49 protein-coding genes, 1 other RNA gene and 6 pseudogenes (2 of these 56 running past the window's edge) are annotated in these 57671 nt (G+C 62.7%); 34 read left to right on the plus strand and 22 right to left on the minus strand.

Annotated elements, in window-relative coordinates; translation table 11 throughout:
* The 5 genes from Q5701_RS09270 to Q5701_RS09290 form a co-directional block, all read right to left on the minus strand.
* Positions 1–1414 carry the 5' portion of an ABC transporter ATP-binding protein gene (locus Q5701_RS09270; RefSeq protein WP_306754953.1) on the minus strand. 185 nt of this gene lie to the left of the window's left edge, so 1414 of the gene's 1599 nt are visible here — the first part of the coding sequence; it begins with the start codon at positions 1412–1414; its stop codon lies off the left edge, out of view.
* The gene (locus tag Q5701_RS09275; RefSeq protein WP_306754954.1) at positions 1411–2514 is read right to left on the minus strand and encodes an ABC transporter permease; all 1104 of its coding nucleotides are present in this window, start codon (positions 2512–2514) and stop codon (positions 1411–1413) included. The genes Q5701_RS09270 and Q5701_RS09275 overlap by 4 nt, the downstream gene beginning before the upstream one ends.
* Positions 2514–3590 carry a microcin C ABC transporter permease YejB gene (locus tag Q5701_RS09280; protein WP_306754955.1) on the minus strand — a complete coding sequence of 359 codons (1077 nt, stop codon included), beginning with the start codon at positions 3588–3590 and terminating at the stop codon, positions 2514–2516. Before Q5701_RS09280 ends, Q5701_RS09275 begins: the two co-directional genes overlap by 1 nt.
* A 91-nt stretch (positions 3591–3681) precedes the next feature.
* Positions 3682–5544: an extracellular solute-binding protein gene (locus Q5701_RS09285; protein WP_306754956.1), complete on the minus strand. Its 1863-nt coding sequence runs from the start codon at positions 5542–5544 to the stop codon at positions 3682–3684.
* 150 nt (positions 5545–5694) lie between these two features.
* The gene (locus Q5701_RS09290) at positions 5695–6228 is read right to left on the minus strand and encodes a c-type cytochrome (protein ID WP_306755382.1); all 534 of its coding nucleotides are present in this window, start codon (positions 6226–6228) and stop codon (positions 5695–5697) included.
* A 115-nt stretch (positions 6229–6343) separates the two neighbouring features.
* Between Q5701_RS09290 and Q5701_RS09295 the strand changes: the two genes are divergently transcribed.
* Positions 6344–7201: a prephenate dehydratase gene (locus tag Q5701_RS09295; RefSeq protein WP_306754958.1), complete on the plus strand. Its 858-nt coding sequence runs from the start codon at positions 6344–6346 to the stop codon at positions 7199–7201.
* Here the strand turns inward: Q5701_RS09295 and Q5701_RS09300 are convergent.
* Entirely contained in the window at positions 7198–7650 is a 453-nt protein-coding gene (locus Q5701_RS09300; RefSeq protein WP_306754959.1) for an SRPBCC family protein, read from the minus strand. The two genes, Q5701_RS09295 and Q5701_RS09300, sit on opposite strands and share 4 nt — an antisense overlap.
* A 293-nt stretch (positions 7651–7943) precedes the next feature.
* Here Q5701_RS09300 and Q5701_RS09305 point away from each other — a divergent pair, with 293 nt between their 5' ends.
* The 4 genes and pseudogenes from Q5701_RS09305 to Q5701_RS22835 all read left to right on the plus strand — a co-directional run bounded on the left by Q5701_RS09305 (position 7944) and on the right by Q5701_RS22835 (position 11607).
* On the plus strand, positions 7944–9797 hold the full coding sequence (locus tag Q5701_RS09305; protein ID WP_306754960.1) for a bifunctional 2',3'-cyclic-nucleotide 2'-phosphodiesterase/3'-nucleotidase: 1854 nt from the start codon (positions 7944–7946) through the stop codon (positions 9795–9797).
* A gap of 39 nt (positions 9798–9836) precedes the next feature.
* Positions 9837–9933: signal recognition particle sRNA small type (gene ffs, locus Q5701_RS09310), an RNA gene on the plus strand.
* Positions 9934–10033: 100 nt separating this feature from the next.
* Positions 10034–10159, plus strand: a pseudogene (locus Q5701_RS22830) (DUF6538 domain-containing protein); the annotation flags it as partial.
* A gap of 986 nt (positions 10160–11145) precedes the next feature.
* On the plus strand, positions 11146–11607 hold the full coding sequence (locus tag Q5701_RS22835) for a site-specific integrase (protein ID WP_373568653.1): 462 nt from the start codon (positions 11146–11148) through the stop codon (positions 11605–11607).
* 431 nt (positions 11608–12038) lie between these two features.
* Here the strand turns inward: Q5701_RS22835 and Q5701_RS09320 are convergent, their stop codons facing one another.
* From Q5701_RS09320 to Q5701_RS22840, 3 genes are all read right to left on the minus strand, one after another.
* Positions 12039–13049 (minus strand): ATP-dependent nuclease, encoded by a 1011-nt coding sequence (locus Q5701_RS09320; RefSeq protein WP_306755383.1) that lies wholly within the window; start codon positions 13047–13049, stop codon positions 12039–12041.
* A gap of 12 nt (positions 13050–13061) precedes the next feature.
* Entirely contained in the window at positions 13062–13466 is a 405-nt protein-coding gene (locus Q5701_RS09325) for a hypothetical protein (protein ID WP_306754962.1), read from the minus strand.
* A gap of 136 nt (positions 13467–13602) precedes the next feature.
* Entirely contained in the window at positions 13603–13935 is a 333-nt protein-coding gene (locus Q5701_RS22840) for an AAA family ATPase (RefSeq protein WP_373568633.1), read from the minus strand.
* A 456-nt stretch (positions 13936–14391) separates the two neighbouring features.
* Between Q5701_RS22840 and Q5701_RS09330 the strand changes: the two genes are divergently transcribed.
* Together Q5701_RS09330 and Q5701_RS09335 are read left to right on the plus strand one after the other, a co-directional pair.
* Positions 14392–14514 (plus strand): hypothetical protein, encoded by a 123-nt coding sequence (locus Q5701_RS09330; RefSeq protein WP_306754963.1) that lies wholly within the window; start codon positions 14392–14394, stop codon positions 14512–14514.
* Between the two features lie 430 nt (positions 14515–14944).
* The gene (locus tag Q5701_RS09335; protein ID WP_306754964.1) at positions 14945–15706 is read left to right on the plus strand and encodes an ImuA family protein; all 762 of its coding nucleotides are present in this window, start codon (positions 14945–14947) and stop codon (positions 15704–15706) included.
* Positions 15707–15881: 175 nt separating this feature from the next.
* On the opposite strand, the gene Q5701_RS09340 is transcribed toward Q5701_RS09335, so the two are convergent.
* Complete coding sequence (locus Q5701_RS09340; protein WP_306754965.1) at positions 15882–16628, minus strand: YoaK family protein; 747 nt, start codon at positions 16626–16628, stop codon at positions 15882–15884.
* 161 nt (positions 16629–16789) lie between these two features.
* On the opposite strand from Q5701_RS09340, the gene Q5701_RS09345 reads away from it, so the two are divergent.
* On the plus strand, positions 16790–17464 hold the full coding sequence (locus Q5701_RS09345; RefSeq protein WP_306754966.1) for an SDR family oxidoreductase: 675 nt from the start codon (positions 16790–16792) through the stop codon (positions 17462–17464).
* A 403-nt stretch (positions 17465–17867) separates the two neighbouring features.
* On the opposite strand, the gene Q5701_RS09350 is transcribed toward Q5701_RS09345, so the two are convergent.
* On the minus strand, positions 17868–18014 hold the full coding sequence (locus tag Q5701_RS09350; protein WP_306754967.1) for a hypothetical protein: 147 nt from the start codon (positions 18012–18014) through the stop codon (positions 17868–17870).
* A gap of 441 nt (positions 18015–18455) precedes the next feature.
* The gene (locus Q5701_RS09355; protein WP_306754968.1) at positions 18456–19397 is read right to left on the minus strand and encodes a CBASS cGAMP-activated phospholipase; all 942 of its coding nucleotides are present in this window, start codon (positions 19395–19397) and stop codon (positions 18456–18458) included.
* Positions 19398–20147: 750 nt separating this feature from the next.
* On the opposite strand from Q5701_RS09355, the gene scpC reads away from it, so the two are divergent.
* Positions 20148–21656, plus strand: coding sequence for a succinyl-CoA:acetate CoA-transferase ScpC (gene scpC, locus Q5701_RS09360; RefSeq protein WP_306754969.1), 1509 nt, complete (start codon positions 20148–20150; stop codon positions 21654–21656).
* 18 nt (positions 21657–21674) lie between these two features.
* Here the strand turns inward: scpC and Q5701_RS09365 are convergent, their stop codons facing one another.
* Together Q5701_RS09365 and Q5701_RS09370 are read right to left on the minus strand one after the other, a co-directional pair.
* Positions 21675–22556: a hypothetical protein gene (locus Q5701_RS09365; RefSeq protein ID WP_306754970.1), complete on the minus strand. Its 882-nt coding sequence runs from the start codon at positions 22554–22556 to the stop codon at positions 21675–21677.
* A 286-nt stretch (positions 22557–22842) separates the two neighbouring features.
* The gene (locus tag Q5701_RS09370; protein ID WP_306754971.1) at positions 22843–23430 is read right to left on the minus strand and encodes a hypothetical protein; all 588 of its coding nucleotides are present in this window, start codon (positions 23428–23430) and stop codon (positions 22843–22845) included.
* A gap of 947 nt (positions 23431–24377) precedes the next feature.
* On the opposite strand from Q5701_RS09370, the gene Q5701_RS09375 reads away from it, so the two are divergent.
* Entirely contained in the window at positions 24378–24668 is a 291-nt protein-coding gene (locus tag Q5701_RS09375) for an XRE family transcriptional regulator (protein WP_373568634.1), read from the plus strand.
* Positions 24669–25434: 766 nt separating this feature from the next.
* On the opposite strand, the gene Q5701_RS09380 is transcribed toward Q5701_RS09375, so the two are convergent.
* The gene (locus Q5701_RS09380; RefSeq protein WP_306754973.1) at positions 25435–26577 is read right to left on the minus strand and encodes a hypothetical protein; all 1143 of its coding nucleotides are present in this window, start codon (positions 26575–26577) and stop codon (positions 25435–25437) included.
* Positions 26578–26588: 11 nt separating this feature from the next.
* The gene (locus tag Q5701_RS09385) at positions 26589–28490 is read right to left on the minus strand and encodes a zinc dependent phospholipase C family protein (RefSeq protein WP_306754974.1); all 1902 of its coding nucleotides are present in this window, start codon (positions 28488–28490) and stop codon (positions 26589–26591) included.
* Positions 28491–29359: 869 nt separating this feature from the next.
* On the opposite strand from Q5701_RS09385, the pseudogene Q5701_RS22845 reads away from it, so the two are divergent.
* Positions 29360–29473 (plus strand): annotated as a pseudogene (locus Q5701_RS22845) (transposase); the annotation flags it as partial.
* 23 nt (positions 29474–29496) lie between these two features.
* Positions 29497–29789, plus strand: a pseudogene (locus Q5701_RS09390) (transposase); the annotation flags it as partial.
* A 366-nt stretch (positions 29790–30155) separates the two neighbouring features.
* Here Q5701_RS09390 and Q5701_RS09395 read toward each other — a convergent pair.
* A complete protein-coding gene (locus Q5701_RS09395) occupies positions 30156–30347 on the minus strand; it encodes a hypothetical protein (RefSeq protein ID WP_306754975.1) in 192 nt (63 codons plus the stop codon).
* Between the two features lie 287 nt (positions 30348–30634).
* Between Q5701_RS09395 and Q5701_RS23080 the strand changes: the two are divergent.
* A pseudogene (locus tag Q5701_RS23080) lies at positions 30635–31134 on the plus strand (transposase family protein); the annotation flags it as partial.
* Here the strand turns inward: Q5701_RS23080 and Q5701_RS09405 are convergent.
* Positions 31125–31464: pseudogene (locus Q5701_RS09405) on the minus strand (transposase); the annotation flags it as partial. The pseudogenes Q5701_RS23080 and Q5701_RS09405 overlap by 10 nt on opposite strands.
* Before the next feature lie 157 nt (positions 31465–31621).
* Here Q5701_RS09405 and Q5701_RS09410 point away from each other — a divergent pair.
* A pseudogene (locus tag Q5701_RS09410) lies at positions 31622–32388 on the plus strand (IS5 family transposase).
* A 33-nt stretch (positions 32389–32421) separates the two neighbouring features.
* Here Q5701_RS09410 and Q5701_RS09415 read toward each other — a convergent pair.
* Complete coding sequence (locus Q5701_RS09415; protein ID WP_306754976.1) at positions 32422–33648, minus strand: serine hydrolase domain-containing protein; 1227 nt, start codon at positions 33646–33648, stop codon at positions 32422–32424.
* A 153-nt stretch (positions 33649–33801) separates the two neighbouring features.
* Between Q5701_RS09415 and Q5701_RS09420 the strand changes: the two genes are divergently transcribed.
* Complete coding sequence (locus tag Q5701_RS09420) at positions 33802–34551, plus strand: SDR family oxidoreductase (protein ID WP_306754977.1); 750 nt, start codon at positions 33802–33804, stop codon at positions 34549–34551.
* Between the two features lie 90 nt (positions 34552–34641).
* On the opposite strand, the gene Q5701_RS09425 is transcribed toward Q5701_RS09420, so the two are convergent.
* A complete protein-coding gene (locus Q5701_RS09425; RefSeq protein WP_306755384.1) occupies positions 34642–35439 on the minus strand; it encodes an IclR family transcriptional regulator in 798 nt (265 codons plus the stop codon).
* Positions 35440–35514: 75 nt separating this feature from the next.
* Between Q5701_RS09425 and Q5701_RS09430 the strand changes: the two genes are divergently transcribed.
* The 7 genes from Q5701_RS09430 to Q5701_RS09460 all read left to right on the plus strand — a co-directional run bounded on the left by Q5701_RS09430 (position 35515) and on the right by Q5701_RS09460 (position 44507).
* On the plus strand, positions 35515–37053 hold the full coding sequence (locus tag Q5701_RS09430) for a M81 family metallopeptidase (protein ID WP_306754978.1): 1539 nt from the start codon (positions 35515–35517) through the stop codon (positions 37051–37053).
* Positions 37054–37095: 42 nt separating this feature from the next.
* Positions 37096–38661, plus strand: a complete 1566-nt coding sequence (locus Q5701_RS09435) for an ABC transporter substrate-binding protein (protein ID WP_306754979.1) — start codon at positions 37096–37098, stop codon at positions 38659–38661.
* 64 nt (positions 38662–38725) lie between these two features.
* Positions 38726–39667, plus strand: coding sequence for an ABC transporter permease (locus Q5701_RS09440; protein WP_234853321.1), 942 nt, complete (start codon positions 38726–38728; stop codon positions 39665–39667).
* On the plus strand, positions 39667–40542 hold the full coding sequence (locus Q5701_RS09445; protein ID WP_306754980.1) for an ABC transporter permease: 876 nt from the start codon (positions 39667–39669) through the stop codon (positions 40540–40542). Before Q5701_RS09440 ends, Q5701_RS09445 begins: the two co-directional genes overlap by 1 nt.
* Before the next feature lie 5 nt (positions 40543–40547).
* On the plus strand, positions 40548–42221 hold the full coding sequence (locus Q5701_RS09450) for an ABC transporter ATP-binding protein (protein ID WP_306754981.1): 1674 nt from the start codon (positions 40548–40550) through the stop codon (positions 42219–42221).
* Positions 42205–43380, plus strand: coding sequence for a M20 aminoacylase family protein (locus tag Q5701_RS09455; RefSeq protein ID WP_306754982.1), 1176 nt, complete (start codon positions 42205–42207; stop codon positions 43378–43380). The genes Q5701_RS09450 and Q5701_RS09455 overlap by 17 nt, the downstream gene beginning before the upstream one ends.
* A complete protein-coding gene (locus tag Q5701_RS09460) occupies positions 43377–44507 on the plus strand; it encodes a M20/M25/M40 family metallo-hydrolase (RefSeq protein WP_306754983.1) in 1131 nt (376 codons plus the stop codon). The genes Q5701_RS09455 and Q5701_RS09460 overlap by 4 nt, the downstream gene beginning before the upstream one ends.
* Before the next feature lie 107 nt (positions 44508–44614).
* Here Q5701_RS09460 and Q5701_RS09465 read toward each other — a convergent pair whose 3' ends face one another.
* The gene (locus Q5701_RS09465) at positions 44615–45772 is read right to left on the minus strand and encodes a CaiB/BaiF CoA transferase family protein (protein WP_306754984.1); all 1158 of its coding nucleotides are present in this window, start codon (positions 45770–45772) and stop codon (positions 44615–44617) included.
* Positions 45765–46964 (minus strand): acyl-CoA dehydrogenase, encoded by a 1200-nt coding sequence (locus Q5701_RS09470; protein ID WP_306754985.1) that lies wholly within the window; start codon positions 46962–46964, stop codon positions 45765–45767. Before Q5701_RS09470 ends, Q5701_RS09465 begins: the two co-directional genes overlap by 8 nt.
* A 94-nt stretch (positions 46965–47058) precedes the next feature.
* Here Q5701_RS09470 and Q5701_RS09475 point away from each other — a divergent pair, with 94 nt between their 5' ends.
* The 12 genes from Q5701_RS09475 to Q5701_RS09530 form a co-directional block, all read left to right on the plus strand.
* Complete coding sequence (locus Q5701_RS09475; protein ID WP_306754986.1) at positions 47059–47943, plus strand: LysR family transcriptional regulator; 885 nt, start codon at positions 47059–47061, stop codon at positions 47941–47943.
* Positions 47944–48264: 321 nt separating this feature from the next.
* Entirely contained in the window at positions 48265–48936 is a 672-nt protein-coding gene (locus Q5701_RS09480; protein WP_306754987.1) for an isochorismatase family protein, read from the plus strand.
* A 1-nt stretch (position 48937) separates the two neighbouring features.
* Positions 48938–49876 carry a polysaccharide deacetylase family protein gene (locus Q5701_RS09485; protein ID WP_306754988.1) on the plus strand — a complete coding sequence of 313 codons (939 nt, stop codon included), beginning with the start codon at positions 48938–48940 and terminating at the stop codon, positions 49874–49876.
* Positions 49876–50799 carry a polysaccharide deacetylase family protein gene (locus tag Q5701_RS09490; RefSeq protein WP_306754989.1) on the plus strand — a complete coding sequence of 308 codons (924 nt, stop codon included), beginning with the start codon at positions 49876–49878 and terminating at the stop codon, positions 50797–50799. The genes Q5701_RS09485 and Q5701_RS09490 overlap by 1 nt, the downstream gene beginning before the upstream one ends.
* Before the next feature lie 9 nt (positions 50800–50808).
* Positions 50809–52242, plus strand: a complete 1434-nt coding sequence (leuC, locus tag Q5701_RS09495; RefSeq protein WP_306754990.1) for a 3-isopropylmalate dehydratase large subunit — start codon at positions 50809–50811, stop codon at positions 52240–52242.
* 10 nt (positions 52243–52252) lie between these two features.
* Positions 52253–52867: a 3-isopropylmalate dehydratase small subunit gene (gene leuD, locus Q5701_RS09500; RefSeq protein WP_306754991.1), complete on the plus strand. Its 615-nt coding sequence runs from the start codon at positions 52253–52255 to the stop codon at positions 52865–52867.
* A gap of 57 nt (positions 52868–52924) precedes the next feature.
* Positions 52925–54148 carry an ABC transporter substrate-binding protein gene (locus tag Q5701_RS09505; protein WP_306754992.1) on the plus strand — a complete coding sequence of 408 codons (1224 nt, stop codon included), beginning with the start codon at positions 52925–52927 and terminating at the stop codon, positions 54146–54148.
* A gap of 61 nt (positions 54149–54209) precedes the next feature.
* Positions 54210–55079, plus strand: a complete 870-nt coding sequence (locus Q5701_RS09510) for a branched-chain amino acid ABC transporter permease (RefSeq protein ID WP_306754993.1) — start codon at positions 54210–54212, stop codon at positions 55077–55079.
* Positions 55079–56056 carry a branched-chain amino acid ABC transporter permease gene (locus tag Q5701_RS09515; protein ID WP_306754994.1) on the plus strand — a complete coding sequence of 326 codons (978 nt, stop codon included), beginning with the start codon at positions 55079–55081 and terminating at the stop codon, positions 56054–56056. The genes Q5701_RS09510 and Q5701_RS09515 overlap by 1 nt, the downstream gene beginning before the upstream one ends.
* A complete protein-coding gene (locus Q5701_RS09520) occupies positions 56049–56789 on the plus strand; it encodes an ABC transporter ATP-binding protein (RefSeq protein ID WP_306754995.1) in 741 nt (246 codons plus the stop codon). The genes Q5701_RS09515 and Q5701_RS09520 overlap by 8 nt, the downstream gene beginning before the upstream one ends.
* Positions 56782–57483: an ABC transporter ATP-binding protein gene (locus tag Q5701_RS09525; protein ID WP_234853338.1), complete on the plus strand. Its 702-nt coding sequence runs from the start codon at positions 56782–56784 to the stop codon at positions 57481–57483. The genes Q5701_RS09520 and Q5701_RS09525 overlap by 8 nt, the downstream gene beginning before the upstream one ends.
* 61 nt (positions 57484–57544) lie before the next feature.
* Positions 57545–57671, plus strand: partial view of an isocitrate lyase/PEP mutase family protein gene (locus tag Q5701_RS09530; protein ID WP_306754996.1) — the 5' end (the start) only. The gene runs 767 nt beyond the window's last position; only the first 127 of its 894 coding nucleotides appear in the window; it begins with the start codon at positions 57545–57547; its stop codon lies off the right edge, out of view.

The following is a 57671-nucleotide window of genomic DNA, read 5'->3' on the forward strand; positions in this document are numbered from 1 at the left end:
ATTTCTGCTGCAAGCCGCGCAAAAGCCCGACGATCTGCACCTGCACCGTCATGTCCAGGGCCGATGTCGGTTCATCTAGAACCACCACCTTGGGGCGCAGGATCATCGCGCGGGCTATGGCGATACGCTGGCGCTGCCCGCCTGAAAATTCGTGGGGATAGCGGTGCATGGTGTCGGGGTTCAGCCCGACCTCGGCCATGATCTCGGCAACCATCTGGCGGCGGTCGCGCCCCTTTTCGACGCCGTGGACGCCCAGGCCCTCGGCAATGATCTGTTCGACGGTCATGCGGGGGGACAGGCTGCCAAAGGGATCCTGGAACACGATCTGCATATCCCGGCGCAAGCGGCGCAACTGGCGCGACTGCCAGCGGGCGATGTCCTGGCCCATGAACAGGATCGGCCCGTCGCTGGCGATCAGCCGCATGATCGCCAGGGCCAGCGTGGTCTTGCCGGACCCGGATTCGCCGACGATGCCCAGCGTCTCGCCCGCGCGCACGGTCAGGGTGGCGCCGTTCACGGCCTTTACATGGCCCACCGTCTTGCGCAGCAGCCCCCGCTGGATCGGAAACCAGACCTTGAGATCGCGCGTCTCGACCATCGTTTCCGCGCTGTCGGAAACCGGATCGGCAGTGCCGGTGGGTTCTGCGGCCAGCAGCTTGCGGGTATAGTCGTGCTGGGGGTTGGCAAAGATCGCCTCGACCGGGCCTTGCTCGACGATCTCTCCGTCCTTCATCACGCAGACGCGGTCGGCGATGCGGCGCACGATGCCAAGGTCATGGCTGATGAACAGCATCGACAGCCCTTCGTCCGCCTTCAGTTCCGCCAGCAGATCGAGGATCTGGGCCTGGATCGTCACGTCAAGCGCGGTCGTCGGTTCGTCCGCGATCAGCAGTTCGGGGCCGTTGGCCAGCGCCATGGCGATCATCACACGCTGCCGCTGCCCACCGGAAAGCTGGTGGGGATAGTCGGCCAGGCGGCTTTCGGGATCGCGGATGCCGACGCGCGTCAGCAGTTCCACGATCCGCGCCCGCGCCCGCGCGCCGGTCAGCCCCTGGTGCAGCGCAAGGCTTTCGCCAAGCTGCTTTTCAAGCGTATGCAGCGGGTTCAGCGAGGTCATCGGTTCTTGGAAAATGAAGCTGATGTCGTCGCCGCGAATGTCGCGCAGCACCTTTTCCGGGGCATCGACCATTTCGCGGCCCGCGTATTTTACCGATCCCTCGACCACGGCAGAGTCGCCCAGCAGGCGCACCGTGGACAGCGCAGTCACCGATTTCCCCGACCCGGATTCGCCCACCAGGGCCACCGTCTCGCCCTTGCCGATGTGAAAGCTGACGCCCTTGACGGCGGGCACGATGCGGCCTTCCTGGCGAAAGCTGATGCGCAGGTCTTGGACCGACAGGACGGCTTCGGTCATTTGAAGGTCTTTCGGGGATCAAAGGCATCGCGCACGCCTTCGAAGATGAAGACCAGAAGCGACAGCATGATGGCAAAGGTGAAGAAGGCCGTGAAGGCCAGCCAGGGCGCTTGCAGGTTCTGCTTGGCCTGCAAGGCCAGTTCACCCAGCGACGGCGCGGATGCAGGCAGGCCGTAGCCCAGGTAATCTAGGGCCGCCAGACCGCTGATCGTGCCGGTCACGACGAAAGGCAGCATGGTCAGCGTGGCGACCATGGCATTGGGCAGGATGTGGCGGAACATGATGGTGCGGTCGGACACACCCAATGCGCGGGCGGCGCGGACATATTCGAAGTTCCGCGCCCGCAGGAATTCCGCCCGGACAACGCCCACAAGCGCCGGCCAGCCGAACAGGATGGTGACGAAGACCAAGAGCCAGAAGCTGCGTCCCAGGATCGCGAAGAGGATGATGATGACGTAAAGCGACGGGGTCGATGCCCAGATCTCCAGCACCCGCTGGAACACGAGGTCCGTGCGTCCGCCGAAATAGCCCTGGATGGCGCCTGCCGCGATGCCCACAACGGATGCCACCACCGTCACGATCAGCGTGAACAGGATCGAGATGCGGAATCCATAGATCACGCGGGCCAGCACGTCGCGCGCCGTGTCGTCTGTGCCCAGCCAATGCGTGCCGTCCGGGGCGCTCGGGGCGCTGCCCACGTTGTTGATGGTGGAGAAATGGAACGGGATCGGCGGCCAGATCATCCAGCCCTGCTCGTCCTCTGGGATGTCGCTGGTGCCTGCATCGACGGCGGCGATCAGGTCCTCGGGCGTGTCCCAGCATTCCTGCCGCCCGCCGGTGACGATCAGGCATTTGACGGCGGGATCGTTATAGATCGCCTCGGTCCCAAAATCGCCGCCAAAGGCCGTTTCGGGATAGAAGTTGTAGGCCGGGAAATACAGATCGCCCCGGTAGCTGGCGACGATGGGTTTGTCATTGGCCACGATTTCCGCGCACATGGCCAGAACGAACAACACGCTGAAGACCACCAGCGACCAGAAGGCCCTGCCGTTGCGCCGAAAACTGCGCCAGCGGCGGCGGTTGAGTTCCGACAAGGCCATCAGCCGGCCCTCGATTCAAAGTCGATGCGTGGATCCACAAAGACATACATCATGTCCGACAGGATCCCCACCACCAGGCTCATCAGGCCAAAGACATAGAGCGTGCCGAAGATCACCGGATAGTCGCGCTGCACCGCCGCCTCGAACCCAAGGCGGCCCAGGCCGTCCAGCGAAAATATCGTCTCGATCAGGATGCTTGCCCCGAAGAACACACCCAGGAACATCGCCGGAAAACCCGCGATCACGATCAGCATCGCGTTGCGGAAGACATGGCCATACAGCACCCGGCCCTCGGTCAGGCCCTTGGCGCGGGCGGTCATCACGTATTGCTTGTTGATCTCGTCCAGAAAACTGTTCTTTGTCAAAAGGGTTAGCGTGGCAAAGCTTGAAATGGTCGAGGCCACGACCGGCAGCGTGGCGTGCCAAGCATAGTCCTTGATCTTGCCCCACACCGTCAGATCCGCGAAATTGTCGCTGGTCAGGCCCCGCAGCGGAAAGATCTGCCAATAGCTTCCGCCCGCGAACAGCACCATCAGCAGCACCGCGAACAGAAAGGCCGGGATCGCATAGGCCATGATGATCACGGCGGATGTCCAGGTATCGAACCGCGTCCCGTCCCGCGTGGCCTTGCGGATCCCCAGCGGGATGGAGATCAGATAGGCCAGCAGCGTGGACCAAAGGCCCAGCGTGATGGACACGGGCATCTTTTCGACCACCAGGTCGATCACGCTGATCGACCGGAACCAGCTGGTCCCGAAATCAAAGGTCAGGTAGTTTCCCATCATCGACAGGAACCGCTGCAAGGGCGGCTTGTCAAAGCCGAATTCCTTTTCAAGCTGGGCGATGAACTCGGGCGGCAGGCCCCGCGCGCCCTCGTATCCCTCGACCGCGCCGGTATCGGCCCCCGCCCCCGCGCCCGAGATGTTGCTGAACGCGTCGCCCGACCCCTGCACCTGCGCGGCGATCTGTTCGATGGGACCACCCGGGACGAACTGCGTCAGGGTAAAGTTTACCACCATGATCCCGATCAGCGTCGGGATGATCAGCAGCAACCGCCGCAAGATATAGGCGCCCATTGGAAAGACCCCGTCCCTTTCGGGCCTTGGCGGCCCCGTTTCCTTTATCCCGCCCTTGTCAGACGGGACCGCCGGGAAATCAACCCTGCCATCAGCGGATCGCGCCGCTGGCCTTCAGTTCCGCCTCGCGCGCGGTATCGGCCCACCAGAAATCCAGCGTGCCAAGCGCATAGGGCGGCATGGTTTCGGGGTGGCGATAGATGTCGTAATAAGCCAGCGTATATTCGGCCTTGAACCATTTCGGCACCCAGAACCGCAGGCTGCGCAGCGCGCGGTCCAGGGCGCTGATCGCCACGATGTTGTCGCCCTCGGTTTCGGCCTGCTGGCCCAGTTCCAGCAGCTTGTCGATCGCCGGGTTCGCCAGGCCCATCGGGTTGAACACGTCGTCCGCGTCCTCGGATCCGAAGACTTGGCCTGCATAGCCGCCGACCGCATAGGACTGGCCCAACGAATCCTCGACCATGTCGAAATCCTTGGACCGGGTGCGCAACTGCATTTCCGCGTTGTCCACGCGGCGGTTGGTGGCGTCGATGCCGATGGCGCGCAGGTTCTGGATGAAGGGGTTGATGATCCGGTCGTTGCCCACGTCGTCGTTCAGGATCTCGATCGTCAGGGGCTGGCCTGCAGCGTTGCGGCGCATTCCGTCGTCGCCCACTGTCCAGCCCGCCTGATCCAGCAGGGCCACCGCGCGGCGCATATTCTGGCGGTCAAGCTGGCGTTCACCCGATACCGGCTGGACCACGGCGGGATCGGTCAGGATGCCTTCGGGCAGGTCACCGGCGACGGGTTCCAGCAGCGCCCGTTCCGCATCGGACGGCGGACCGTCGGCGCGGAACTGGCTGTTGTCCCAGAAGGAATTGACGCGCGTTTCCAAGCCATACAGCAGCGTCTGGTTCGTCCATTCGAAATTGAACATCAGCCCGACCGCCTCGCGCACGCGGATGTCCTTGAACTTGTCACGGCGCAGGTTGAAGACCCAGCCATCGCCGCTGGCGATCTGCCCGTCGGGCAGTGTTTCACGCACCACCGCGCCCGAGGCCAGCGCCGGAAAGTCATAGCGCGTGGCCCAGTGCATCGATGAGGTTTCATTGCGATAGGTATATTCCCCCGCCTTGAAGGATTCGAACGCGCTGTCGAAATCTCCAAACATTTCATAGCGGATGCGGTCGAAGTTGAAGCGGCCCCGATTGATGGGCAGATCCTTGCCCCAGTAATCGGGATTGCGCTTGACGACCAGTGTACGGCCGATGTCCGCGCGGTCGAACATATAGGGTCCGGAGCCGATAAAGGGTGTGTCGCTGCTCTGCTCCAGATCGCGGGCGTTGTCCTCGAAATCCTTTTTCGAGAACACGATCTGGTTGCCCATCTGGGAAATCACGTCGCGGCGGGGATAACCTTCGGCAAAGGTGAACTTGATGCGGTGATCGTCCAGAACCTCGGCCTTGGCGATCATCTGCTGCATCGCCATGCGGAACGACGACAAGCCCTTGTCGCGCAGGGTTTCAAAGCTGAACAGCACGTCATGGGCGGTCAGGGGGGTGCCGTCGCTGAAGGTCGCCTCGGGGCGAAGATTGAAGATCACCCAGTCCTTGCTTTCGGGATATTCCAGCGTTTCGCACAGCAGGCAGTAATCCACGCCCAATTCGTCCGCCGGGCTGTCCATCAACCGTTCCAGCTGGATCACGGCCAGGGCAATGGCGCGACCGCGGTGGGTGAAAGGGTTGTAGCTGTCGAATCCGCCGACCGCGCCGAAGGAAATCTCGCCCCCCTTGGGCGCGTCGGGGTTCACATAAGGGTAATGGGGGAAGTCGGCAGGCAGCGCGGGTTCGCCGAACAGCGCGATGGCATGGGTCTTGATGACCTTCTCGCCGTCTGCGGTCGCCGCAGCTTCTTGCGACAGGGCGGCGGATGCCGGGGCAAGAACCAGCGTGGCGATCAGGGCAAGGCGGCGCATCGGCAAACTCCGGGTCGGGGATCTGTGACGCACGCTAGGCCAGTGCCGGGGACGGGATCAAGCCGCGATTTCGTGAGAACGGCGCGAGGACAGGCAACGAAAAAAGGCGCATCCGAAGATGCGCCCCTGGTTCCGCAGCAGGTCCGAAGCCTATTGCTGGCCTTGCAGATAGGCGATGATGTCGGCGCGGTCCTGCGGATCCTTCAGGCCGGCAAAGGACATCTTGGTGCCCAGCACGACGCCCTTGGGATTGGCCAGGAATTCCTGCAACGCCTCGGGCGTCCACTGGGGCGCCTCGGCCTTGTGTTCGACCATGGCGGGCGAATAGCTGAAGCCCGCGACGGACGCGACCTCGCGGCCCACGACGCCGTTCAGGTGGGGACCGACGCCGTCGGTGCCATCCAGCTTGTGGCAGGCCTTGCACTTGCCGAAATCCTTTTCGCCCGCGGCGGCATCGGCGGATGCCAGAAGGGCTGCAAAGTCGATTTCCTCCTCGACCGCTTCCTCGCCGCCGGCGGCTTCCTCGACCGGGATGGTATAGGCCTGCGCGACTTCCTCACCCTCGCCATGATGGGCGGCGCCGACATGATACAGGGATCCCGCCGCCCAGTTGGCCAGCATCAGAAACAGCAGCGCGCCGATCAGCGCGCCTGCGGCCTTGGTCAGGGTCATGGTGTTGAACATCGCGTGCGATCCCCGCATTGGTAAGCTCGTCAATTCGACGGGTATCTATCCGCTTTCGCTTTGAAGGATCAAGGTATAGTTACCCCACGATCCTTCAAAATTCGGACAGCGGCCCATGACCACCTTCACGAACCGCATCGCCTTTCAGGGCGAACCCGGCGCCTACAGCCACGAAGCCTGCCGCAAGGCACGGCCCGCCATGGAAGCCCTGCCCTGCCGCACCTTCGAGGACGTGATCGAGGCCGTGCGCAGCGACCAGGCCGACCTTGCGATGCTGCCGGTGGAAAACTCGACCTATGGCCGGGTGGCCGACATCCACCACCTGCTGCCCGAATCCGGCCTGCACATCATCGAGGAAGCCTTTGTCCGCGTCCATATCAGCCTGCTGGCGATTCCTGGCACGGCCCTGTCCGAGGTCCGAGAGGCGATGAGCCATACCGTGCTGCTGGGCCAGTGCCGGGGCTTCATGCGCCGCCACGGCATCCTGGCACTGACGGGCGCCGACACCGCCGGTTCCGCGAAAGAGGTGGCGACCCGCGGCAATCCGTCGCTGGCGGCCCTTGCCGCACCCTTGGCAGGCGAGATTTATGGCCTTGAACGCCTGGCCGACGGAATCGAGGATCGGCAGAACAACACCACGCGATTCCTGATCATGTCCCGCCAGCCCGATTACAGCCGCCGCTCTGACCGGATGCTGACCAGTTTCGTGTTCCGGGTCCGCAACATCCCCGCCGCGCTGTACAAGGCCATGGGCGGGTTCGCCACAAACGGCGTCAACATGACCAAGCTGGAAAGCTATATGGTGGACGGCGTCTTCACCGCGACGCAGTTCTATGCCGATGTCGAAGGTCACCCCGAGGATCCGGCGTTGCAGCGTGCGCTGGACGAATTGCGCTACTTCACCTCGTCACTGGATGTGCTGGGCGTCTATCCCGCCGATCCGCTGCGGGAAGCGCAACGACAGGCAGCCTAGGCCGCGCGCAGGTGGGCCACGAAATCGGCGATCCGCTGGTCGTATTTCCGGTCCAACTGCGTCTTGCCCAGCTTGGCCGTTTGCAGCAGCAGGCGGGCGCGCATATTGCGGGCGCGCACCTCGGTTTCGAACAGCAGACGCGATTTCACCCGGCTCAGGGCAACAACGGTCATGCTGATCGACAGGTCGAACTGGTCGGAATGGCCGTCCAGCGTGATATGGGATGGGCGGTCAAAGCGCGTGACATCCAGCCGCACGGTGCGCCGCTGCCCCCGCCAGTTGAAGTCGATGGTCCACCCAAGGCCGGTGCCGGGATCCTGGGACGGGTCGATCCGGCGGATCTGGGCGCCCCGGGCGACCAGGGCGCGTTCGCTGCGGGAAAAGTCGCTGATGAGATCGAAAAGTTCGGTCGCCGATTTATCGGTATCAATGCGGGTCGAGAATTTCATGCGTGTCTGACCATCCCAGGCGCGGCCCCGGCCCGTCTGCCGCGACCTTTCGGCTTCATAAGGCACGGCAGGCAATGTGTTCAACCAAGTGGAAAGCATTTGTCCTTGCCCCGCCGATCCGTCGTCTGGGTCAGACACGTCCGTGCCGCCCGGCCCCATTGTGATCAATATGCCCGCATAAGGCAATTAATCTTCTAGGCTTGACAATCTTTGGTTGAGTCGCTGCGATCCCGTTAGGTAGGGTAAGACGGCCTGGCTCAGACATCGTGCCGGCCTGTGGTCGGGGTTATTCAATGCGGGACGCAACGGACCAGATCTGCGAACGCGATTGCCCAGCCGACACGGCCGAAACCGTGGCCCTCAGAATCTTGGCCACGACCGACATGCACATGAAGCTGGTGCCCCACGATTATCTGGCCGACCGGCCGTGCGCCCGGGGAAGCCTGGCCCAGATCGCGTCGCTGGTGGACAGCCATCGGGCGGCGGCGCGGAACACCTTGCTTCTGGACAACGGCGATTTTCTGCAGGGAACGCCTTTGGGCGACCTGGCGGCGCGGGGTGGCGCCAGGGGCCATCCTGCCATCGCGGCGATGAACTTGATGGGCTATGACGCCGCCGCTATCGGCAATCACGATTTTGCCTTCGGGCTGGAGGTGCTGCAGTCGGCGGCCCGGCAGGCGCGGTTTCCCCTGCTGGCCGCCAATCTGCGGCTGCGGGGCCGGGCGGATTTTCCGGGCTTTGTGATCCTGGACAAGCCCGTCCTGACCTCAACAGGGCGCCGGGTCGTGCTTCGCATCGGCGTGGTGGGCTTTCTGCCGCCCCAGACCACCGCCTGGGACCGTGACCTGTCGCGGCAGATGGCCTGCGACGACATCCTGGACACCGCACGGCGCATCCTGCCCCGGATCCGTGCGGCGGGCGCCGACCTGGTCGTGGCCCTGGCCCACAGCGGCATCTCGGACCGCCCTGCTCGCCCCGGGGCAGAGAACGTCGCAACGGAACTGGCCGCCATGGACGGGATCGACGTTGTCGTGGCGGGCCATACGCACGAGGTCTTTCCGCTCGCAGGCATCGGCCCGGCGGGCGGCACGCTGTCGGGCAAGCCTGCCGTCATGCCGGGCTTTGGCGGGTCGCATCTGGGGGTGATCGACCTTTCGCTGGCGCATGACCTAGGGGCGGGATGGCATCTGTCGGATGCCGCCGCGCGATGCGAAGGGGTCGCACCCGACCAGCCTGCCGCACCCGCCGTCCTGCACGCGGTGGCCGCCACGCATCGGCTGACCCTGTCTCACCTGCGCCGCCGCATCGGCCATAGCGACCGGCGCATCAGCAGCTATTTCGCCCTTGTGGGCGTCGATCCGGCGCTAAGCTTGGTCAACATGGCGCAACGCTGGTTCGTGCGCAAAAGCCTGGACGGCACAAGGCTGGACGGCATTCCGGTCCTGTCCGCCGCCGCCCCCTTTCGCGCGGGCGGACGGGGCGGCCCGGGCCATTACACCGATGTCGCGCCCGGCCGACTGCGGTTGGGCAACCTGACGGATATCTATTCCTTTCCGAATCGCATCTGCGCCCTGCTGATCACCGGGGCCGACCTGCGCGGCTGGCTGGAGCGGTCGGCCAGCCTGTTCCGGCAGATCCAGCCCGGACGCCCCGACCAGCCGCTGACCGATCCGGGCTTTCCGGCCTATCAGTTCGATGTCGTCCAGGATGTCCGCTGGCAGATAGACCTGTCGCGTCCCGCAGGCTTTCTGCCCGACGGACGCCCGACCGGCGGGGGACGGGTTCGCGACCTGACCTGGCGGGGCCGCCCGGTGGAGGACAACGACCGCTTCGTGCTGGCAACGAATTCCTATCGCCTGGCCGCCTGCGGGCTGTTCGCGCCGCTGACGGCGGGCACGCCGGTGATCCTGCGGCCCGGGCCTCAGACCCGCGACGTGATCCGCGATTACCTGCGCCAACGTCGCCGGCTGTCCATCGACGCAGCCCCGGCCTGGCAGTTCCTGCCGATGCCCGGAACCTCGGCCCTGTTCGAGACCGGGCCCCAGGGCCTGCCCCTGCTGGCCGAGATCGCCCGGACCTGCGGCAGGCCCATGGAATATCTAGGCCAGACCGAAGGGGATTTCGCCCTCGTGCGCCTGCATCTTTGACGGTTGCATCGCGCGCGCCGCCGCATTATCTATCCTCTCGAGAGGTTGGCGCGGGCAGGCACCTCGCCAACCCGGTCAGGACCGGAAGGTAGCAGCCGTAACGAGCCCCGCTTGGGTCGTTGTCCAGCCTCTCACCCTTTCACCTGCTAAGCTCTTGATGTGTAAAAAGGCCCTTGCCTTGCAGAGGCTTTGGTAGTTTCGGTGTCACAAAAGCTGTTACAAACCGGACCTCCAACATGGCTGGCGCAACCCGATACCTACTGAACCGAAACGGCAGATTCTTCGCGCGCCTCGTAGTGCCGAAGGATCTACGCCAGATCGTCGGCAAGAGTGAGCTGCGCACTGCACTTGGCCCTGATCTTCGCACGGCTAGGAATCATCTGCCCGGCGCTGTCGCAGCTCTCCAGCACGAACTGGCGGTGGCTGAGCGGCAGGCAGCAGCCAGCGGCGCCGGCAACGTTCAGCTAGGACGGTATCCCCTTGCTCCTGATCAGATTGCTGCCAGTCACTATGCTCAGCGTCTCGCTTTCGACGATCTGCTGCGGAACGATCCACGTTATGCCTCGATGCCGATTGATGATCTTCTGGTTCAACGACTTCGCCTCGGAATGGCGGGTCGCCTGAATGATGCAGGACTGGCTGAGCTTGTCGGAGCACAGGTCGAACGATTTCGACTCTCCGGAAACCTGACTGCACAGCCGGGTAGCGACGAATGGCGGCAGATTGCCCGCGCTCTTTGCATGGCGGAATATGAAGCGCTGTCGCGTGTCGCAGAACGGGACGAGGGCGATTTTACTGGCCAGTCTCAGCACTCCTTAATCGTCAATGCACGGCCGCCAGTGGACACCCCGCCACCTGTCAGTATTAAGCGTCTCTGGAGCGACTACGTGGCAGGCCGCCAACTTCTCGGACGCATGGCCGACAAGGGGCGACGTCAGGCGCTGGCCGTCGATAGCCTTCTTGACTACCTGCGCCACGACGACGCCAACCGAGTGACAAGGAAGGATATCAGTGCCTGGCTCGATCTGGCGGTGACGCAGCTCAGTCCTTCAACTGTAAGGAAAGTCTACCTTCCAACGGTTCGCAGCCTGTTTAAATGGGCGCACAGCAAGGATCGCATCCAATCTGATCCGACTGTCGGCTTGCGTGTCGAGACTCCGAAAAAGGTGCAGAACCGTGAAAAGGGCTATACAAATCCCGAAGCGATCAAGGTGCTGAAAGCATCACGTGCCTATCGGCCCAAGACTGGTCCCGCTGGCAAAGTGCTGGAGGGCCCAAAGACAAGACAACAGCTGCCAAGCGCTGGGTCCCCCTTCTTTGCGCATTCACCGGCGCCCGTGTCGCAGAGATCACGCAGCTACGGAAAGCTGATTTCCGGAAGGAAGGCAACGTTCATATTGCACGAATCACACCTGAGGCAGGTAGCACGAAAACGGGCCAGTGGCGGAACGTTCCCCTGCATCGCCAAATCATAGCGCTGGGCTTTATTGATCATCTGAAAAGCGCCTCTGATGGTCCGCTCTTTTACAATGCCACAGACCCGGCCAAATCTATCTACCATGCCAAAAAGATGGCGAACCGGCTTGGGGATTGGCTGCAAGAGAGTAAGCTTGTTCCTGAGGGTGTTCAGCCGTCGCATGGCTGGCGACACCGGCTCAAGACCATAGGACGTGAGGTAGGGATACAAGATCGTGTTCTGGATGCGATCCAAGGCCACGCACCTCGGACTGCGGGAGATAACTACGGCGACATCACGATCAAAACAAAGGCTGACGCAATTGAACGGCTACCAGACTACGATCTGCCTTAGGCATTCGGAAATGAGTCTATGCCAGCGTGGCACCGGATGCCCGCCTACATAAAATCATGGGCGTCTGCACGATCCTTGTCCAAACTACCCTTTTTTGATGACTCAACTGCCTGCCCGCTGCGCCTGTGTTCTTGTGGAGCCATTGTTGCGACGAATCAGCTTTGCGGCTGCCTGATCGAACGCCGGCCCGCGCAAGGCCCGGCACGACCATAGACGGCCATCAGCAGCCTAGCGTGAATGCAACAGCGCTTGGCGCAAGCTGCGCACCGATTCGTCCGCCTTCACCCCTTCTGCGCCTTCTGTGGAGCCGAGGAAGCGCACGATGACTACAAGGAACGGCATCCGGGCAACCGCGCCTTGCTGCTGGCCTGTCGAACCTTCAAAGCCTCTGCGCCCATTACCGCAATGGCACAAAGCAGAAGCAGGAGCGCTCAGAGCGCATCCACGCTATCGATGATCCGCTGGAACCTTGCTAGTTCTACCCCGCCCTCAACCAGCTTTCCACAGATCTGCTGAGCAACCCATGGTGTTTTACAGATGTCATCGGAGTCGAAACCAAATTCCTCCTTATAGATCTGAACCTCGCGTTCCCACGCCTCAGCGCTCAGCCCCTTCAGATGAGTTTCCATATTTTCTGAGAATGACGCAAACTTTTCAAAGCATCCGTCCGGAAAATCAATTGGCTGCGCCACCCCTAGAACCTTCTGGATGATAATATTTGCATTTATCTTCTGCTTTTTATCGGCCTTGGACTGTTCAGAGTCAAAAACCGCAAATGCGGGAATTCCAAGGCTGTTAAACACAAATAACGGCTTGTCCATCTTCGTCTTGCCATCCACTGAGATAATGGCGATTCCTTCAGCATCAGGATGACGGCCCACAGCCCGATAAACGGCCTCCAATACAGCTCTGTCGCTTACACCTTCAACGAGAACAACTTTCCTTGCGAAGAACCCCTCGCAGATTTCACGACTGAAGATATGCATCTTAGATTCAAAAGAAGCGTCTGAAAGGGGATCGCGATTTAACGCTTCAGCAAAGAAGCGGCTGGCACGCGCAACACTAACCGAAGCGCAGCCATGTTGCTCCTCCCCATCAACTGTAGCTCGCCGCAGAATGCGCGCCGAGTGAAACTTGTTCATTCCGATAAACTTCTCAGAATGAGTGGAAAATACTACTTGGAACCTAATTCCGGACTCGGCGCTAAAGTCCTTGCAGGTCTGATGGAATGCATCATGAATAACTTGCTGCTTGCTCGAATGTTGGTATATCTCCGGTTCTTTTACAAGGAGAACAATGTCGCTTTGCGCTCGATCAAAGCCCTCTCCCTCGGTATCATTTTCAATCTTGCTGGCAAGAAATTCTATGACTGAGAATAAAGCCGCTCGCTGGAGCACATGCCCAACATTCTCCAGCCCACTGACAAACCCATTATCTTCGATGCGGAGCGACGGCTAAGGAAACGAAACTTTGAGTCCGTCCTTGCTTTTCCAGTCAGCCATTAGCTTTGAGTCGCGATAATATCTCTGCACTGTCGACGTTAATCGCTCGCTGATGCTGGCAAGCTGTGGAAATCTGTCTGGATTTACTAGATCGGAAAATTCTGTTTGGCTTCGTGAGATAAAGTCAACGACTTCGCGCTGGTTCTCATAGACCTGCCGTTCAATTTCAGAAAGAAGATTGATAATTGGGCTCTTCTTTGCACCGAAAGTTTCTTCTCCTGCGTCTGCAACTGCCGGAACATAATGGATCGACGTCTTCTTCGATAGCTTCCCGCTCGCGACGTTCGGCGCGCCAAAAAACCCTCTGATTGATGCGAGCTCAAGTAAACCTGGATTGGCCGCCTCCCAAGCCGACATTAAAGTCTCGACTTCCTCCGCACTGGACGCGCGCTCCAGGCCCTCAGTCTCATCAGCAACTCTGTTAAAGAGAGCACGCTTTGTTGTCCTGTTTTGCTCTGCTCTTACCGCTCCAAATGGAGGATAGGCAGGTGCATTAACGGAATAGTGGAGGTGAGAGTCTCCCCAGGTCCTGTCTGAAGGTCCGAGTTACGCTCAGCACGCCGTTGCTTACGGCTGCCCCGAACTCCGCAATTTCTGCCGGAACTAGATTCTTAAATACTACAGAGATCCGAATCCCCTCGGCTCTACGGTGATAATAATCGTCGTCGTTTAATTTTGGAGCTGCCTCAAAGAAAATTTGGAGCGCACGCAATATACTTGATTTTCCCGCGTTATTGCTCCCGAGCAGAGATGTAACTTCACAAAAATCCACATCTAACGCTCTAATGGATCGGTAGTTTCTAATTGAAATCGATGATAATTGCATTGATCAATCCGTTTGTTTGCAGCGCTGCAGGAGTGTTGCCACCTATGTGCTTTTATTTCCCTTTATAAGTAAACACACTGATTAGCGCTCCCCAAAAAAAAGGGACCAACCCCCAGATGAGAGGTTTGAACTGTTCAAGATAGGAAAGCCGTTTTTATCTAAAGCAAACGCACCTGTCAGAATTGATAAGATCAACAATGCCAAGCCTAGCCCGACACACAAGCGCGCAAAGAAGTTTGACAGCTCGATCCTAAACTGTTGCTGCTCTCAGACGACTGACAAGCTGACGATCATGTCACTAGTAATTTCGTATCCGGGGAGCGCTGTTGCTCGTTTTCTGGCGGCCGAAACCGGCGTGTGGAGCCACGTAGAAGACAGCGCCTAAATTACTTCTCCATGCTGTGGTATTATGTTACCATATCCACGTAATCACTATTGACTGTGTGAGTAACGATTATGACCCTGATCCGCGTGCATCTTGTCGTTGATCATAGCGACAACGGCCAGCTTCTGACCTATCGCGGCAACGTCGCGGCTGCCTGGCTGGCGGGCCATGTAGGCGCCCTTTTGACCCTATGACGTCCTGACAGCGCAGGCGGTGCCGCTGCCGGTGGCCGCATAATACGAAGCCGAGAAGCAGTCTCCTTTGCGGATGCCTATGCGCTCCTTCTGGCCAGCTTGATCCAACCAGCACCGCAAATGTTACGCACTACGGGTGCGGCACGATCGGGAGAGACATCGAGGCTCGGCTCAAGGTTGCCCAGGCTGTCCATCATCGCCCGCGCCACATTGCGGTTCGCTTGCTGGTTGGTCGTCAGGTTGTAAAGGTTGCAGATGGGACGACCCTCCGTGCCGTGGCTGGGAGCTCAGCCGTCAACATAGCGCAGTAGGGTCGTGAAGATATCCGCAGATCATTCTGCGGCATCCTGTTGACATACTTCTCCCATTCGGAACAAAACCAGAACAAATCTGTTCGTCTGCAACCGCTTCTCTGGAACCATCTGTTCCCATGCCTGCCCGGACCTTCAGTCCTGCCCTTGCTGCGCTGCGCGAGCAGATCGCAGCCATGGAGGGTGAGGGTGGACCGGCTCGCGGAGTGCTGCCCTTCGGCGTTCCGGAGCTGGACCGCCGGCTGCCGGGTAGCGGCTTGGCCCTGGGCTGCCTCCACGAGGTAGCGGGTGGCGGCAACGGTGCGGTGGATGGCGCGGCTGCCTCCTGCTTTGCCGCCGGCATTGTCGCGCGTCTTCCGGGACAGGTGCTCTGGTGCGTGACGCAGGCGGACCTGTTTGCGCCCGGTCTCGAGCAGGCAGGTCTGAGTCCAGACCGGGTGATCTATGTCGAAGCCGGTGACGGTGTCACGGTGCTGGCCTGCATGGAGGAAGGCCTGCGCCATGGCGGCTTGGGCGCAGTGGTGACAGATGTTGCGCGGCTGTCGATGACCGCCCCGCGCAGGCTGCACCTAGCCGCCAAGGGCTCGGGCACGACAGGCATCGCGCTCAGACGCTGGCGCCGGCAACAGGGCGCTTATGACTTCGGCCAACCTACCGCGGCGATGACACGCTGGCGGGTGTCGGTCTTGCCCTCGAGCCCGCTGCCGGTCCCCGGTGTGGGTCGTTCCCGCTGGCTCGTCGAGCTGATCCGGGCGCGGGCGGGAGAAAGCTTCGATCTGGAACTGGAGGGGTGCGATGGCACGGGTCATCTCGGTCTTCCTGCCGCTGTGGCCGATCGACCGCCTCAGGCGCCAGGGTGGCGAGGCAGCGCCTTCGCCTGAGGCGCCGCTGGCTCGTGACGGCTGCCTGTGCGGTGGCACAAGACGTGGGTCAGATTAATGGTATGCCAGTGAGCAAGGCTCGGGCCTTGGTGCCCGGGCTGCAAGTGATGCCCTGTGATCCCAAGCCGATGCCGCTCCCCTGAAGTGGCTGGTGCTCTGGGCTTGCCCCCGCCGCTTATCGCCTGACCCCTCGGCCCAGCAGCGAGGGCAGCGACAGAGCCAGCAGCACCCCCGACAGGACGAGCGCGAAGGGGAAGCCGAGCCGGGAAAAGCCCACCGCCCCGACAATGCCGCCTGCAACGAACACTCCCACAAGCTGAAGATGGATCCTCAGCTTCTTGCGGTCTGCAGCAACCCGCCGTGTCATCCAGGTGCGCCCGAAGAACTCGCGCCCCAGCTCGATGCCGATGTCGGTGATCATGCCGGTAGCATGGGTGGTGCGGATGCGCGTGCCCGAGATCTTGGTGATGGTGGCGTTCTGCATTCCCATAAAGAAACACAAGCAGGCCAGCGCGAAGACGCGCCCAGGCTCGGAGGTGAAGACGCCGCCGCCCGCGAAGCAGGCAAGAGACCCGCCCTGCACCGCGATCGGCAGCGCATATTGCCTGTTCGCGCGACGCAGCCGGGCCCAGTTGATCAGGACGGTGCTGAAAGCTGCGCCCGCCACAAACGCACCAACGGCAAGGACCGCGACCATCGCAACCCGCAGCTGGCCGATCACCGGACTGTCCGCAAGCTGCGACAGATAGCCCGTCATGTGCGACGTATAGGCACCAAGCGCGAAGAAGCCGCCAGCATTCGACGCGCCCGCTACGGCCGCCAGCACCGTCGCCAGCACCAGGTCCGTTCCGCGCGAACGGCGGTGCCCCGTCAGCAGGTGTGCCGAGGCGACCGGTCGCCAGATACGTCTGCGGGCTTTCACGTCGGCAAGCACGTCCCTTGATGAATTCCGCCCAGACTATGGCCATGCCGACAGGGCTGGCAAGCAAGCGTTGCCTGCACAGGAGCGCGGGCTTAGGATCGCCTGAAAGGCTGTGCGCAGAACGGTGCGCTTCAAGCCCTGCCCCGATCGGAGGAAGACCAATGACCGGCAAGACGCTGTTTATCACCGGCGCTTCCAGCGGCATTGGCGCGGCCACGGCCCGCCTTGCGGTCTCGCGCGGCTGGCGGGTTGGGCTCTTTGCGCGGCGCGAGGACAGGCTTCGCGCGCTGGTGGCGGAACTGGGCGATGACCACGCCCTAGCCCTGCCCGGCGACGTCACGCAGCTTGCCGACCAGCAGGCGGCGCTGCAGCGGATGGCGAGCGCTTTTGGCGCTGTTAACGCGGCCTTCGCGAATGCCGGACGGGGCCTTGATGCCGCCGGCACGGAAGGCGGCAACGCCGACGAGTGGCAGGACATGATCAGCATCAACATTCTCGGCCTGCTGTTCACCGCCAAGGCCGCCCTGCCCTTCTTGAAGGAAACGCAGGGGCATCTGCTGATGACCGGCTCGGCTGCGGGCAGGATCCACATCAAGGGCTCCGTCTATGGCGCCTCCAAGTGGTTCGTCCACGGCTACGGGGGTAACCTGGTTGAGGAGATGCGCGAATGGGGTGGACGCTGCACCGTCATCGCGCCGGGCATGGTTGACACCGAGTTCTTCGACGAAGCCAAGCCCAAGGCCATCCGGCCCGACGAGGTCGCCCAGGCCGCGCTTTATGCACTTGAAGCCGGAGAATACGCCGCCGTGCGCGAGGTCTTCCTGATGCCTCGCTGAAGCAGGGCTTTGTGCAGCGGAACCTTGGCACTCTGCGGTGGACGCACTACTGAGCGGGTCTGCCTGGCTCCGGTCCCACCCCACTACAACCGAGCCGGCTGGTGCAGGACAACGGTATGTTTCCAGCGCTGGAGATCTCGGCCGAGACGCCACGGGCTTGCTCGCCGGGAAATCTCCGGAAAGGCCGAGGCGACCCGTCGCCCACTTGTCGCTCATCCTGCACACCCAACCTTCACTCAGTTATGCCGGAGCCTGCCCAGTCTTCTCCAAGCGCCTATTCTTTCGCTGCTGGAAGGCCCTTAGCCTACGGGACTACAGAGCACCCTTCTGCTAACAGAAGCAGGGCCCTACGGACGCTTCTGGAGCTTCTGAGCGGCATCTGGCCCATGATCATCGGGTTACGTCAGAATGCGCCGAACATCGGCAGCTTCCGCATCTCTTCCAGTTCAGCCTCGTCGGCGGCTCGCTCTTCTTCGGCTTTCGCTCGTTCATCAGACCGCAGCTTTATCAGATCCAGAGCCGCCGCATGATCTCGCTTCAAACGATCCACGGTCCATTCTTGACCACGGCCGGAGGTGATCTCTCGCCTGTTCAGTTCATCCGCGAGCTCCCGCCGGGAGACTATCCATCCCGACTTCTTCTATGACGGCCGCTATTCTCTCAATCCGCTGCTCAGCGAAGCCTCCCGCCGCAGTGCGACCATCCACGGGCTGATCCAACGATGCCACCATCAACCCCAGCTTCTGGATGCCACAGGGTGGCTAAGCGGCGTCAACACCGCCATTGCAGTCCGTCGGGATAGGTGCCGGGTTCAGCCTTGCCGTGCTGGTGGGCACGATAAGCCAGGTCAGGCGTGTGGAACGGTCGAACTGATAATCCGTCAGGACGAACCGCAGGATCGACCTTACAGGGATCCTAACAAGATATTGTATTCGCGATTGCTTTGCAGTGCGTGCAGCTAATGACTCAATCCGTGATCCGCACCGTTCTTTCACCGCCGTCCTGCACCCGCTTTTCGAGCAATCTTGCGCACGCTCGGGCCCATGCCTGATCGCGCCCAAGCCTCAAGTTCTGGGAGCGACAGGCTTGCTGCCATTCTTGCCGCAGCAATGGCCTTTGCGTCTGCCCGGTCAAGGGCAACATCTCCCCGCAGCGGAAAGCCGGGATCGGCATCGATCCGGGTGTAGCGCTCGCCCAGTAGGCTGCTCATCAGGCGGCGGGTTACCTCCGCCTGCGCGCCCATCATGGTCCGGAAGATGCGGTTGCCCCGAAGCCAGTCAAGCACGCCCATGTCAGGATCGGCCGGCTCTCCCAGCGGTGGGCAGGCGTTCATGGAGCCCAGCGACAACATGGACACCTCCACCGCGTTTGCACCCGCGCGCAGGGCCAGTTCCAGCGCCAGAAGGTCCGGTGCATTGGCAACGATAGCTCCATCGGCATGAAGCTCGCCTTTGATGGAGACTGCAGGAAACATGGTCGGAGCTGCGGCGCTCGCCATTACCGCGTCGCCCAGCCTTACCTCAGGCGAGTTCTGGTTGCTGAAGACGGTGGGCGCGCCATCGCGTAGTCGGACGGCAGTAACGGCCAGCGGGACGTCCAGTTCGGCGAAGGTCATTTCACCGGCAATCTCGTCCACCAGCATCTTCAGCGGCGCGGACATGTAGCGCGACCGGCCGAATACCCGCCACAAGTCGCGCGGGCCTGCGATGCTGCGGCGGCGAAAGGCTTCGGCCCCGCGCTTCTCAAAACCTGCGCGCAGTTCTGCCATCGGCATGCCCCTTGCCGCTGCCACCGCCACAACTGCACCCGCCGATGTGCCGCAGAAGAGGTCGAAGTTGTCCTTCACCGGACCGGCCAGCTTCTCCAGCTCCTCCAGCAGGATCACATTATACAAGGCTTGGAAACCGCCACCACTGATCGACAGGGTCTTCATGAAAGCACCTCCTTCCTACAAAATATCAGTGCCTTCTCCAGTTTCGCCAAGATGTGCATTTGGATAATTTTGGTGCGCCAGTCCCGTCACAAAGTGTGCAATTTCTAGCGGCATCGCCCCCTTGTTAAAAGCTCCCAGAGAAACGGCCAGGCGTTGCCGGGACGTATGATGGCTTTCTCATACCAACCCGCCGTTTGTTCTTGATTATTTCGCATTTAGAACATAGCAAGAACATGAGGAAGGTTATAAGACCCAGGGTTCGTCTCAGACACAGTGTTGACGAGGTATCTTTGCGGAATATGGCTCTGGAACATCCTCTATTACTTCCGTTTCATGTCTGACTTTCCAGCTGAGGAGATTGCCGTGAATACAGAGATGAAGAACACTCTCGTCCGGGCTGATCAGCCTACAAGCGGTTGGAACTCGATTGGCGATCTTGCCCTTGCACAGCTTGCCACATTGATGTCGCAGACGAATGCTGTCCTGGATCGAAGCATACCTGACCGGTTGCACGGTTACACAACTGGTGCCCGTCGAGCTGCCTGACGTATGCAGGATAACATGACAAGTTGCCGTGCTCGGTGAGCGCGGGCGGGGCCTGCGCGGTCATGTTGGTTGATCTGTGAACCCATCCTGTTCGCATTTGGTCCTGCCACGTAGGATCGCCTCTGAAGGTTCACCACGCTTGAGCTTCACATTCTCCATCCACAGGGTGTAAGGCAGGCCGCAGCTTTTCGGAAGGACGGACCTGTGACCCGCATCGCTCCCAAGGACTTTCGCTCGAAGATCATGACCGCAGAAGAGGCGGCAGCACTGATCGCATCGGGTGATACCGTCGGCATGAGCGGCTTTACGGGATCGGGTTACCCAAAGGCAGTGCCCATGGCCCTTGCCGCACAGATCGAAGCAGAGCACCAGGCGGGCCGCCCCTTCCGAACCCGCATCTGGACCGGCGCCTCGACCGGACCGGAGCTGGACGGGGCGCTTGCCAAGGCGGACGGCATCGAGTTCCGCCTGCCCTACAACTCGGACCCCATTGCCCGCGAGAAGATCAACCGCGGCGAGATGGAGTATTTCGACATGCACCTGAGCCAGGTTGCGCCGATGGCCTGGCAGGGCTTCCTTGGCCCGCTGGATGTCGCGGTGATCGAGGTGACGGGTATCTGCGAGGACGGGGCGTTGATCCCTTCCTCATCGGTCGGCAACAACAAGACATGGCTTGATCGGGCCGAGAAGGTGATCCTGGAGGTCAACAGCTGGCAGAACCCGGCCTTGGAGGGGATGCACGACATCTACTACGGCACCCACCTGCCCCCTGACCGGGTGCCGATCCCGCTGACGCGCCCCGACGACAAGATCGGCGAGCCATGGCTGCGCTGCGACCCCGAGAAAATCGTGGCTATCGTCGAAACCGATGCGCCCGACCGCAACCTGCCCTTCGCCCCGCCGGACGAGGCGGCCCACGCCATTGCCGGGCACCTGATGGAGTTCTTCCGCCACGAGGTTGCCAAGGGCCGCCTGCCCGCCTCGCTGCTGCCGATCCAGTCGGGCGTGGGCAACATCGCCAATGCGGTGCTGACGGGTCTGGTTGACAGCCCCTTCGACAACATGACCGCCTTCACCGAGGTGATCCAGGACGGCATGCTGGACTTGCTGGACGCAGGCAAGCTGCGGATGGCTTCGGCCACCTCCTTCTCGCTCTCACCCGAGGCAGCCGCGCGCGTCAATGCAGACATGACCCGCTACCGAGACCGCATGATCCTGCGCCCCCAGGAAATCAGCAACCATCCCGAGCTGATCCGACGCCTTGGCTGCCTTGCCATGAACGGGCTGATCGAGGCCGACATCTATGGCAACGTGAACTCGACCCACATCATGGGATCGCGCATCCAGAACGGCATCGGCGGCTCGGGCGACTTTGCCCGCAACGCCTATGTCTCGATCTTCATGACGCCGTCCACGGCCAAGGGCGGGCGCATCTCGGCCATCGTGCCGCAGGCCTCCCACGTCGATCACATCACCCAGGACGTCCAGGTAATCGTGACCGAGCAGGGCTTGGCCGACCTTCGGGGCCTGTCGCCAAAACAGCGCGCCGCCGTCATCATCGAGAACTGCGCTCATCCCGACTATCGCCCGCACCTGGCCGACTACTTCCGCCGGGCCTGCCAGGGCTCATATGGCCTGCAGTCGCCATCGCTGCTGAACGAGGCGCTGAGCTGGCATCAGCGGTTCGTCGAGACAGGGTCGATGCTGCCTTAGGCCTTAATGCCGGCAGGCTCATGCAGCCCGGCGCTTTTCCCGCGTCTCTTGATGGAAATCTCGCGCTAGCCGTCCCATGCTTCGTGACATGATCATCAACTGGTCCCCGCCCAGCGCCTTCGCGGTAGTTCTACAAGCCTTCCACGTATACGTGGCCCATCCAGAGGCACTGTAGAGCCGCTGGAAATGAACTTGGCGAGCCGCAGCCTTGCCCTTGATCTTTCCTGCAGCTTCACGAAGGGCGGTCTTGATCGCCATGAGGGCGCTGCTATCCAGCCCTGTGCCTAGAAAAACACCGTGCAGATGAAGACGGCCTTCCGGAAAAACCTCGAAGACTAGGGCATATTCGAGCCCGGCTTGGCCGACCTCTTTCAAAGGCCGATTCAAGGAATTCTGAAACAAACGCCTGATCCGTGTCCTATTCTGCCGGGTCATATAGCTTTGTTCCCGTGCGACACCCAGGTTGAGAGTTACCGCAACACCGCAGCCATCGACCTGGCACATTTCGGCCGCAATCTGGTATTTGGTCCTCTCGTCGAGACGACGCCACGCGACTGGCGGGACATCAAGGTTCGCGGGCCTTTTGTTGATGATAGCGCTGGAGGCGTCCGGGCCTTGAAGAGGGAATGCCGATCGTCGATTTCTTTTCCGCTTTGCCTTGCTTTCGTCTGCTTCTCTCGTCCTGGAAGTGTGCTCCTGCGAAGGGACACGGCTTACCGGAAAGGGGAAGACAGATAGTGTGTTGTTCCCAGAAAGGTTGGTCGTAGAATTCGCCACTGGACAACAGGGCACACTGGGACCGAATATTCCCTGTGTCTGCTGGCTATCTTCAAGGCTTTTGTGCCCGGTCTGCGATGCAGATTTGTTGTTGTCGGCGGCCGCATCTTCGCCACTGATCAAAGGCTGCACGACGGGAAGAGAGGCGTGGCTTGCACCTTCCCTATGCACGGTCGCAGGGGGAAGATCGCTCAGGCAGAGATCTGCAGGAAGCACCTCGCATCTTGTATTGCCGGAAGCAATGGCAGTCACAATGGAGCCAGGCCCGTTTGAGGTCGACCCTGACAGTGGGGGATTAGAAGCAGACGTCATCGGTATAGTCCAACAATGATTGTCATACCTGAGTTTTACCGCCGTCCACGCAGACTATCGTTTAGATACCCCATAAAAGATAGTTCTGGTAGATTATCTATCGTTGGGACTGCTGTGCCAACCAATGTTCAAGCGCGTCGATCATGATCTGCTTGATGCGGGAGCCTTGCGAGAGAGCATTCCCAAGCGACACATTGAGACGCGGAAAGCCAAGCTCCGCCATCACGTCACCCATCTTCAGTCCTCGCGCTGTCATGATGCGCTTGATCTCGGCGAGCGCCACCGGTGTTAGGTGCCGCTCAATGTGGATCGGCGGGCTGCTCGGTGCCGTGATCCTTGCTATAGAACCTGGTGCGGAGCATCCTATTTGGGCCTTGAAGGCATCCTTTTCCGCCGCCGACGCCTTCTTCCAAGCAGACTCGAGAAGCTGAAGCGGTGTTCTCTGCGGCTTGATGCCCGCCAGATCCAGCGCTTTTGCGGCCGACGATATCTTGCCACTCTGCAGGTCGGCGAAGATGTCTGGCCGTTCCCGCGCAAGACGATCCAGATAGTATTGGTTGCCGCGGGACTGTGGCTTGCCCATGTTCATTGCTTCACCTGATAGATTATCTACAAGCCGAATCTTTATCAGTTCTTCACCCTTCACAAGCGAGAATGAAGTGGTGCGTCCGAGCGATTGTCGCATGAGATGAGATCAAGTCACTGGAAGTATAACCACACCCCTCATGCCAGCACATTGGCCAGCCTTGGCCTCCTGAACCCTCCAGCAGTTCATCCTGTTACGATGGTGGCACGGCTGCTCACTTACACTCCAATAGTCGTGTGGCGCGCCAAAGCTGATCTTACAGCCGTATCGTCGTGTCGGTCTTCGCTTGGCTTTTTCGAACGAAACTCTCGTCGCCCATCTTCCAGTCATGCACCGTGATGCCAAACAGCGGCTTTCCAGTAGTGTTTGAGCCTTTTCCATTCGAACGAAGCTGGTGAGCTATAGTGAACGGGTAAATCACGGACGATCGACTGCACGAGATTTCGATCGTCGACTACTCCGCCGTTTTAATCTCGAGAGTGCCGGCTAGCTCCCGACCGACGATTATTCTCCGCTCAGGTGTTGCGTTCTGGTGCGCAAGATCAATGACGCTTTGAAAAAGTTGGATAATTTCGGATTATTTCCGCGACACGGCGATGCAATTACGGCTCGAAACGCAACGATCTTCGCGCATGAAGGCAAAAAGTGTTGCGAATTACACAACAAAAATGCGACGTTTATTGCGTTTGATAGGCATTCCGTTTCATTTTGTTGCGTGATAACGCGCGAATTTGGTTAAAAACAAGCGGCCGCGTGAACCGCATCTCCCATAGTGGAGGATGTGATCCTCGGAATGCTCAGGGGTCCCGATGCACCCTCGTCGACCTGACTGTAATTATCTAGGACTTCGCTCTTCCCTCGATGTCGGCAGCTACTCCCAAGCGCATTGCTGATCATGGCCAGGTAGATTCGTCTTACCAGAAACAAGAGAGACGATCATGCCTAACCCTTACGAAAATAGCCCTGCCGCTATGCTTGTGCGACGCCAGACCGAACTTCTTGGTCACCGCAAGACCCAGAGAGAAATAGCCCACGAGGCTGGGTTCATGAATCCAAACCTGATCTCCATGTTCAAGACCGGAGCATCGAAGATACCGCTGGACCGCGTGCCAAGTTTGGCCCGCGCACTGGAGGTCGATCCAGCCTACCTGATGCAGCTTGCTCTTGAGCAGGCGGTAGGCCGAACAGCCGCTGTTGCTTTGATCGAGGTCTTCGGACCTCCAACCACCATCAATGAAAGAGCGTGGCTTGAGGAAATTCGTGAAGCGTCAGGCCAAACTGATCCGAAGATGACGGCCCGGTCACGCACAAGCCTGCGATCCGTCTTCGGTCGTTAGACGGAGAGAACTGCCTGGAAAGCCCGTCCGCCTCGTTCCAGAAGGGGAACCCTGACCAACACAGGTTGGTCTGGGTTTCCCAAATCGGAGCCGGAACATGTATTTCCCCTTTCGTCAGTCACCCCTCCGTCGCGGGACTGATCGAAAGGCGCCCATTCCTCATGCCGCGATCGGCCAGGATCCCGCCCAATCAAGGATCATCGCGCATCCGGCAACCAGTCTGCTTTGTCACGGACATACGACGGGTTCACTCCAAATCGCGTGCGGGTATTGCGCCAGACGCTTGACCCATAGTAGGCGTCGGGCACTAAATGTTCATGTAGACATGACGCTACGTCACAAGGTCATTCCGAGGCATGCCACAGTGTTACAAACCTCCTTTTAACTATCTGAAAAGTCTATCATCCGGTCGTTGTCCAGCCTCTCACCCTTTCATTCCGCTAAGCTGTTGATGTGAGAAAAGGCCATTGCGACCCAGGGGCTTTGGTTTGGCGTTGCAGCCGGAACCCCGGCATGGCTGGCGCAATCCGATACCTACAGAACCGAAACGGCAGATTCTTCGCGCCTCTGGTCGTGCCGAAAGACCTGCGCCAGATCGTCGGCAAGAGCGGATTGCGCACTGCCCTTGCCCCGAGTTTCGCACGGCCATGAATAATCTGCGGCGCAGCGCATCCCTCCAGCATGGGCTTACCCAAGCCGAGCAGCGGGACCGCGATGTCTATGGGCCTTCATACCCCCTTCCATGAGGCGGCATGACGGGCACCGGCTAACCACCCACCACAATGATCAGCACCCCGCCAAAAGGCTGTTCCGGGTCGAGGTTCTGGTCGGTGGCGGTGAGTTCCAGCCCAATCGCCTCGCCTTCGCGCAACCCTAGGTCCGGGACCGTCATCTCGAAGCGGCTGCGCCGTGTTTGTGCCGTCATCTCGCGGTGCTTGGCCAGTAGGTCGCGATGCTGCGAAATCTTTGTCTTGCCTGCGTCCACCTCGGCAAGCGCGTTGCGAACCGCAAGCCCAAGCTCTCGCTGGGTACCGAGGTCGAAGCCCGCGGGGTCTTCAGCGGCGAGGTTCAGGCCCTCGGGATCCTCCTCGATGCGGATGGCCTCGGCGCCCGGCTCAGACAGCTTCATCGCCGTCAGCCGCCCCCAGCCGCGTCGCGGAAACTCGGCTGCGGGACGCACATCGGCCATGACCGGATGGCGAATGGCCGACAGTTCTTCCGCCAGCAGCGGGCGGATGCCGATGCGGATTAGGGCGTTCGGCTGGTGAATCAGGTTGAAGGCAAAAGCCTGCGCCTGGCCGACAATGTTGAGGTTCTGCTGCGCCACGTGCCTGTCGATCGGCGGCGACAGCGCAAAGTCGTCCACCGGCATCTCCAGCGGCGAGAAGGAGAAGGTCCGGGCGAACAGGCACTTGTGCCCGGATTCGGTCGGCGGAACGGTATAGACGAAATCGGCGGCGGCACTGCCTCCGGCGGGCACCCAGGCGGAAGGGACATGACCCAGCGTGGTCAGGCGCGTGGAAAAGCGGGTGTCGAAGCCAAGCGTCGGATCGGTCAGATAGAGTTCGACCTTGGCACCCGGAACCGCGAGATCGCCCCGGTTCCGCAGCACGGTCCGGATCAGGTAACTCTCGCCCGCTTGCAGGGTCGTGGTATAGGCGCCGACGCTGCTGACGGGGCTGAGCAGCAGGTCGGGCGAATGCCAGAACACGACATTCGAGAAGGGCCGGTTGCCGATGTCTCCGTCGAAGGAACGGATATACAGGAACGAACTGTCATGGAACACATCAGGCCGCTTGCGTTCCTTGCGGCGAAACGCTTCTGCCAGTTGGCCCAACGCATCCTGATTGTAGGCCTCGCGACGCTTGCGCAGATCGGCAATGAATTCGGCTGAGATGTCGCTTGGCATCGCGTCTCTCCTCAGGGCAGGAACTCGACTTTCACCTCGGTCGGGTCGGCCGCCGAGGTATTGGTTTGCAGCGGCTTTGGACTGTTCGGGGCCTCGCCGGGCTGGGACCAGCACAGGAAGCCATAGCCGCGATCGGAGTCGAGGTTGAAATCGGGCAAGGTGCCGCCGCGGAACCAGCGTTCATAAAGCACCCCGCTAAGCTCCAGGGCATTGCCCAAGGTGCGCTCGCCCAGGATCGATACCAACTGGGCTTCTTCTCGGTTCGGGCTTTGGGCCAGGGAAACCAGTTCGTCGATCAGCTCGCGGTCCAGCGGGATTCGCCCAAAGGCCGGATGGGTGAAGGGCTGGTTGAAATAGCTGCCGGGCGCCGGAACGACGTTCCGCTTCTCGCCATCGGTCAGCGGATAGATCAGGTGCCGCTCCTGATTGAAGATGGTGGACGCCGGATCGCTGAGGAAGTCAGGCGTGAAGCGCAACAGTGGCTCGAACGGGGCAACGGCGGCGGCGTTTACACCGGTGGAGTCGGGGAATGCCGGCGTCATGAACTGGCGAAAGCGCGGATCTGCCAGATGTTCGCGCATCGGGAAAGCCAAGCCGTTCAGGGCGATGGCCAGCCGGAACATCTGGAACGCGTTATAAAGCTGTTCATAGATCAGGCAGGCGGCATAGCGGATCGTGGCCGTGCCCAGCGTGGCGATCGCCCCCGCGATCCCGTCCGCGATTGCCGCTGCCGCCATCACTGCCGCTGCAATAAGGGCGGCCAGAATGATGAAGATCGACAGGATCCCGAAATCGCCCGCCTCATCGACGGCGTCCTCAAGAAAGTCGCCGACGTCACCAAGATTATCGACGGTCTTTTCCCAAACCTCGCGCAGTTCCGCAGTCAGAGAATAGGCAACTGGCGGCGGCAGTGTCCCGGACTCGGTGAAGCCCTTCATGAAGCGATACCACAGCCGATAGGTGTCATCGACATCGCTGGCGGAAATGGTCTTTGCGTAATCCGGATCGGCGTCGGGATCCTCTTGGTAGATCTTGTTCAGCGTGTCGGCAAGGAAGGTCGCGAATGCAGATGGCGCCGTAGGATCCTCTGCCGGCTCGGGACCGCCGTCAAAGTTGAAGTTGTAGAGGTGATGCAGCTTCGAGAAGTTGAAGTCGGCTCCGGTGACATTCAGGAGGTTGAACACATCCTGGAAGTTCTCGCCCGTCTTGTGGCGTTGCGCCTGGCTGCGATAGGGGCCACCGCAATAAAGATTGACATAAGCATGCCCGACCGTGTCCGCCGCCACATGCGTCAGATAGCCGAGCGCATAAAGATGATGGGGTGAGGACATATCGCGCGTGGCCTCCAGCATGGCCTCGGCGAACTTGCCGGTCTTGCGATAGTGCATGGCATCGAACCACCACCACTCTCCTTCGGCCGCCCCATCGCGGTAAGGATGCGAGATGATGTCGAACAGGTTGAAGTCGGACACGTATTTCTTGAGCGCCTCGGTCAGCAAGGCGCCAAAGCCGGTCAGCAGCTGGTTCAGGTCATCGAAGGTCTGCTTGATCTCGCTGAGCAGCGCGGAATCCTCGATCACCTCGTTGGCCAGTTCCTCGAAGCCCTCAAGCGCGTCAAGAACCGGCTGCGGCACTGCCGAGAGCAGCGTTTTCTCGAAATCGCGCAGGAAATCGGCCAGGTCGTTGTGAATCTCGACGAACTTTCCCAGCGTGGGGTTCAGATCCTTGGTGTTGAAGAAGAATGGATCAGGTCCGTGGCAGCCGATGAACAGATAAGGCAGGTTCCTAGGATCGGCGAGCAGCGCCTGAATGCCCGCATAATCAGCGAGATCGAGACCGCCGAGGCCCTTGTTGGCCTGGATGTTCGCCTTCAGCCGATCGACGATCATGTGATGCAGGGCCGGGCCGGGCATGGCAATGCCTCTCGAACTGATCCATGGAAAAGTCGCAAGGAAGGCTATTCTGGCATTGAGACAAAGCCTGCGCCCGACTCACGAAAAAGTCAATTCAGCGGGTAGGAGTGACACGTTTCGTGAAGAAGCTTAGTTGGCGGTTAGGCGCTGCCGCATGGCCCGCAGATTTGCCCGTATAGCGTCCGGTTGGAACACATGTTGGGTATAGGTATTTCTTGGTGTGCTTGTTCGGCAATGGCTGCAGAACCGATGAGAAAAGACAGTGTCTTCCGCATTCGCACGCAGGAAACGACGTGCCGAAAGACGGCTTCGTGCCCCGGCTTGTGCTTGTTACCCTCGCGGCCATTTTGGTGACCCTGGTCTGGCGCGGCGTTCCTTTGCTGGAGGAGGCGATGCCAAGTCCCGAAGGGAGCCAAGAGTCGTCCTTCGCTGCGGCGATCTGGCCGCGAACGAGCAGACGACCATTTCTCTCTTTGAAAAGCCAAGGACAGCGTGGTCTTTCTGGCCCCGGAACGTTGCCAACGGCGGTGCAATATCCGGCCATGCAGCGGCGTAAAACCAGGCCAGGTGGCGGTGCCCAGCGCCATGGTGCGCGCTTAACATATAGCTGGCGCGTGTTATGGCGCTTTGGCCCTTGGGGCCAAAACGATGCAATGTCCCTTCAGGACTTCGGTTGCCGGTTTCGGGCAGTGCTGTTGGCAAGCCGATAGCTAGCGCCATTCATTCGAGGATGCTGACGTAGTAGGTCGGCCTGTCGAGCGGTGCGCCGGTGAGGCACTGGGAGCAGAAGGTCTCAGTCCATTCATTGCACCTGTCGCGGTTTGGTGGCGCTCCTTTGATAGCCCAATGTGCGGCAAAGGAGATGAACCATGGGCACAGGCAGGACGGATGAGTTTCGCAAGGATGCGGTGCGCATTGCACGGACGAGCGGGCTTTCGCGACGTCAGATTGCGGATGATCTGGGGGTCGGCGTGTCGACCTTGAACATGAGTTTCGCAAGGATGCGGTGCGCATTGCACGGACGAGCGGGCTTTCGCGACGTCAGATTGCGGATGATCTGGGGGTCGGCGTGTCGACCTTGAACACATGGGTGAATGCCCATCGCGACACGGATGTGGTCTCGGCCGAGGACCGCGAGCTTGCCCGGAGAATAACGGCTTCGGCGCGGGATCCGCATCCTCAAGGATTTGAGCCGGATCCGCGAAACAGTCTGGGGGATTGTTTCCCCTGCGAAAGGGGGAGATCCTGGAAAAAAGCCACCCAGTTCTTCGCGAGGCAAAAGCGGTGAGGTTCAAGTTCAAGGCGACCACAGACAGCGATCACGCCTTCAACATCGCTGGAGTGCCAGCAGTATCGCCCTGCCCCTCCCCGCAGCAGGTGATGTGCTTCGTAGATCCACAGCATCGCGATCTCGAACTTCTTCAGGCGATGGTAGGCGGTAGCCCCGCCTCATGATCCCGTTCTGCTCATCTCGTCTCATATGCTGGCCGTCCCGCCCCTTATCCGCGGCAAAAACGGGTGGTTCGTGCGAGCCGGTTCGGATCTTCCCCCAGACAGCACTCGTGCGGGAAAGATTGTCTCAAGCGGGGGAACTTTGTTCTGGCGGGCGGAGGGGTTGTTGCCGCTTCTCAAACATAACGCGGCAGCGAGTTGGACCTGCCCCTCCTATCGCGTCAAAGTCAACGTGTCGTTTGTTTCGTGGATCTCGCTGACCAACAATGCCGCACTGCTTCCCCAGTCACTATTGAGCCGCTGCACGCTCATGAGGCTGAGATGGTGCTGTCGGTCGACCTGGTAGGCATTGCCGAACAGGAAGGACAGGCCCGTGCGCTGTCTGAAATCCATCTCACCGATCATCGACGCCCTCGAGACCGTGTCTCCCAGAGCGCGTCCCCGGCCTGGACTACGCAGCGTGCAACGCATGCTTGATTCGGCCGCCAATCTCGAAATGCGTCAAGGCCGGTGTGATGGAAAAACCTATGTCTCTCCGCGCGACGAGGCACTGAGGCGCCGATATCCGGAAATCTTCGGGTCCGGCCCCTGGCCTGCCAACTGTCTCATCCCTGAATATCACGTAGACCCTCGCCGATCTGCCTTGTTTATACCAAAGTCGATGCTGCGCGAGGTTCGGACCGGGTAGGAGCATGCTAGTCTCTTTGCAAAAGCAGGCCACCACGACACCGAAGATCCGAGTTGCGATCCATGCGAGCAGTGAACCGGCCAGGCTGGCGGCGGAGCGCCACGGATCTGCGAGCAGACCGTCTGGACGTGGCGCAAGCGGCGCGACGTCCAAGACCGGATCCACACGCCGCACGGTTGCAAACGAAGCTGACGCCTGCGCAAGGCAGGCCGTTGCGGTGGCGGTGCGCAGGCGCTTCTGCTGTCGCTCGACGATCTGCTCGCCGTGGTGCGCAAGTTCCTCAACCCGAACGCCTCCCGCTCGGGTCTTGACCGCTGCCTGCGGCGCCATGGCGTGGGAAATCTGCAGGCGCTGAAGAACCGAGAGCCGAAGCCCCCGCAGGGCACCTTCAAGGCCTGCGCACCCCGACACCTTCCCATCGACGTGAAATACCTGCCCCCGATGGCCGACAAGGACCGCCGCCGCTGCTTCTTCGTGGCCATCGACCATGCCACCTTTGTGCGACCGATCTGGCGAGCGCGCCTCCTCTTTTGAGGATGCCGTGCGGTGGGCCTTGAGAGGCGTCGCATCGATTATGATTGTCCTGGGCGCCGGACCCTTCGCCCGCCAAGCCTACCATGATCCGGGCGAAGACTCCGTTATGGCTCCAGCGCTTGCCGCTTGGACGGTCCATGTTCCTTCGGAGCATCGCACCACCATAGTCCATTGTGATCGATGAAGATCATGCCGCCTGGCACCCGCAGATCATCGACGCGCGGACGACCATGGCTCTTCGGGAAAGAAGGGGCAAATGCGCGCCCTCTGCGCGTCCGCCAGCCAGAACAAGCTGCTCATCGATCAGGTCTCCTTGCGGGGCCTGAACCAGGCCAAAGACGGGAAATTGATGGGTCTGGAGGTTAAGCACATTGTAAGGAGAAGGGTCAGGTTCAGTTGATCTGCTCGGGCGCGGTTGGCCCGCATGACGCAAGCTCGCGGACTGACGGGGTTTATGATGAGCAACTTGTTGTGGCTGGCGGACGCGCAGATGGAGCGATTGCGGCCGTTCTTCCCGAGGAGTCGTGGCAAACCTGGGGTCGATGACCGGCCCGTTCTAAGCGGCATAATTTTCGTCAGTCGCAACGGCTTGCGATGGTGCGATGCCCGCCCGAGTATGGGCCGCCGAAGACGCTCTACAACCGCTGGATCCGCTGGAGCCGGATGGGGGTCTTCGCCCGGATCATGGAGGGGCTGGCCTCCGGCGGCGGCGGGGGAAAGGTCGCGATGATCGACGCGACGTGTCTGAAGGCGCAGCGCACGGCTTCGAATCTGCGGGTCAAAATGGGGAACCCGACGACAAACGCGGACGTCTGATCGGGTGCACCAAGGGCGGACTGAACACCAAGCTGCAGACAGTGACGGATGCCATCGGCCGTCCCACCCGCTTCTTTATGACCGCAGGCCAGGTCAGCGACCACATGGGCGCGGCGGCCGTGCTGGGCAGCATGCCGAGTGAAGAATGGTTGATCGCCGACGGTGGCTATGACGCGGGACTGGTTCCGGGATGCGTTGAAAGACAAAGGGATAAGCCCCTGCATCCTTGGCCGGAAGTCTCGTGGCAAGGCCATCCGCTACGTCAAACGCCGCTACAAACGCCGCAACCGGATCGAGATCATGTTTGGCAGGCTCAAGGACTGGCACTGGATCGCAACCCGCTACGACAGATCCCCCAAGATCTTCCTCTTCGCCATCGTCCTCACAACCGTCATGCTCTGGCTTTGACGAACGATGAGTTTGGACCATAGGCCATTGGCATTACTTCAACGCCTCGGCAACTGCATCAAAGAATACAAGCGGATCTATTGGTTCTTTCCCGACTGGTTTGGGCTGGGACATATGCGTGGCAATGACGATGTTCTTTGCCGGGTTGATGTAGATGTTCTGGCCCTGGATGCCGATCGCCGCAAACGCCTTGTCGGCGATGGACGGTTCGGTCCACCCAGGCCACCACATCAGGCCGTATTCGATCACGCTGCCATCCTTCAGCTTTTGCGGCTGGCCGGCCTGTTCCGTCCATCCGTCGGGCAGAACTGGCGTGCCGTCAATGACGCCGCCTTCCAGAAAGAACTGACCAAAGCGCGCGAAATCGCGCAACGTGGCCGACAGGCCGCTGCCCCCGATCTCTACCCCGTCAGGGGAATCCAACCACCAGTTTGCGTCCGCTTCCATCCCATAGGGCTGCCAGATCTTTTCGGACAGATAGTCGGCCAAGGGCTTGCCCACGGCGCCCCGGACGATCTCTCCCAGAACCTGCGTCTCTCCTGTGGAATAAGTGTGGACCGTGCCTGGCTCGGCGGCGCGTGGCAGAGCCGCCATCACCTTCATCGCCGCGCCCGGTTCCTGCGCGATCTGTGCGCGCAGAAGGTTCCTGCGGTCCGAGTCGGGATCGGTATAGGTCTCGTTCCATTGCACGCCCGAGGCCATCAGCAAGATGTCATGGATGCTGACACCATCATAGGCGCTGCCCTTCAGGCTGGGCACATAATCGACCACCATGTCGTTGAGGCTGCCGATATGCCCGTCCCTGATCGCCGCGCCGACCAGCGTCGAGGTGATGGACTTGGCGACCGACATCGACATCCACCGGGTATCAGCCGTATTGCCGCGCTGATAAGTTTCGTAAACGACCGCGCCGTCCTTCAGCACGATCAGCCCGATCACGTTGTCGAGGGCCAAGAAGTCGTAAAGGTCATAGGTCACGCCGTCGATGTCGAAGGACACCATGGCCGCAAGATCCTGTGGTGCCCGGGGAAGGTCGCGTGGCGTGTCACCCGCTTCGATGGTGCGCACCGGGAACAGGCGGTCGATGTTGCGGAAGGTACTGACCGCCAGGTCAGGCGTCAGGTGCCCGTCATAGATCTGCTCGACGGTGCCGATGGGTTCGCTGGCGTGGGGATAATCCTGTGCGGTTGCGGTTGCTGTCCATGCCAGGCTCAGTGCCGTTGCCGCCAGCAGTGTCCGTGTCGCTCCCAATCGGCGCATTCCAGCCTCCCCCTCATGTTTTCAGGATCGTTGTCCAAATCTGCAGATTATGCAATGGACGGGGAACTTTGGTCCACAAATCGTCTGAGTGACTTTGTTGAGGTTCAGGGCGATAAGGCATCGGATCCCGGCACGCCTTCAAAGGAGGATAGGATGGTCAATCTTGATGGCAAGGTGGTTCTCGTCACCGGGGCAAGCCGCGGCATCGGCGCCGCTTCGGCGCGTGCTTTCGCAAAGGCGGGCGCCTTGGTGGGGGTTATGGCCCGGAGCAGAGCTAGGGTGGATGAACTTGCGGCCGAGATCGGTGGCCTCGCCCTGTCCGGCGATGTCGCACAGGCTGCGGACATGGTGGGCGTGGTGGCCAGGATGTGTGACCGTTTCGGGCGGCTCGACGTGCTTGTGAACAATGCCGGTGTGATCGGACCCATCGCGGGAATTGCGGCTGCTGATGTGGAGGAATGGGGACAGGCCATCGACATCAATCTGAAGGGAGTCTTTCATGGGATGCGTGCCGCCCTTCCGGTAATGCTCGCCCAGGGGGGTGGGACGATCCTGACCGTCGGGTCGGGCGCGGCCCACGCCCCCCAGCAAGGCTGGAGCGCGTATTGCGCAAGCAAGGCCGGAGCCTGGATGCTGAACCGCGCGCTGGATCACGAGGCGCGCGGCGAGGGCATCCGGGCCATCAGCCTGTCGCCCGGGACCGTGGCGACGGATATGCAGGACAGCATCCGGAAAAGCGGGATCAACCCGGTCAGCCAACTTGACTGGTCGGTGCATATCCCGCCCGAATGGCCCGCCCGGGCGCTTGTGTGGCTGTGCGGCCCGGACGGGGACGAGTTTCTGGGGGCAGAGGTTTCGCTCAGGGACGAAGAGGTTCGCAGGCGCGTTGGGCTTGTCGCGTGACGGGGTTCCTGTCCCCGAATTTGGGCGGCCACTGGGGAACCGGTAACGCGGTCCTGGGCGGCATGACGGGAACCGCCGTTGGCGAAATCGTCAGTTGGACAGGATACTGCGGACGGCCTCGGCCGCCAGGGGGGCAACACGTCGGCGGAAATCTTCCGGCGCCCATTCCGAAAGCGACGCCGCAATGTGGATCGCCGCAATCGGTCGTCCGTCTGCGTCAGGAATAGCCACGCCGAGGGCCACCTCTCCCATCAGGATTTGTTCGACTGCTAACGCGTGACCATTCGCGCGGGCCAAGGCGATCTGCTCCCAAATCGCGGACGGGTCGGTAAGGGTCCGCGGCGTGATCTGCGGGATTTGCTGCCCTTCCAGGATCTTGTTCACTTCATCATCGGGCAGCATCGCCATGACGGCCCAACCGCCTGATGTGCAGGCCGTGGGGACGCTGTTGCCCACCAATGTGGCAAAGAAGGTCTCTCGCTTGCTTTGCATCCGGGCGGCATAGACCATCCGTCGCCCGTCAAACAACGACAGGTCCACCCGTTCCCGGACATTGCGGCGCAGTTCCAGAAGCACGGGACTGGCGCGACGGACCAGCGGGTTCAGCCGCAGATAGTCATGTGTCAGATCCAGGATCTGCAGGTCGAGGCGAAAACCGCGCCCGTCCTCGGACAAGGTCAGATAGCCCAGCTTGCGAAAGGTATGGACCAGGCGCTGCGCTGCGCTGCGTGTCAGTCCGGCCCTGGCAGCGATCTGCGCCAACGACAGCGGCCCGTCGGCTTCGCGGAATGCCTCGAGAACGCTCATCCCGCGTGCAAGGGATTGAATAAAAAGGGAATCCTCTGGGTTCGACAGGGACGCAGCCGGGTTTTCCTGCACCATGCGCATCTCCGACGTTGACATGATGAAAATTCACTAACTAAACTCATCATGCAATGCAGTCGTATCGGATCGCAATACAGAATGCCGGCAATCCCCAATCAAGATCAAGCGCCGCGCGTCGCCCTTGCCGGTTTTGTCCATGAAAGCAATTCCTTTGCCCCCAGCCCGGCCGACATGGCAGCCTTCGAACAAGGCGGCGGCTATCTGCCGCTAAGCCGCGGCACGCAGATCCTGGAACGCGCGCGGCAGGTCAACCTGCCGGTCGCTGGTGCGATCGACCATGCCGAACGCCATGGCTGGCATCTGCTGCCGCTGACCTGGGCAGGGGCCGTGCCATCGGCCCCGGTGACCGCCGCCTGCTATCGAGCCATCTGCGATGAGATCGTCGAGGGTCTGCGCCGGGTGCTGCCCGTCGATGGAGTGTTCCTGGACCTGCACGGGGCCATGGTGGCCGAGGGTGCGCCCGATGGCGAGGGGCCGCTGATCGCCCGCGTGCGCGAGGTCGTGGGGCTGGATGTGCCCATCGTCGCGGCGCTTGATCTGCATGGCAATATCAGCGCGCAGATGGTGGATGGGGCTGACCGCCTGGTGGGGTTCCGCACCTATCCGCACGTGGACATGGCCCTGACCGGGCAGAGGGCGGCAGAGGAACTGGGCGGGCTGATGCGGGGCCGCGCGAACTTCAAGGCGTTCCGGCAGCTGGATTTCCTGATCCCGATCGCCTGGCAATCCACCATGGGCCAGCCGGCGGCCGGGCTTTACGACCTGGTGGCGGAACATGACGCCCAAGGCCTCCGCGCGTCGTTCTTCATGGGCTTTCCTGCGGCGGATTTCGTGGATTGCCGCCCCTCGGTCCTGGCCTATGCGGAAAGCCAGGAACAGGCCGACGCCGCCGCGGACCGAATCGCCCAGGCCGTCCGCGACGCCGAACCGGCCTTCCAAGGTCGCTTCTTCCTGCCTGACACCGGCGTGGCAGAGGCGCAGCGCCTTGCCGCCACGGCCACGGCCACGCGTCCCGTCGTCATCGCCGACACCCAGGACAACCCCGGCGCGGGGGGCGATTCCGACACGACGGGGATGTTGCGGGCGCTGATCCAGGCGGGTGCCCAACAAGCAGCCATCGGGCTGATCACCGATCCCGGGGCTGCGGCCGCAGCCCATGCGGCGGGCATGGGCGCCCGGATCCAGATCGCCCTGGGCGGCAAGTCCGGGATCCAGGGCGATTCCCCCTATGCCGCCACCTTCGAGGTGGAAGCCCTGTCCGACGGCCGCTGCCATGCGACGGGTGCTTATTATGGCGGCGCGCATCTGCAGCTTGGCCCCTCGGCCTGCCTGCGCATCGGCGGCGTCCGCGTGGCCGTGGCATCCGAAAAGGCCCAGATGGCCGACCGGGAGATGTTCCGATTTCTGGGGATCGAGCCGGAGGCCCAGGCCATCCTGGTGGTCAAAAGCTCGAACCACTTCCGCGCCGATTTCGCGCCCATCGCCGAAGCCATCCTGACCTGCGCCGCGCCCGGCCCCATGCCCATCAGCCCCGCCGGCCTGCCCTTCCGCCACCTGCATCCCGGCATCAGGCTGGAGCCGGGCGGCCCGCCCTTCATCCCACCCGCCCAAGGCTGACGCCAAGATCGGCCCGCGATATCGTTCAACAGAGAGGATCTCATGTTCAACCGACTGACAGCCACGCTTCTGGCCTCGACCATGCTGACCGGCGCGGCCTGGGCCGAAACCACGGTCAAGGCCGTGATGCATTCGGGACTGCGCGTCCTGGACCCGGTCATCACCACGGCCCATATCACGCGCAACCACGCCTACATGATCTATGACGTGCTGATCGCGCAGGACAGCCAATACCAGCCGCAGCCGCAGATGGCCGACTGGACCGTGTCCGACGACCAACTGACCTATACTTTCACCCTGCGCGACGGGTTGACCTTCCATGACGGCGCCCCCGTGACTGCCGCCGATGCAGTGGCCTCGCTGAAACGCTGGGGGCTGAAGGACGCGGGTGGCCAGGTCGTCATGGACCGCACAGCCAGCCTGGAAGCCACGGACGACAAGACCATCACCTGGACCCTGACGGAACCCTTCGTGCCGATGCTGGACATCCTGTCCAAGCAGTCTGCGCTGCCGCCCTTCATCATGCCCGCCCGCGTGGCCGAAACCTCGGCCGACGAGGCGATCACGGATTACACCGGGTCCGGCCCCTTCCGCTTTGTCGAGGCCGAGTTCCAGCCGGGCCTGACCGTCGTTTACGAGAAGTTCGACGAATATGTCCCGCGCGATGAACCCGCGGACTGGATGGCGGGCGGCAAGGTCGTCAACGTCGATCGCGTCGAATGGGTAAATATGCCCGACATCCAGACCGCCGTGAACGCGCTCTCGGGCGGAGAGATCGACTATATCGAGCAGATGCAGGTCGATCTGCTGCCGCTGCTGGAAGGCGATCCGAACATCGTCGTGGAAAAGCGCGAACCGACCGGGATGCAGACGATGGTACGGATGAACTTCCTCCATCCGCCTTTCGACAACCAGCAGATCCGCCAGGCGGCGCTGAAGGCGATCCAGCAGGAACCCGTTCTGGCGGCGATGGTCGGCAATCCCGAATATTACCAGGTTTGCGGCGCCCTCATGGGCTGCGGCACCCCCTTGGGCAGCGAGGTCGGCACCGAGACGCTGACGGCGGGCGGCGGGGTCGAAGAGGCCAAGGCGCTGCTGCAGGAAGCGGGCTATGACAATACGCCGGTCGTGCTGATGGCCCCCACCGACATGGTGGCCCTGGCCACGCAGCCGGTCGTGGTGTCCCAGGCCCTGCGCGAGGCGGGGTTCAACGTCGAACTGCAACCGATGGACTGGCAGACCCTGGTCACGCGCCGCGCCAGCCAGTCGGCCCCGGCGGAAGGCGGGTGGAACATCTTCATCACCAACTGGATGGTGCCGGAAATCTCGAACCCGATATCGAACCCGATGCTGAACGGGCGCGGCAATGATGCCTGGTTCGGCTGGCCCACCGACGAGAAGGTCGAGGAGCTGAAGGAGAAGTTCATCGACGCGGCCGATGCCGAAGCCCAGAAGGCCGTGGCCGAGGAAATCCAGGCCCATGCGATGGACAACGGCCTGTTGATCCCGCTGGGCCAGTACACCCTGCCCCAGGCACGCCGCGCCGGGATCACCGAGATGATCAACTCGCCCGTGCCGGTGTTCTGGAACCTCCAGAAGGCCGAGTGATCGCCTGCGGGGGGCGGTGCCACGGCGCTGCCCCTGACCTGCCCGTCCGATCCGAGGAAACCTGATGCTGGGTTACATCCTGCGGCGCATCCTGGCCGTCATTCCGGTGATGCTTCTGGTCGCCGTCTTCGTCTTCCTGCTGCTGCGCCTGACGCCGGGTGATCCGGCCGCGATCATCGCGGGCGACATGGCGACGCCCGCGCAGCTTGAACGCATCCGCGAGGCGATGGGCCTGAACCAGCCCCTGCACATCCAGTTCGTCACCTGGGTGGGGCGGCTTCTGCAGGGGGACCTGGGCGTCTCGCTGATCTCGAACACGCCGGTGTCGGCGATGATCGCGGACCGGATCGGGCCGACCTTTGCCATCGCGATCCTGACGATCTTGATGTCGGTGGCCATGGCCGTGCCGATGGGGGTGCTGGCCGCCTGGAAGCATCGCAGCGCCGCGGATTATGCCGTGATGACCTTTTCGGTCCTGGGATTTTCGGTCCCGGTCTTCGTGATCGGCTATATTTTCATCCTGATCTTCTCGCTCAAGTTGGGCTGGTTCCCGGTCCAGGGCTATACGCCGATCGGCAGCGGTCTGGGCGCGTTCCTGTCCAACGCCTTCCTGCCCGCGCTGACGCTCAGCACCATCTATATCGCGCTGATCGCGCGCATGACGCGGGCCAATATGCTGGAGGTGCTGGGCGAGGATTACATCCGCACCGCCCGCGCCAAGGGCGCGCCCGAACGCACCGTCCTGTTCCGCCACGCGCTGAAAAATGCCGCCGTGCCGATCCTGACAGTGATCGGGTCTGGCTTCGCGCTGCTGATCGGGGGCGTGGTGGTGACGGAAACCGTGTTCAACATCCCGGGCATCGGGCGGCTGACGGTCGATGCAATCCTGGCTCGCGACTATCCGGTGATCCAGGCCATGATCCTGCTGACCAGCTTTCTGTATGTGCTGGTGAACCTGCTGATCGACCTCAGCTACAGCTTCTTTGACCCGAGGATTCGTTACTGATGGCCCCCATTCCGCCGCCGACCTCTGCCATGCAGCCGGTTCTTCGCGCGCTGCGGCTGCCGCAGTTCGGGTGGGGCAGCAAGATCGCCGCCGTGGTGCTGGCCGTCATCGTGGTGCTGACGCTGCTGGCGCAGTGGATCGCGCCGCATGATCCCCTGGCGATGAACCCGATGGTGCGCCTGAAAGGCCCGATCGAGGGACACCCGCTTGGCACCGACAATTTCGGCCGCGACATCTTCAGCCGGGTGCTGATCGGGGGCCAGTTGTCCCTGATCATCGGTCTTGCCACCGCTGTCGTGTCGGTCCTGCTGGGGCTGGTGATCGGCATGGTCGCGGGATTCTTCCGCACCGCCGATGCGATCATCATGCGGATGATGGACGCGCTGATGGCGATCCCGTCGATCCTGCTGGCCATCGCACTGGTGGCGCTGAACGGTCCATCCGTGGGGTCGGTCATCGCCGCGATCACCATCCCCGAAATCCCGCGCGTCGTCCGGCTGGTCCGCGCGGTCGTTCTGGCCGCGCGCGAGGAACCCTATGTCGAGGCCGCAATAGCCCTTGGCACGTCCATGCCGAAAATCCTGGTCCGGCATCTGGTCCCGAACACGCTGGCGCCCCTGATCGTGCAGGGCACCTATATCCTGGCATCCGCCATCCTGACCGAGGCGATCCTGTCCTTTCTGGGCGCGGGCGTCAGCACCGAAACCCCCACCTGGGGCAACATCATGGCCGAGGGGCGGATGTTCTTTCGCATCAAGCCGGAACTGATCCTTTATCCCGGCCTCGCGCTGTCGCTGTGCATCCTGTCGATTAACCTGCTGGGCGATGCCGCGCGCGACATGCTGGACCCGCGACTGAAGAAACGGGCGGGGTAAGGCCGATGCTGTTCAAGACACGCAACTTCGACACGGCGCCCGTCGCGCTGGAAGCCCGCAATCTGACCGTCAGCCTGCCGGAAACGCCGGGCAACCCGCAGGTTCTCAAGGGCATCGACGTGACGATCCGGCAGGGCGAAACCGTCTGCCTGGTGGGCGAATCCGGGTCGGGCAAATCCGTGACCTCGCTGGCGATCATGGGCCTTCTGCCCGAGGCGCTGAAGGTCGCGACGGGCACGATCGCGCTGGAGGGCCGCGACCTGCTGCCGCTGAGCCAGGCGCAGATGCGCCAGCTTCGCGCCGCCCGCGTCGCCATGATCTTTCAGGAACCGATGACGGCGCTGAACCCGGTCCTGCGGGTCGGCGACCAGATCATGGAGGTGATGGAGCTTCACACCAGCCTGCCGGTGGCCGAACGCCGCGCCCGCGCCCGCGCGATCATGGAACAGGTGCATCTGCCCGACGTGGACCGCATCTTCCGGTCCTATCCGCACCAGCTTTCGGGCGGGCAGCGCCAGCGGATCATGATCGCCATGGCCCTGGTGCTGGAACCCGTGCTGCTGATCGCGGACGAGCCGACCACGGCCCTTGACGTGACCACGCAGAAACAGATCCTGCTGCTGATCGACGAATTGCAGGAAAAGCACGGCACGGCGGTGCTGTTCATCACCCATGACATGGGCGTCGTGGCCGAGATCGCGGACACGGTCTATGTGATGAAGCACGGCGAGATCGTCGAACATGGCGCCGTCGAGGCTCTGCTGCGCCATCCCCAGGCCGATTACACCCGCAAGCTGCTGTCGGCGGTGCCCAGCCTGTCGCCCCGCCCCGCGCGCGCCCTTTCTGATGACGCCGTGCTGCGGGTCGATGCGCTGAACAAGGTTTATGGCGGCGGCGGCATCCTGAAGAAGCTGCCGCAGGCCCATGCCGCGAAGGACGTCGCCTTTACCCTGACGCGCGGGCGCACCCTTGGGATCGTGGGCGAATCCGGGTCGGGCAAGTCCACGGTCGCGCGCTGCATCATGCGGCTGATCGACCCGACCTCGGGGCGGATCATGCTGGACGGCACCGACATCGCGAACCTGTCGCGCGGCGCTCTGCGCCCGCACCGGCAAAAGCTGCAGGTTGTGTTTCAGGATCCGATGCGGTCGCTAAACCCCCGTTGGACCATCGCAGAAAGCCTGATCGAAGGCCCGCTGAACTATGGCACGCCGCGCCGCGAGGCCCTGGCCGAGGCCGCGCGCCTGATGCGCGTCGTGGGCCTGCCCGAGGATGCCTTGGCACGCTATCCCCACCAGTTTTCCGGCGGTCAGCGCCAGCGGATCGCCATCGCGCGGGCCGTGATGATGCGCCCCGACGTGCTGGTCGCAGACGAGGCGGTGTCGGCGCTGGATGTATCCGTGCAGGCACAGGTGCTGGATCTCCTGGACCAGTTGCAGCGCGACCTGGGCATCGGCATCGTCTTCATCACGCATGACCTGCGGGTTGCCGCCCAGATCTGTGACGAGGTGATCGTGATGCAGCGCGGCGTCGTTGTCGAACACGGCCCCGCCGCCGAAGTGCTGGCCGCGCCCGCCCATGCCTATACCCGCGCCCTGATCGATGCCGCCCCCGGCCGATCCTGGGATTTCCACAATTTCCGCGAGATGCCGAAGGTGAACCATGCCCAACCTGCCTGAGATCGACGCCGCCGCCCCGGACCTGGAAGCGGTCTTCCGCGACCTGCACGCCAATCCCGAAATCGGGTTCGAGGAAGTGCGCACTGCGGGCATCGTTGCGGCCAAGCTGCGCGAATACGGCCTGGACGAGGTGCATGAAGGCATCGGCAGGACGGGCGTCGTGGGCCTGTTGCGCGGGCGCGGCCAGGGCAACCGCCGCGTGGGCCTGCGCGCGGACATGGACGCCCTGCCGATCCAGGAAGCCAGCGGCCTGGACTATGCCTCGCGCAATGCAGACCGGATGCACGCCTGCGGCCATGACGGCCACACGACGATGCTGCTGGGCGCCGCGAAATACCTGGCCGCCAGCCGCAATTTCGACGGCACCGCCGTGTTCATCTTCCAGCCGGCCGAGGAAGGTCTGGGCGGCGCGCGCGGCATGATCGCGGACGGGTTGTTCCAGCGTTTCCCGGTGGACGAGGTTTACGGAATGCACAATCAGCCCAACGGGAAGCCGGGCCAGGCCACGATCTGCAGGGGGGCGGCCATGGCGGGCGCGTCCTTCTTTGACATCACCGTCAGCGGCAAGGGCAGCCACGCCGCCATGCCGCAGCAGTCGCGCGACGCCCTTGTGGTGGCCTCAAGCCTGGTCGGCCAGTTCCAGACCATCCTGGGTCGCAACGTCGATCCCCTGGACAAGGCCGTCCTGTCCGTGACCCAGATTCACGCGGGCAGCGCCTATAATGTCGTGCCGGAAACGGCCACGCTGGCCGGAACGATCCGCTTCTTCCGGCCCGAGGTGCGCGACCTGATGCAGGCCCGGATGCGCGACATCTGCGAGGGCATGGGCAAGGCCCATGGTGTCACCGTGACCGTGGATTTTCGCGAGATCTTCGACGTGCTGCTGAACGATCCCGACCTGACGGATGCCTGGGCGCAGGCCGCAGCCGATGTCGTGGGCGAACAGCAGGTCGATACCGACAGCGCGCCCTTTACCGGGTCCGAGGATTTCGCCGACATGCTGCACACGGTGCCCGGCGCCTATGGCAACCTCGGCCATGCCGGAACGGTCCCGCTGCACAATCCCGGCTTCGTGCTGGATCCGGCCATCCTGCCGGTCGGTGCCTCGATCTATGCCCGGTTGATCGAACGCCGCCTACCGCTGGGGAACGCTGCATGAACGCGCTGGATCTGCCCTTCGACGCCGACGAAATGCTGGAAGGCCTGCGCCCCTGGGTCGAATGCGAAAGCCCCACCTGGGACGCAGCCGCCGTCAGCCGGATGATGGATCTGGCCGCGGGTGATCTTGCGGCCATCGGCGCCACGGTCGAGACGATCCCCGGCACCAAGGGTTTCGGCACGTCGATCCGCGCGACCTTCCCCCATCCCGACCAGGGCAAGCCGGGCATCCTCGTGTCCGGCCACATGGATACGGTCCATCCTATCGGTACGCTGGACGCCCTGCCCTTCCGCCGCGAGGGCGGCTTGGCCTATGGACCCGGCATCATGGACATGAAGGGCGGCAACTATGTCTTCTTGGAAGCCATGCGCCAGATCCGCAAAGCCGGCCTGACCACGCCGCTGCCGGTCACCTTCCTGTTCACCCCGGACGAGGAGGTCGGCACCCCCGCCACCCGTGGGTTGATCGAGGATGCGGCGCGGGGTCAGCGCGCGGTGCTGGTGCCGGAACCCGCATCCCCCGACGGTGGCGCGGTCACCGGCCGCTATGCCATCGCGCGCTTCGACCTGCTGACGCAGGGCCGGCCCAGCCACGCAGGTTGGGCGCTGAAAGACGGACGTTCCGCCATCGCGGCAATGGCAAAACGGATCCTGCAGATCGAGGCGATGACGACCGACGACTGCACCTTCTCGGTCGGTGTGATCCATGCCGGGCAGTGGGTGAACTGCGTGTCATCGTCCTGCCGGGCCGAGGTCCTCAGCATGGCCAAGACGCAAGAGGATCTTGACCGTGGCGTGGCCGCCATGCTTGCCCTTCAAGGAGAGGAGGATGGGGTCGAATTCATCGTGACCCGCGGCGTCACCCGCCCCGTGTGGGAGCCGCAGCCGGGCACGATGGCGCTCTATGACCTGGCGCGGCAGGTGTCGTCCCGGATCGGCTTCGATCTTGCCGCAGGCAGTGCCGGCGGCGGCTCGGACGGGAACTTCACGGGCGCCATGGGCGTGCCCACGCTGGACTCGATCGGCGTTCGCGGCAAAGGGCTGCACACCCTGAACGAGCATATCGAGATTGCAAGCTTGCCGGAACGCGCAAGACTGGCGGCAGGACTGCTGACCCTGATCGAATGAACGATTCCAGCTGGCCGAGGTCGGTCACCTGGAGATCATATCCAGCCGGGGCATGGGCGATGCCGTCGCCCATCTGCCCGCCAAGGTGATCCCCACTGTTTGAACCGTCATTGCCCGGGATCCTTTCCGAACCCCCATTCCCCTTCCCCAAGCGCGGGGGCGGCGCGACTGTGATCGAGGGTGTTTCGGCCAAAGCGGATAGGCGTGCGCAGGCCCGGGATACCTTCGGGCGCGATCTGCAAGCCCCGGGCGGCGATCTGGGGTTCCGACAACGCCTCGGCCACGTCGTTGACCGGGCCTGCGGGAACACCCGCCGCTTCCATCGCGGCGATCAGGCTGGCGCGGGTCTGCCGAGCGGTGGCGGCAGCCAGCACCGGCACCAGCCGGTCGCGATGGGCCACGCGGGCGGGGTTGGTGGCAAAGTCGGGATCGGCGGGCAAATCGGGCAGATCCAGCACGCGGCACAGCGCCGCAAATTGCCGGTCATTGCCGCAGGCCACGATCAGGTGGCCGTCGGATGCCGGGAACAGTTGATAGGGCACGATGTTGGGATGGGCATTGCCCAGCCGGTGCGGCACCGTGCCGCCCAGGAGGTAATTCGTGGCCTGGTTGGCCAGCACCGCCACCCCGCAATCCAAGAGCGACAGGTCCAGATGCTGCCCGCGCCCGGACCGCTGCCGTTCCGCAAGCGCCGCCTGCACCGCGATCACCCCGTAAAGCCCGGTGAAGATGTCGATCCAGGCCACGCCGACCTTCTGCGGCTCTCCGTCAGGGGCACCGGTCAGGTCCATGATCCCCGACATCCCCTGGATCAGGAAGTCGTATCCCGGCTGGGTCGCGCGTGGCCCGTCCTGCCCGAAGCCCGTGATCGAGGCGTACACCAGTCCCGGATTGCGCGCCGACAACGCGTCGTAATCCAATCCAAAGCGGGCCAGCCCGCCGACCTTGAAGTTTTCCACCACCACATCGGCTTCGTCGATCAGCGCGCGCAGCCGGTCCAGCTCGCCCGCGTCGTTGAAGTCGCAGACCACGGAAGTCTTGCCCCGGTTCGCGGCGTGGAAATAGGCGGCGACCTTTTCCGTCGTTCCGTCGGCGCGGGGCCGGTCGATAAAGGGCGGACCCCAGCGGCGGGTGTCGTCGCCTTCGGGCGCCTCGACCTTGATGACCTCGGCCCCCAGATCGGCCAGCGTCTGGCCGATCCACGGCCCGGCCAGGATCCGGGCCAGTTCGACGACCCGCAGGCCCTTCAGCGGCGCATCAGCCAAAGGCCTGGATCCCTGTCTGCGCACGCCCCAGGATCAGCGCGTGGACATCATGCGTGCCTTCATAGGTGTTCACGGTTTCCAGGTTCTGGGCATGGCGAATCACGTGGTATTCGCTGGAAATGCCGTTGCCGCCGTGCATGTCACGGGCCATGCGCGCGATATCCAGCGCCTTGCCGCAGTTGTTGCGCTTGACGATGGAAATCATCTCGGGCGCGAAGCGGCCTTCGTCGAACAGACGGCCCACCCGCAAGGACGCCTGCAGGCCCAGGGCGATTTCCGTCTGCATATCGGCCAGCTTCTTCTGGAACAACTGGGTCGCGGCCAAGGGACGGTTGAACTGGTGGCGGTCCAGCCCATACTGGCGGGCGCGGAACCAGCAATCCTCGGCGGCCCCCATTGCGCCCCAGGAAATGCCATAGCGGGCGCGGTTGAGGCAGCCGAACGGCCCGCCCATGCCTTCGATGTTGGGCAGCAGCGCGTCCTCGCCCACCTCGACATCCTCCATCACGATCTCGCCGGTGACAGATGCGCGGAGCGACAGCTTGCCCTCGATCTTGGGGGCGGAAAGGCCCTTCATGCCCTTTTCCAGCACGAAGCCGCGCACCTTGCCGCCATGCGCGTCGGATTTGGCCCAGACCACGAAGACATCGGCGATGGGGCTGTTGGAAATCCACATCTTGGCGCCGTTCAGGACATAGGCGCCCTCGGTCTTCTTGGCGCGGGTCTTCATGCCGGCAGGGTCCGACCCGGCATCCGGTTCGGTCAATCCGAAGCAGCCGATATATTCCCCGCTGGCGAGTTTCGGCAGGTATTTCTGCTTCTGCTCCTCACTGCCATAGGCTTCGATCGGAAACATCACCAGCGAGCTTTGCACCGAGGCCATGCTGCGGTATCCGCTGTCGATCCGCTCGATCTCTCGCGCGACCAGGCCGTAAGCCACATAAGACGCACCCACGCCGCCATAGGCATCGTCCACCGTCACGCCCAGCAGGCCGGCCGCCCCCATCTCGCGAAAGATCTCGGGGTCGGTCGTCTCGTTCAGATAGGCGTCGGTGACCCGCGGGGCCAGCCGGTCGGCCGCGAATGCCGCCGCGCTGTCGCGGATCATCCGCTCTTCTTCGCTCAACTGGTCGTTCAGAAGGAACGGGTCTGCCCAGTCGAACGCCGCGCCTTTGTGGGATTTGGTGGACATCGGAAGCTCCTGACTTGTTGCAGCAACAGTATCCATTTGGCAGTCACATCAAAAATGATAAATGTCCATGAGATCATGTATCGGATGAATGTTCATGCGCATCAGGCGATACCTGCCGAACCTCAGCCTGCTTCTGGCCTTCGACGGGGTGATGCGGCACGGGTCGGTGACGGCTGCGGCGCAGGAGCTGGGCCTGACGCAAAGCACCGTCAGCCGCCTGATCCAGACGTTGGAGGACCAGATCGGCCAGCCGCTGTTCCTGCGCCACCGCCGCCGCCTGATCCCGACCGAAGGGGCCACCCGCTATCACGCAGACATCTCGGCGGCGCTTGACCTGATCCAGCGGGGCGGCATGTCGCTGATTGCCAACCCGGAAGGGGGCAGCATCAACCTGGCGGTGCTGCCGACCTTTGGCACACGCTGGCTGGCCCCGCGCCTGCCCGGCTTCATGACCCGGCATCCGGGGATCATGGTGAACCTGACCACGCGCTTCCAGCCGGTATCCTTCAGCAACGAGCCGTTCGATGCCGCGATCATCTATCACCAGGGCGACACCGTTCCCGACGACAGCCTGCTGTTGTTTGGCGAAAGCCTGACGGCCTGCGCAAGCGCAGCCTTTCTGGCCGCCCATCCGATCATGCAGCCAGACGACCTGGAAGGCCTTGTGCTGCTGTATCTGCAAACCCGGCCCGGTGCCTGGGCCGATTGGTTCCGGGGACAAGGGGCGCAGGCGGTCCCGTCGGGCGGGATGGTGATGGACCAGTTTTCCATGATGATCCAGGCCGCCATATCGGGGCTTGGGGTGGCGCTTCTGCCCGATTATCTGGCTCGCCAGGAAATCGCCGAGGGCCACCTGCTGCCCATCCTGCGACCGGCTGTTCCCGGACGCGGGGCCTATCGCCTGGTCTGGCCCCGGACGCGGGCCGAATCCCGCCCGCTGATCCATTTCCGCGACTGGCTGGCAGCCGAAGTCGCCTGAGGCGCGGTCAAATCGGATCGCGGTCCAGCTCGGCGGCAATGTTCGCATCCACGGGTGTGTCGTTTTCCGATCTGCCAAGACCTCCCGCAGGATGAAAAGCAAGCGGCTCACGCGCAGGTTGCCGCATCTATCGGCTGAACCTCCAGCCGCCGCGCGGGATATCTTCCCCTTGATATCCGGTCGAAATTTTTTCTTTACAAATGACATAAAGAGATAACAATAAATGAAACGCGGCCGTGGATCAGGTGTGGAGGAGGCAAGGCCGAAGGCCAGCCAAGGCCCGATCCGCAGGCGCAGCCAGAGGAGGTCCAAGGAATGGAAATGTCGTCGCTGACGGCCCGGCAGATTTATGAGCACGCCAAGGCCAATCCCACCCGCCGCCGTTTCGGGTTCGGCAGAAAGCCGATGCTGATCAACATCGACCTGCAACTGGCCTATACCGGCTTGGGCGAGTTCGCGACGGCTTACGAGACCGATCCCAAGCAATTGGATTATGTGAACCAACTGGCCGACCTGGCCCGTGCCAAGGGGTTGCCGATCACCTGGACCTATGTCGCCTATATGCAATCGGGCGAGGATTGCGGGGTCTGGGGCACGCGAACCGACACGCCGGATTCGCTGCAGAACATCAAGGTGGGCTCGCGCCGCGCCGAATTCGATCCGCGCCTGAAGATCGACCATGTCAAGGACATCGTCATCAACAAGCGCATGGCATCGCCGTTTCATGAAACGAACCTGCAATCGCTGATGGTCTGGCACGGGTGCGAAACGGTGGTACTGACCGGCGGCTCGACCTCGGGCTGCGTGCGGGCCTGCGTGGTGGATGCGATCTCTCGGGGGTATCGGGTGATCGTCCCCGAGGAATGCGTGGCCGACAAGCACGAAAGCCCGCATTTCGCGAACCTTTATGACATCTCGGTCAAGTATGGCGACGTGATCCCGGTGGCCGATGCCATCGCCTGGTATGACGCCTATCAGCCCGAGGCACGCTGAGATGGACGGCACGAACGAGATGCAGTCGGACCTAGGGCTTTACGATTATCTGCCCTGGCCGGGGCGGCCCAGGATCACCTGGCCTGGCGGCAAGAAGCTGGCCGTCTGGATCGCGCCCAATATCGAATTCTACGAATACGATCCGCCGAACAACCCCACCCGCACCCCCTGGGGCCGCCCCAACCCCGACGTTCTGCAATATTCGCACCGCGACTATGGCAACCGCGCGGGCTGGCAGCGGATGATGGCGGCGATGGACAGGGCGGGCTTTCGCGGATCGGTGTCGCTGAACGTCGCGCTCTGCGATCATCACCCGGAAATCATCCGCGCCTGCGCCGACCGGGGATGGGAGTTCTTTTCCCACGGTATCTACAACACCCGCTATGTCTATAACATGACGGTGGACCAGGAACGCGAGATCATCCGCGACGCCTTTGATACGGTTCGGAAGCACACGGGTCAGGAACTGGCGGGCTGGCTGTCGCCCGCGCTGTCGAACAACCTGTGGACCATGGACCTCCTGGCCGAGGCGGGGATCCGCTATACCTGCGATATGTTCCACGACGACCAGCCGATGCCCGTGAAGGTCAAGTCCGGCAAGCTGATCTCGATGCCCTATTCGCTCGAGATGAACGACGTGATCGTGTATAACAGCCAGAAGGTCACGCCGCGCCACTATGGCGAGATCATCCGCCGCCAGTTCGACCAGCTTTACAAGGAATCCCACGAAAGCGGCATGGTCATGTGCATCCCGCTGCATCCCTATCTGGTGGGCCAGCCCCACCGCATCGACGCCTTCGCCGAGGCCATCGACTATATCGCCGGCCATGACGGCGTCTGGCAGGCCACGGGGCGAGAGATTGCCGAGGCTTATCACGCCAGCGGCGCCTATGACGCGATGACCGCTGCCGCCGCCAAGCACGCGCAGGGGGACCGCTGATGTCGCTTCCCGAGAATTACCTCGACTATCCGGCCCGTCGCTACGGCATGGATCACGACCGCTATGACTGGTCGGATATGTTCGCGCGCAAGCCGATCACCTGGCCCGACGGCGCGCGGATCGCGCTGTCGGTCGTGACCCATGTGCAGCATTTCCCGCTGGATATGCCCGCCAAGCCCTTCAAAGCGCCCGGCGCGCTGTCGATGCCCTATCCCGACTTCCGCTATTTCACCAACCGCGACTATGGCAACCGCATCGGCGTGTTCCGCATCCTGCGGCTGCTGGCGGAAAAGGGGCTGCAAACCAGCTTTGCCATCAACGGCTGCATCGCCACCCGCTATCCCGCGCTGCTGAAGGCGGTGGTCGAAGGGGGGCACGAGGTGGTGGCTCATGGTCTGGACATGGGCAAGGTCCACCATTCGGGCCTGTCGGCCGAGGATGAGAACGCGATCATCGCCGAAACGCTGCGCCTGCTGCGGGGCGCCAGGGGCCAGCCGGTCGAGGGGTGGCTGTCGCCCGGCCGCGCGCAGGGCTTCAACACGCCCGAACTGCTGGCCCGCAACGGCATCCGCTGGAACCTGGACTGGGCGAACGACGACCTGCCCTACCCAATGCGGACCAGCGAAGGCAGGCTTCTGGCGATGCCGCTGGCATACGAGACCGACGACCGGGTGGTCGCCAACGAATATTTCCAGTCCGAGCCCGAATGGGTCCAGCAGGTCAAGGACCGCTTCGACGTGCTGTATCGCGAAAGCGCCGAATACGGCGGCCGGGTGATGAGCCTGCCGCTGCATTCCTGGGTATCGGGGATGCCCTATCGCGTCGAATACCTGCGCGAGGTGCTGGACTATATCCTGGGCCATGACGGCGTCTGGACCGCCCCCGTGGGCCAGATCGCCGCTGCGGCCGAAAGCCAGGTCTGACGGGCCTGCATGAACAAGGAACGGATCGCCATGACGCCAGCATCCGACAAGACGCCGCGAACCCTGTTCAGCAAGATCTGGGACGCGCATGAGATCATGCGGCACCCGTCAGGGCAGTCGCTTCTGTATATCGACCGCGACCTGATCCACGAGGGCAGCTTCCATGCCTTCGCCGACCTGAAGCGCCGCAACCTGCGCCCCCGCCGTCCCCAGCAGATCTTCGGGATCGCGGACCATTACGTCCCCACCCTGGGGCGCAGCGCGGATGACGCGGCAAGCCCCGCCATCGCCCGCATGATCCGCACCTTTGACGAGAACATGGAATGGGGCGGCCTGCGCCATTTCGGCCTGTCCAGCCGCGAACAGGGCATCGTCCATGTCGTGGCGCCGGAACAAGGCATCACCCTGCCCGGCCTGACCATCGTCTGTTCGGACAGCCACACCTCGACCCAAGGCGCGCTTGGGGCCATCGCCTTCGGCATCGGGCAGTCGGAAAACGCCCATGTTCTGGCGACCCAGACCCTGTGGCAGATGCGGCCCAAGACCATGCGCGTCACGGTGGACGGGCAACTGGGACAGAGCGTCACCGCCAAGGACGTGATGCTGGCGCTGATCGCCCGGATCGGGGCGGCGGGCGCGGGCGGGCACGCCATCGAATATGCGGGCCAGGTCGTGCGCAATATGTCGGTCGAGGCGCGGCTGACGCTGTGCAACCTGTCGATTGAGGCTGCCGCCCGCCTGGGCATGGTCGCCCCGGACGAGACGACCTTCCGCTATGTCGCGGGACGCCATTACGCGCCCACGGATCAGGAATGGGATCTGGCCATGGCCCAGTGGCAAGCCTTGCCGACCGACGACGGCGCCCCCTTCGACCGGGAGGTCGAGATGGACGGCGCGGCCATCGCCCCCATGGTCACCTGGGGCACAAGCCCCGAGGATGCCGTCCCGATCACCGGCCGCATCCCCGATCCCGCCAGCTTTGCCAGCCCGGAGAAGCGCAAGGCCGCCGCCAAGTCGCTGGAATACATGGACCTGGCACCTGGCACCGAACTCGACGGGTTGCCCATCGACCGGGTCTTCATCGGTTCCTGCACCAACAGCCGGATCGAGGATCTGCGCGCCGCCGCAGCCATCCTCAAGGACCGCAAGGCCGCCGTCCCCGCCATCGTCGTGCCGGGTTCCACCCAGGTCCGCGAACAGGCCGAGGCCGAGGGCCTGGCCCGCATCTTCCGCGAGGCGGGCTTCGAATGGCGGCAATCGGGCTGTTCCATGTGCGCGGCGATGAACGGCGATGTGGTCGGACCGGGGGAACGCTGCGCCTCGACATCGAACCGGAACTTCGTGGGGCGGCAGGGTCCGGGGTCGCGCACCCATCTGGTCAGCCCCGCCATGGCCGCCGCCGCCGCGATCACCGGGCGGCTGACCGATGTCCGCAGGCTGTGAGGAGGATGCGATGAAGGCCTTCACCCGCGAAACCTCGACCGTCGCCTATGTTCCGGGCGTGAACTGCGACACCGACCAGATCATCCCCGGCCGCTTTCTCAAGGCCGACCGGGCCGAGGGATACGACAAGTTCCTGTTCCACGACATCCGCCGCGACGCGAAGGGCAACCTCGACCCCGGCTTTCCGCTGAACCGGCCCGACGCACAGCAAGCCCGGATCCTGCTGGTCGAGGACAACTTCGGCTGCGGGTCATCCCGCGAAGGCGCGGTCTATGCCTTGGCTGATGCGGGCATCCGCGCACTGCTGGCACCCAGCTTCGGCGACATCTTCTTCAACAACGCGCTCAAGAACGGCATCGTCCCGGTCCGCCTGCCGGTCACGACCTGCGAGGCCCTGGCGGATCACCTGTCCGCCAACCCCGACGCCGCCGTCACGGTCGACCTGGAAGCCGCGCAGGTCGTGCTGCCCGGCGATCTGGGCACACATCCGATCACCATCGACGCCTTCGCCCGCGACTGCCTTCTGCAGGGCTTGGACGAGATCGAGATGACCTTCACCTACATGGACCGGATCGCGGCCTTCGAAGCCGACAGAATGGCCCGCAACCCATGGCTGGGGCGCTGATCGCGCCCGGTCCCACGCCTTTAACAAGTCATACGAATAACAAGCAGGGAGACGACAATGACATACACACTCAATCGCCGCGGCTTGCTGAAGGCCTCGGGCGCGGCTGCCCTTGTCAGCGGGCTGTCCATGCCCTCGATCCTGCGGGCGCAGGGCCAGACCGTGAAGATCGGCGTGCTGGAACCGCTGACCGGCAACCTGGCCTATAACGGGACGCAATGCGCGGCGGGCGCGAAATTCGCGGCCGACGCGATCAACGCCGCTGGCGGCATCAAGAGCATGGGCGGCGCGCAGATCGAACTGGTCGTGGTCGATGCCCAAAGCCGCCCCGAGGTCGCCGCGTCCGCCGTGGACACCCTGGCCGAGGCGGGCGTGGTGGCCTTTACCGGCGCAAGCGCATCGGCCTTGGGCCTTGCCTCGTCGCAGGCGGCGGCGAAATACGACCTGGCGCAGGTGTTTTCCATCGGCACGGCCGAGATGATCGTGGAACGCGGCCTGCCCAACGTCTTCCGCTTCACGCCCGGCGTGAACAAATGCACCAGCGTCGCGCTTGAAAACCTCAAGCAGCTGAACGCGGCTGCCGGCAGCCCAGTCAAGACCGCCGCCATCGTCCACGAGGACGGCCCCTTCGGATCGAACATGGCCAAGATCATGGCCGAGCAACTGCCCCAGCAGGGCATCGAGGTGGTCGAGACGATTTCCCACCCCACGCCGCATCGCGACTTCAACAACATCGCGCTGCGGGTGAAGGCGTCGGGCGCCAACATCCTGATCCCGTCGAACTATCTGAACGAATACACGCTGATGGCCCGCGCCCTGCGCCAGCAGCGGGCCGAACTGATGGCGATCTATTCTATCCTGGGCGGCGCCGCGTCCAACATCAAGTTCGTGCGCGAAAACAACGACGTGGCGCAGTATGTGATGGACTGCAACCACTGGTACGACCCCAACAAGCCGGAATCCCAGGCGCTTGCGGCCAGCGTGGCCGAGGCGGGGCTGGACCTGACCTATGATGTGATGGTGTCCTATGCCACGATCCAGGTGATCGCCGACGCCCTGGAACGCGGCGCCTCGACCGACCGCAAGGCGATGATCGAGACGCTGGCGGCATCCACCTTTGACGGCTCGATCATGCCTTACGGCCCGACCAAGTTCGTCAATGGCGACAACGTCAATTCGCAGCCGGTGAACACCCAGATCCGGGGCGAGGAGATCGAGCTGGTCTTCCCCGAGGAATACGCAACCGCCGAGCCTGTCTTCCCTGTTCCGCAGGAAGGCTGATCCGACCACGCCCCCGCCACCCGGCGGGGGCCACCGGCCGACCCATGACAAGCGAGTGTCCATGTCCAGCCTCATCCTGCCCGCCGTGCTCAGCGGCCTGACGATGGGGGCCGTCTATGCGCTTGTCGCGCTTGGGCTGACCCTGATCTACGGTGTCCTGCACATCATCAACTTCGCCCATGGCAGCCTGCTGATGCTGGCGCTGTATGCGGCCTATTTCCTGTTCGTCCACATGGGCGTGGATCCCTATCTGGCGATCCCGATCCTGCTGCCGGTGTTCTTCTGCCTGGGCTATGTCCTGCAACGCTGGCTGATCGCCCCCATGAGCGGCGGGTCGGAACAGAACGTCCTGCTGGTCACGCTGGCGCTTGCCCTGATCATCGACAACCTGGCGCTTTACTTCTGGACATCCAACACGCGCAGCGTTGACATCCCCTATGCCTACAACACCGTGGAATTCCTGGGCGCCTATCTGCCGCTGGGCCGGGTGATCGCCTTCTTCGCGGCCATCGCCGCCGCGCCCCTGCTGTGGCTGTTCATGACCCGCACCCGCACCGGGTCCGCCATCCGCGCCGTCGCCATCGAGAAGCGCGGGGCTGAAATCGTGGGCATTGACGTGAACCACACCTATGCGATCTGTTTCGGCATCGGCACGGCCTGCGTGGCGCTTGCCGCCTGCCTGCTGCTGCCGACCTTTTATGTCACGCCGCAGGTGGGTTACTCCTTCGTCCTCGTGGCCTTTACCACGGTCGTCCTGGGCGGCATGGGCAGCCTGCCCGGCGCGCTGATCGCGGGGCTGCTGCTGGGGGTGATCGAGTCGCTCTGCGGGCTGTTCCTGGGCGAAAGCCTGGGCCAGATCGGCATCTTCATGGCCTTCATCCTGATCCTGCTGTTCAAGCCGTCGGGTCTTCTGGGCAGGAGGGCCGCGTGATGAAACCGCAATCCATGGGACAGGCGGTCCTGATCGCACTGGCGCTGATCTATCTGGCCAGCCTCTACTTCATGTCCTCGCCCGTCTGGATGGGCTTCACGATAAACGCGCTGATCGTCGCCGTCGTGGCGCTTGCCTGGAATATCACCGGCGGCTTCGGGGGCATGGCGTCCTTCGGCCATGCCGCAATGTACGGGACCGGAGCCTATGCCTCGGCCATCCTGCAGGTCCAGTATGGCGTGAACGCCTGGATCGCATTCGCCGCAGGGATCGTGGCGGGTGCGGCGATGGGGGCCTTCATCGGCGCGCTTGCCTTCCGCTATGGCCTGAAGGGATCCTACTTCGCGCTTGTCACGCTGGCCTTCGCCGAGGTGCTACGGATCTGCGCCTCGTCCTTTGCCATCACTGGCGGGGGCAGCGGCCTGCAACTGCGGCTTGATCCGGGGCTGTCCACGTTGCAGTTCAACGACCGGACCGTCGTCTATACGATCCTGCTGGTGATCGTGGCCCTGGTCATGGCCCTGACCGCCTGGCTGAAATATTCGCGCTTCGGTGCCTATCTGATCGCGGTGCGGGAAAACGAGGACGCGGCCCGCGCGCTTGGCATCGACACCTATTGCATCAAGGTCAAGGCCATGGCGATTTCCGGCGCCTTCGCGGGACTTGCCGGGGTGCTGTATCTTCAGGTCTGGCTGTTCATCGACAGCGCCGTCGTCTATGGCAGCGCGGTGTCGATCGAGGCGCTGATCGGCCCGATCATCGGCGGCGCGGGTACCGTCTGGGGACCGCTGATCGGCACGCTGGGCCTGCATCTGCTGGGCGAGGGCGCGAAACATCTGCTGCACAATGCGCCGGGCCTGAACTTCGTGCTTTACGCGGTGGTCCTGATCTGCGCGCTGCGTTTCCTGCCGCAGGGCCTGATGGGGCTTGCCGCGCGCATCGGCACCTTCCACAAGAAGGAGGACGACAATGCTTGAGGTCCGCAACCTGTCCAAAAGCTTCGGCGGCCTGAAGGCGGTGGACAACGCTTCCCTGGACGTGCCCGAAGGCGGCATCGTCGGCCTGCTGGGTCCGAACGGCGCGGGCAAGACCACCTGCTTCACCATGATCGCGGGTTTCACAAAGCCGAACGAAGGCACGGTGCGCTTCATGGGCCAGGACATCACCGGCCTGCCCCCGCACCGCATCTGCGCCATGGGCATGATCCGCACCTTCCAGATCGTGCAGCCCTTCGCGGGCCTGACGGTCCAGGAAAACATCGCCGTGGGTGCCTATCTGCACCACCACGACCGGGCCGAGGCAATGGGAGTGGCACGCCAGGTCGGCAAGCGGCTGGGCATGGGCGCGATGCTGGACCGCCCGGCGTCCTCCCTGACCATCGCGGGGCGCAAGCGGCTGGAACTGGCCCGAGCGCTCGCCACCGGCGCCAAGCTGCTGCTGCTGGACGAGGTGATGGCGGGCCTGATCCCGTCCGAGGTGTCCGAGATCGTCGGCATCATCCGCCAGATCCGAGACGAGGGGCACACCTTCCTGATGATCGAACACGTGATGCAGGCCGTGATGAGCCTGGCCGAAACTGCCTATGTGCTGAACCACGGCAAGATGATCGCCCATGGCACGCCCCGCGAACTGGTCCAGGATCCCGGCGTGGTCGAGGCCTATCTGGGCCACGGCGCCGCCGCCCGCCTGCAGGAGGGACAGCATGCTTGAGATTTCCGGCATCCGTGCGGGTTATGGCTCCATGGCCGTGCTGCACGGCATCGACCTGCGCGTCGACGCGGGCGAGATCGTGGCCCTGCTGGGGTCGAACGGGGTGGGCAAGACCACGCTGAACAACGTCATCTCGGGCTTCATCCGGCCCACGGCAGGCGAGGTGCGGTTCGAGGGGACGCGCATCACCGGCATGAAGCCGCGCGACATCGTGGCGCTTGGCATCGCGCAGGTGCCCGAAGGCCGCAAGATCTTCCCCAACCTGTCGGTCGCGGAAAACCTGGAACTGGGCGCGTTCCGCCGCGCGACGGCCAACCGCAAGCAGAACTTCGACCGCATCTGCACGATCTTCCCGCGCCTGCGCGAACGGCTGGACCAGCTTGCGGGCACGCTTTCGGGGGGCGAACAGCAGATGCTGGCGATCGGGCGCGGCATGATGTCCGAACCCAAGCTGCTGATCCTGGACGAACCCTCGCTGGGCCTGTCGCCCCTGATGGTCGAGGAAATGTTCGGCCTGATCGGGCGCATCAATGCCGATGGCTGCGCGGTGCTGCTGGTAGAACAGAACGTGATGCAGTCGCTGAACGTCGCAAGCCGGGCCTATGTGATCGAACAAGGCCATCTGGTGATGCAGGGGGACGCGGCCGGGATGCTGGCCGATCCGCAGCTTCGCCAGGCTTATCTGGGTCTTTGACGGCCCGCCCGCCGGGCGCGCGTCGTCCGGCGGCACAACAGACGCAAACGGAGAAACGAAAATGTCGCTGACACGCACGCGCCGCCTGCGCCAGGCCCTGGCAGGCGAACGGGCCGTCATGGCCCCCGGGGTCGTTGACGCCATGTATGCCCGCCTTGTCGCCGAGGCAGGGTTCGAGGCCATGTACA

Source organism: Paracoccus actinidiae (assembly GCF_030863885.1).
GTDB classification, from domain to species: Bacteria; Pseudomonadota; Alphaproteobacteria; order Rhodobacterales; family Rhodobacteraceae; genus Paracoccus; species Paracoccus everestensis.

Excerpts from the sequence above, each read along its gene's own strand:
- Q5701_RS09470 (WP_306754985.1), bottom strand. The coding sequence starts at position 46,964 with ATGTCCACCAAATCCCACAAAGGCGCGGCGTTCGACTGGGCAGACCCG.
- Q5701_RS09370 (WP_306754971.1), bottom strand. The coding sequence starts at position 23,430 with ATGCGACAATCGCTCGGACGCACCACTTCATTCTCGCTTGTGAAGGGT.
- Q5701_RS09455 (WP_306754982.1), top strand. The coding sequence starts at position 42,205 with ATGCCCAACCTGCCTGAGATCGACGCCGCCGCCCCGGACCTGGAAGCG.
- Q5701_RS09485 (WP_306754988.1), top strand. The coding sequence starts at position 48,938 with ATGGACGGCACGAACGAGATGCAGTCGGACCTAGGGCTTTACGATTAT.
- Q5701_RS09510 (WP_306754993.1), top strand. The coding sequence starts at position 54,210 with ATGTCCAGCCTCATCCTGCCCGCCGTGCTCAGCGGCCTGACGATGGGG.
- Q5701_RS09435 (WP_306754979.1), top strand. The coding sequence starts at position 37,096 with ATGTTCAACCGACTGACAGCCACGCTTCTGGCCTCGACCATGCTGACC.
- leuC (WP_306754990.1), top strand. The coding sequence starts at position 50,809 with ATGAACAAGGAACGGATCGCCATGACGCCAGCATCCGACAAGACGCCG.
- Q5701_RS09480 (WP_306754987.1), top strand. The coding sequence starts at position 48,265 with ATGTCGTCGCTGACGGCCCGGCAGATTTATGAGCACGCCAAGGCCAAT.
- Q5701_RS09520 (WP_306754995.1), top strand. The coding sequence starts at position 56,049 with ATGCTTGAGGTCCGCAACCTGTCCAAAAGCTTCGGCGGCCTGAAGGCG.
- Q5701_RS09490 (WP_306754989.1), top strand. The coding sequence starts at position 49,876 with ATGTCGCTTCCCGAGAATTACCTCGACTATCCGGCCCGTCGCTACGGC.
- Q5701_RS09440 (WP_234853321.1), top strand. The coding sequence starts at position 38,726 with ATGCTGGGTTACATCCTGCGGCGCATCCTGGCCGTCATTCCGGTGATG.
- Q5701_RS09295 (WP_306754958.1), top strand. The coding sequence starts at position 6,344 with ATGACCACCTTCACGAACCGCATCGCCTTTCAGGGCGAACCCGGCGCC.
- Q5701_RS09450 (WP_306754981.1), top strand. The coding sequence starts at position 40,548 with ATGCTGTTCAAGACACGCAACTTCGACACGGCGCCCGTCGCGCTGGAA.
- Q5701_RS09425 (WP_306755384.1), bottom strand. The coding sequence starts at position 35,439 with ATGCGCATGGTGCAGGAAAACCCGGCTGCGTCCCTGTCGAACCCAGAG.
- Q5701_RS09445 (WP_306754980.1), top strand. The coding sequence starts at position 39,667 with ATGGCCCCCATTCCGCCGCCGACCTCTGCCATGCAGCCGGTTCTTCGC.
- Q5701_RS09300 (WP_306754959.1), bottom strand. The coding sequence starts at position 7,650 with ATGAAATTCTCGACCCGCATTGATACCGATAAATCGGCGACCGAACTT.
- Q5701_RS09275 (WP_306754954.1), bottom strand. The coding sequence starts at position 2,514 with ATGGCCTTGTCGGAACTCAACCGCCGCCGCTGGCGCAGTTTTCGGCGC.
- Q5701_RS09290 (WP_306755382.1), bottom strand. The coding sequence starts at position 6,228 with ATGTTCAACACCATGACCCTGACCAAGGCCGCAGGCGCGCTGATCGGC.
- leuD (WP_306754991.1), top strand. The coding sequence starts at position 52,253 with ATGAAGGCCTTCACCCGCGAAACCTCGACCGTCGCCTATGTTCCGGGC.
- Q5701_RS09505 (WP_306754992.1), top strand. The coding sequence starts at position 52,925 with ATGACATACACACTCAATCGCCGCGGCTTGCTGAAGGCCTCGGGCGCG.
- Q5701_RS09430 (WP_306754978.1), top strand. The coding sequence starts at position 35,515 with ATGCCGGCAATCCCCAATCAAGATCAAGCGCCGCGCGTCGCCCTTGCC.
- Q5701_RS09385 (WP_306754974.1), bottom strand. The coding sequence starts at position 28,490 with ATGCCCGGCCCGGCCCTGCATCACATGATCGTCGATCGGCTGAAGGCG.
- Q5701_RS09355 (WP_306754968.1), bottom strand. The coding sequence starts at position 19,397 with ATGAAGACCCTGTCGATCAGTGGTGGCGGTTTCCAAGCCTTGTATAAT.
- Q5701_RS09395 (WP_306754975.1), bottom strand. The coding sequence starts at position 30,347 with ATGATCGGTGAGATGGATTTCAGACAGCGCACGGGCCTGTCCTTCCTG.
- Q5701_RS09335 (WP_306754964.1), top strand. The coding sequence starts at position 14,945 with ATGCCTGCCCGGACCTTCAGTCCTGCCCTTGCTGCGCTGCGCGAGCAG.
- Q5701_RS22840 (WP_373568633.1), bottom strand. The coding sequence starts at position 13,935 with ATGCAATTATCATCGATTTCAATTAGAAACTACCGATCCATTAGAGCG.
- Q5701_RS09305 (WP_306754960.1), top strand. The coding sequence starts at position 7,944 with ATGCGGGACGCAACGGACCAGATCTGCGAACGCGATTGCCCAGCCGAC.
- Q5701_RS09420 (WP_306754977.1), top strand. The coding sequence starts at position 33,802 with ATGGTCAATCTTGATGGCAAGGTGGTTCTCGTCACCGGGGCAAGCCGC.
- Q5701_RS09280 (WP_306754955.1), bottom strand. The coding sequence starts at position 3,590 with ATGGGCGCCTATATCTTGCGGCGGTTGCTGCTGATCATCCCGACGCTG.
- Q5701_RS09475 (WP_306754986.1), top strand. The coding sequence starts at position 47,059 with ATGCGCATCAGGCGATACCTGCCGAACCTCAGCCTGCTTCTGGCCTTC.
- Q5701_RS09330 (WP_306754963.1), top strand. The coding sequence starts at position 14,392 with ATGACCCTGATCCGCGTGCATCTTGTCGTTGATCATAGCGACAACGGC.
- Q5701_RS09515 (WP_306754994.1), top strand. The coding sequence starts at position 55,079 with ATGAAACCGCAATCCATGGGACAGGCGGTCCTGATCGCACTGGCGCTG.
- Q5701_RS09325 (WP_306754962.1), bottom strand. The coding sequence starts at position 13,466 with ATGTCGGCTTGGGAGGCGGCCAATCCAGGTTTACTTGAGCTCGCATCA.
- Q5701_RS09285 (WP_306754956.1), bottom strand. The coding sequence starts at position 5,544 with ATGCGCCGCCTTGCCCTGATCGCCACGCTGGTTCTTGCCCCGGCATCC.
- Q5701_RS09380 (WP_306754973.1), bottom strand. The coding sequence starts at position 26,577 with ATGCCAAGCGACATCTCAGCCGAATTCATTGCCGATCTGCGCAAGCGT.
- Q5701_RS09345 (WP_306754966.1), top strand. The coding sequence starts at position 16,790 with ATGACCGGCAAGACGCTGTTTATCACCGGCGCTTCCAGCGGCATTGGC.
- Q5701_RS09375 (WP_373568634.1), top strand. The coding sequence starts at position 24,378 with ATGAATCCAAACCTGATCTCCATGTTCAAGACCGGAGCATCGAAGATA.
- Q5701_RS09460 (WP_306754983.1), top strand. The coding sequence starts at position 43,377 with ATGAACGCGCTGGATCTGCCCTTCGACGCCGACGAAATGCTGGAAGGC.
- Q5701_RS09415 (WP_306754976.1), bottom strand. The coding sequence starts at position 33,648 with ATGCGCCGATTGGGAGCGACACGGACACTGCTGGCGGCAACGGCACTG.
- Q5701_RS09525 (WP_234853338.1), top strand. The coding sequence starts at position 56,782 with ATGCTTGAGATTTCCGGCATCCGTGCGGGTTATGGCTCCATGGCCGTG.